Genomic DNA, 56,610 nt, shown 5'->3' with positions numbered 1-56,610 from the left:
TTCTGTTGCGCTGCTAAGGCCAATGGGTCCTGATAAGCAGCGTAACAGAAGACCGGGCGGCGTTCCGCGAAGACAGAGGACTGACTAACTCTTTTATTTATGACTTCTCCTGAAATACGCCGCCAGTTTTTGGATTTCTTCCGCTCAAAGCAACATTTGATTGTGGCTTCGGCGCCGCTCGTTGCCAAAAATGACCCGACCCTGATGTTCAACAACTCAGGCATGGCTCAGTTCAAAGATTTTTTCCTCGGCAACGGCACGCCCCCTGCCAAACGCGTCGCCGACACCCAGAAATGCCTGCGCGTATCGGGTAAACACAATGATCTTGAGGATGTTGGCTTCGATACGTATCACCACACGATGTTCGAAATGCTGGGCAACTGGTCATTTGGTGATTACTTCAAAAAAGACGCGCTCGAATGGTCGTGGGAACTGCTGACGAAGGTCTACAAACTGCCCACCGATCGCATCTACGTGTCTGTATTCCAGGGCGATGAAAAGGATGGCGTACCGTTTGACCAGGAGTCGTGGGACCTTTGGAAAGGCATCATCGGCGATGAATCGCGCATTATTCTCGGAAATAAGAAGGACAACTTCTGGGAAATGGGCGAAACCGGCCCCTGTGGTCCCTGCTCGGAAATTCATATCGACCTGCGTTCGCCGGCAGAGGTAGCCGAGAAATCGGGGAAAGAACTGGTCAACGCCGATCACCCGCAGGTGGTCGAGATCTGGAACAACGTGTTTATGCAGTTCAACCGCAAAGCCGACGGCTCGCTGGAAGAACTGCCCGCCCGCCACGTCGATACCGGCATGGGCTTTGAGCGGTTGTGCATGGCCATTCAGGGCAAACAATCGAACTACGATACCGACGTGTTCTCGGGTACCATCAACCTGATCGAGCAACTGTCGGGACGTACCTACACCGGCAAGATGGAAAAATCGGACGTCGCCATGCGCGTGATCGCCGACCACATCCGGGCCGTGTCGTTTGCCATCGGCGACGGGCTGGTGCCGAGCAACGCCAAAGCTGGGTACGTTATCCGCCGTATTCTGCGCCGCGCCATTCGCTACGGCTATTCGTACCTGGGCTTCACCGAGCCGTTTATGACCAAGCTCGTGCCCCTGCTGGCCGATCAGTTTGCCGACGTGTTCCCCGAACTGAAAGCCCAGCAGGACTTCGTCGCCACGGTCATCCGTGAAGAAGAAATTTCCTTCCTCCGCACACTGGGCACTGGTTTGACGCGCCTCGACCAGATCATTAACCAGTTGGGAACGGCCAAAATCATTTCGGGCGAAACCGTTTTCGAACTGAACGATACCTTCGGTTTCCCCGCCGATTTGACCGCCCTGATCGCTCGCGAAAAAGGCCTGGAGATCGACGAAGCCGGTTTCCAGAAAGCCTTGCAGGAGCAGAAGGCCCGTTCGCGGAAAGATGCCTCGTCATCGACTGGCGACTGGGTTGACTTACAGGACGTAGACAAGATCGAGTTCGTCGGTTACGACGAAACTGAAGCGTATGCGCAGGTAGTAAAATACCGTCGGGTGCAGAACAAGCAGGGAACGCAGGTGCAGGTGGTGCTTGACCGCACGCCATTCTATGCCGAATCGGGTGGACAGATTGGCGACACCGGTACGCTGGAGCTGTTCCAGGGCAACGTACCCAAGGCAACGTTGCGCGTGCTGGACACCCGCAAGGAAAACGACCTCAGCATTCACCTCGTGGCCGACCGTCCCGATATGGATGATCTGTTGCAATCGGCTGATCTGGTATTCGCCAAAATCGACACGCACCGCCGTGAACTGACCGAAGACAACCACTCGGCTACGCACCTGCTGCACTCGGCCCTGCGCGAAGTGCTGGGGACACACGTGGCACAGAAAGGCTCGTATGTGGGGCCCGACGCACTCCGGTTCGACTTCAGCCACTTCGGCAAAATGACCGACGAGGAAATCAGCCGCGTGGAAACGATCGTCAACGAGAAAATCCGCCAGAATATCCCGCTCGACGAAAAACGGAACGTACCCATCGAACAAGCCAAAGCCCTGGGTGCCACGGCCCTGTTCGGTGAGAAATACGGCGATTTCGTCCGCGTCATCACGTTTGATCCTAGCTATTCCGTCGAACTCTGCGGCGGTACCCACGTACCCGCAACGGGTCAGATCGGCCTGTTCAAACTAACGTCGGAAGGCTCGGTGTCAACCGGTATCCGTCGGATCGAAGCCAAAACGTCGGAAGGTGCGCTGGCTTTGCTGAACGAGCAGGAGGCGATTATCAATGAGTTGAAGGAGCTGCTGAAAGCGCCCAAAGACGTAGTGAAAGCGGTGCAGTCGATCCTCGATGAGCGCAACACCCTGTTGAAGAAAGTGGAGGCGCTGGAAAACGAAAAAGTGCAGCAGATCAAGGAAGAATTATTGGGTAAAGTGTTGACCGTGAATGGCCACAGCGTTGTGGTTGAGCGCGTGAACGTACCCAACGCCGACGCCCTGAAACAACTCGCCTACGACCTGAAAGCCAAAGTAGACAACCTGGCTGTGGTGCTGGGCGCTGACATCAACGGCAAGCCACAACTTGCCGTGATGCTGCCCGACAGCCTCATCAGCGGTCGTGGCCTCAACGCCGGTCAGGTCGTGAAAGACCTTGCCAAAAACATCAAAGGCGGCGGCGGCGGTCAGCCCTTCTTCGCTACTGCCGGTGGCTCCGACGCCTCCGGCCTCGACGCTGCCCTGGCCCAAGGCCGCGAGTTACTGGGGTAGCGCTAGCTAGACGAACTAGCCCCGTTGGGGCGGCATGTCAATAGCATACGTACCCAAGTGCATACCACGAAAGCCCCAATGGGGCGATATGTTTGAGTTTGTTAACTTTACATGTCGCCCCGTTGGGGCTTTGTCGTTACTGACCGACATTATGCTATTGACATGCCGCCCTGATGGGGCTGCTAAGTGATAGCCTGCACTGTAACAATGACTTTATTTTAAAGCCGTTAGGTCTCAAAAAGACTTCTCATGGAGTAGTAGTCTTGATAGGTAGAGTTGGTTTGTTACACCCCTTTGTCCGTAAAGAGGTTTAGTATAAAAACAGAAACTGTCATGCGCGCAATACTACGAACGGTTTTCTTACTGATCTGGAGTGTTTTCCTGCCTGGCTGCGGGACTGATTACTCCGTTACGCCCGACAAAGCGCCACCTGAGCAGAAACCACAACCCGAAAAAGAACCGGAGAAAACGCTGAAGGGCTATCGCATCAAACGGATCGTTTACGAAGGCGACTGGGCTACAGGAGCCACCACCGAGTTTACCTACGGCAGCAACGGAAAAGTAAAGCAGGCTACCTACGTTGGGCATGATGTTGGTCGCGGGGCACCAAAAGGATTGTTCGCCTACAACGCCAGCAACCAGCTTTTAACCTATGTCTATCAGTATCCGTACGTTGATAGTCAGGGTATTTCGGGTGAGCGCACGGTTTTTAGCTATAGTCCTCAGGCCAGCGGACCCGGTCAGCCGACGGCAGAGATCCTCTTTGCACAAACCGATTTTGTTAAGTCAGATGGTACGTATCAGTTACTAAAACACACCACGTCAACGCTAGTCAACGGCCTGGTGAGCACGGTACGGACCGAAGCCACCACCGTGGGGTCAACGGCTACCACCGATCAGTATACGATCGAGTCTGGAAATTTAACGGGCATAAGGGCAGTCAGTGGACCGGATCAATACGAAACCTTCACGTTTGACGATAAGCCTAATCCGTTTTTCGGGCTGTTTGGTCCCGATGTTACGCCCGTCCGTCGCTACAGCCGCAACAACGTAACAGAAGCCACGGTCAGGTATTCCAGCGGTAGCGTACGAACATACACAATCCGGTATACATACAACGAGCAGGGATTGCCGATTATAGCGCAAACGTCCAATACCTCGTCCCGCTTATTGTTCGAGTATGAAGCCTACTGAGCGGTTATCCCTTCAGTTAGGCAACGTACTCGTAGTCATCAGGCCGGAAGCACCAAGGCCTACTTCTCCAGCAAACTGAACGTACCTGACGGGGAATTGAACGTATATTGCCGGGGCACACCCGTGGCCAGTTCGACTTGTTCGATACCCTTTGGGCTAATGCCTTCCAGGCGCATCATCAGGGAGCGTAGGCTATTACCATGCGCTACCACCAACACATTCTCATTGGCTTGTAGATGCGGCAAAATAGTTGCCTCGAAAAAGGGCACAACCCGGTTGTAGGTGTCGGCCAGGCTTTCGCCGCCAGGCGGCTGATCGGCGTAGCCACGCCGCCAGTGGAATAGTTGTTCGGCCCCAAATCGAGCTTCAACGTCGGTCTTGTTCATGCCCTGCAACTCGCCATACATGCGTTCGTTGAGCGCCTCGCTGCGTTCCAGCGGTAGGGTAGTCTGCCCTGTTTCCTGGAGAATAATAGCCATCGTTTCAATAGCCCGCTGGAGCACCGACGTGTAGCCAATCTGAAATAGATCCCCCTTCAACAGGGCCCCTGCCTGCCGGGCTTCATGCCGACCCAGATCGGTTAAGGGCGTATCGACCGTGCCGGTAAACCGGTTTTCCAGGTTCCACTGCGACTGGCCGTGGCGGACAATGACGAGAAGAGGCATAAAAGCGAATTACCTGATGGTGCTTATACTACAGTAAGGAGCCGTGAAGTGTTTCGACGTGGCGCCATCAGTTGCAATTACCGTCGATATGCAGCAGCGTTTGTCGAAGCTGGTCAATGGCTTCGTCCGAAAGTCCTTCCAGCGCGGCACGCCGGTTTTGTGCGATGATGGGGGCAACGGCTTCAATGAGTGCTTCGCCTTTGGCTGTAATCTGACGATCAACCCGCCGCCGGTCCTGTTTACTGGCTGTCTGTGTAATCAACTGCTTCTTAACCAGTAGATTAATGATGCGGGCGATCGATGCCTGATCCTTGAACACGCGGTCGCCAATCTCGTGCTGCCCCAGCGTTGGCGACTCCTGAATCACGTTCAGTACCAGCCACTGGTCGATGGTGATATCTACCCCCGCCCGGTCGATGTTGTTCTGGGCAAACTGCCGGTAGCGTTTAATTGCTTTTTCGAGGGTGTAAAAAATGACTCTGTTTAGCATCGTGCTCCGGTAGAAGTGAGTTTGCGTTTGCAAGTTTAACGGGAAATGTGGATTGCTGATGTGTTTGGCTTCGTGCTCCAGACCCTTCGACCAGGCCGGTTCGTCATCGCGATCCCCGACAGGAGCAGGGCCCGCACGCCAAGCAAAGAACTACCTGTTCAACTGCCAGCTCAGGTGCATTCCTTCACCGCTCATCCCGTAAATCGGTCAATTGAACATTGTATGATTGACTATTCAATGATATATCATATAATTTAGCGAATGAAGCAACGCACCTATAACGCTTCCACTCTTTAAGAAGAATAAGCTTTCCGATACGCTTAAACCATTCTCTGATTTCCCGGCGCTATGAAAAAACGTCTCCTTTGTTCCATACTGGCTAGCCTCCTCACGCTGGCTGGATTAACCTGTAACGCCCAGATTCAGGGTACTTTGATAACAGAGAGTGGCCAACCCATTGAGTTTGCTACCGTAACGCTGCACCGGGCCGCCGATTCGGTAGTTGTGAAAGCTGACTTTTCTGATGCGATGGGACAGTTTCAGTTGCCGATGCCGAAAGCAGGTCAATACCGGGTGTCGGCGTCGCAGGTGGGATACGAACGTACCTGGTCGGGCGTCATTGCGGTAGCAACCGATGGCGTAACGCTGACTGCGATGGTGCTTAAACCCAGTCAGGGAACTACGCTGAATGAGGTAAAAGTCGTTGGCCAAAAGCCGCTCTACGAACGTTTAGCCGACCGAACCGTGGTGAACGTAGAAGGCAGCACACTGGCCGCCGGTAATACATCGCTTGATGTTCTGGCGCGTTCGCCGGGCGTCACGATCGACAATAACGATAACCTGGCTTTGCGCGGTCGGCAAAACGTGCTGGTGCTCATCGACGGACGCCGCCAGCCGATGAGTGGCTCTGAACTGGCCGATTACCTCAAAAATCTGCCCGCCGACCAGTTGAAAAGTATTGAACTGATCACCAACCCACCTGCCAAATATGACGCGCAGGGTACGGCGGGCATTATTTCGATCAACCTCAAAAAAGACCAGCGGCAGGGTACAAACGGCACTGTACAGGCTAGTTACGGCCGTAGCCAATACGACAAATACACGGCCGGTGTAACACTCAACAACCGGCGGAAACTGGTTTCGGGCGCTTCTCTGAACCTGTTCGGTTCATACACCTATGCCAACCGGGCTGGGGTCGCCTTGCTGGATATTCACCGTGATTTCTTTTCTGTAGGCCCAAATCGCCGGCAGCTTTTTACGGGCAGCAGCGACCAGGTAAACCGGGTGCTCTACAAATCGCTGTCGCACACGGCGCGGGCCGGACTGGATTATACACCCTCGAAACGGACGGTGCTGGGTGTGGTAGTGAGTGGGCAGCATAGCCAAACGCCTAACCAGCTGGGCCTGAATCAGACGAGTTTGTTCGATGCCAACGGACGGATCGTGGATACGTATGATGCCCGGAACATCCGCAATTTCGTGTCGCCCAATGGCGGCATCAACCTCAATGTGAAACACACGTTTGCCGACTCAACCAATGCGCCTGAACTGACTGCCGATGTTGACTATGCTCGCTACAAGACAAGCCGGTTGCAGGAGTTAAGCACGATTTATCAGCTAACCGGCCGCTCAGGTACGTTGCTCAACGGCGATCAGCAGGGCGATCTGAGCATCCTGTCGGCAAAAACAGATTACACGCAGCCGCTGGCGCACGGAGCCCGGTTAGAAGCCGGAGCTAAATTCAGCCGGGTGTCGTCGGATAATGACGTGGTATTTCGCCTGACAGAAGGGTCGCTGACAACGGTTGATCCCAACCGAACCAACCGGTTTCGTTACGATGAAACCATTCTGGCCGGGTACGTTAACTGGAACAGAACCTTCGTCAAAACGAACCTGCAAGTAGGGCTGCGTGCCGAACAAACGCTGGCGCGCGGTGTGCAGTCGGTGGGCAATGACAGCTTTACCCGGCAGTATGCTCAATTGTTTCCGAGTGCTGCCATCAAGCAAACGCTGAGCAAGAACCATGAGTTGGTCCTGACGCTGAGCCGACGCATTAACCGGCCTTCCTACAACCAGTTGAACCCCTTCCGGACGATCATTGACCCCACTACGTCGGGAGCGGGAAACCCGAATCTGCGCCCTGAAACGAGTTATAATCTCGAACTGACCCATACGTTCAACGGCAAATACACTACTGGCCTTAGCTATAGCCGAACAGCGTCGCCTATGATTGGCGTAGTGCAGCCAGAAACCGACTCGACGGTGATCTCTACCAGCGTCAACCTCGACCGGCAGGATTATTTTGCGCTAACGCTGACTGCGCCGGTGCAGCCCGCCAAGTGGTGGCAGATGTATAACAACGTGGTGGTGTATTACGCCCGGTTTGTCGGTAGTCTGGCCGGCACCGCATTAGACAAAGGACGCCCGGCGCTGAATATCAGCAGCAATCATACGTTCACGTTCGGCAAGGGTTGGTCGGGCGAGTTGAACGGGACCCTGCAATCAGGCGAGCAGTATGGCTTTTTACGGGTGCAGCCTAACGGGCAGGTAACGGTCGGTCTGCAAAAAGCCGTGTGGGACCGTAAAGGAACGTTCCGCCTGAACGTAGCTGATGTATTTTTTACGCGGACGGTCAATGCTGTGTCGTCGTATGACAACTACGTGGAGCGATTCTATCAACGGCAGGATTCGCGCGTGGCCACCTTATCCTTCTCGTATCGGTTTGGCAATGATAAAGTAGCCCCGACGCGCCGGCGTACGGGCGGCGCTGAAGACGAAAAGCGGCGAGCGGGATAGGGGAAATAGCATTGAGTAGCCATTTCGGTATGCTGGAACAGGTGCACCGGAATGACTACTCAATGACAGGAACAAACTGGCAGCGCAGCGACTAGCTACCGACGCGAAGCGACCGACGTTTTTTCTTTCGCGGCTACCCGCCAGATGCGGTTACCTGAGTCGTCGGTAACGAGCAGTGACCCATCGGGCAGGACGAACGTACCTACGGGGCGCCCGTGTACATCCTGATCGTCGTTTTTCGCGATAAATCCGGTCAGGAAATCTTCCGGTTTGCCGGGTTTACCATTCGTAAACGGAACGAAAACAACCTTATAGCCGGCTAGTTCAGAGCGGTTCCAGGAGCCATGCTGACCAATGAACGCGCCGTTCTGATACCTGGCCGGAAAGCCGTGCGCGGCCCCGGTTTTGGCGTCGTAAAAGGCCAGGCCGAGCGAAGCCGTATGAGCACCCAGCGGCACGTCGGGAACAATAGCTTTGGCCACCGACGATGGGCTTTCACCAGCCCGGCGAGGGTCTTCGATTTTACCATAATAGCTGTAGGGCCAGCCGTAGAAACCACCTTCCTGCACGCTGGTCATGTAATCGGGAACGAGGCCGTCGCCGAGCTCATCACGCTCATTGACCGCGGCGTACAGTTTGTTCGTGCCCGGCTGCCAGTCGATGCCAACGGGGTTGCGCAAGCCACTGGCATATACGCGCTCGCCCGTACCATCGGGGTTGATCTCCAGAATGTTGGCCCGGCGTGCTTCATGGTCAATGCCATGTTCGGCCACGTTACTGCCTGATCCAACCGAGACGTAAATCTTTTTGCCATCGGGACTTGCCAGCAGGTTCCGGGTCCAGTGGTTGTTGTAGCCACCAGCGGGTAGTTTCAGAATGGTGTCGGGCTTGGTGCTGGCCGAAACGGTGAGCTTCGTTTGGCCGGTTCTGTAGGGAAAACGAAGCAACGCGTCGGTATTGGCAACGTAGAAATGGTCGCCGAGCACCAGCATCCCGAAGGGCTGATTAAGGCCCGTCAGAAAGACAGAGCGCTGATCGGGTTTACCATCGCCGTTGGTGTCACGGAACAGCGTAACGCGGTTGGCACTTTCATCGAATCGTTGCGAACCGGCCTGCCCCGATACAGAGGCCGCTGTTTTCTTCACACCTGTCTTCTCGGTGTTCGCTTCCGACACAAACACATCGCCATTCGGCGCTACATAGGCCCAACGTGGGTTGACGAGGTCCCGGGCATATTCGGTCACCACAAAGCCTTCCGGGGCAGTAGGCATCTGACCGTCGGCCCAGCCAATGACTTTACTGAATTTAGTAGATGACTTACTGGCGTAAGGGGCAGGTAATTCCAGGGGGCCAATAGCGGTTTCGACCGTTGCGGCCTGCCCATCTGATTTTTTCTTGTCGTTGGAGGAACAGCCGACAAGCACGACGCTGCCGACAAGCAGCAGGTTAACGAATTTTGCGATCATGATGCGTTGAGTAGTTGTTGTTCAGGTCGATAACGAACGCTGAGTATACCTATAACTGGCTGTATTTTGATTTGGTTATCGGTTACCCGCTTATGCTTCCGTTATTCGTGGTCGCGCTGAAAATCCAGGTACGTTGTGAAATGGATACGAACCGAATGCGGTTTGGTAGATAACCTCTTTTTATGCCAGACAACCCGATGACAACAGATCCGCTTTTTATGCGCCGTGCGCTCGAACTGGCCCAGCACGGACGAGGTACCGTTAGCCCAAACCCGATGGTTGGCTGCGTGATTGTTCATGACCGGGGAAGCAAACCTACGGGGCGAATAGTGAGCGAAGGCTGGCATCAGCAGTACGGCGGGCCGCACGCCGAGGTAAACGCCATTCGGGCTGTATCGCCTGAAGATGACGGTTTGCTGCCCGAATCGACTGCTTATGTTACGCTGGAACCGTGCTCGCATTACGGAAAAACGCCCCCCTGCGCTGATTTGCTCATCGCTAAAAAAGTGGGCCGCGTAGTCTGTTGTAACGACGACCCGAATCCGCTGGTATCGGGGCAGGGATTCGCCAAACTTCGCGCGGCCGGTGTCGACGTCATCACCGGTTTACTGGCTGAGGAGGGGCGTAGGCTGAACGCACGATTCTTTACCTTTTTCGAGCAAAAAAGGCCCTACATTATCCTGAAATGGGCCGAAACGGCCGATGGATTTATAGGTGGGGCAGGAGCCACGCCCGTTGCCATCAGCGGCCCACTGGCGGGTAGGCTGGTGCACCGCTGGCGCAGTGAAGAAGACGCCATTCTGGTAGGCACCACCACCGCCCGCAGCGATAATCCACGCCTGAACGTGCGCCACTGGCCGGGTTCGTCGCCCGTTCGTATCGTTCTCGACCGGGCGTTGGCATTACCCGCCCATCTGAACCTGTTTGATGGGGCACAGCCAACGCGGGTATACTATGATCGGGCTGATATCGTACCCAAGAGCCGGGTCAACCTGACTTATGCGCAGGCCAGTTCGCTACCCGTCATGCTCACCGATCTGCATCAACAGCGCATGCAGTCGGTGCTGGTCGAAGGCGGGGCGCAAACATTAACCTCGTTTCTGGAGGCTGAGTTATGGGACGAAATTCGGCTGTTTCGTAGCGCTGCTTCGCTCCATGCTGGCGTCCGTGCGCCGCAGGTACGTGGCCATCTGGTTGACCAGCAGCAGGTAGGCGACGATGTATTGCTGGTGTATCGGCGGTGATTGGTGTATGGCATCATGCTGGTGCGTATGGCTTCGCGCTGTAGGTCGCTTCGACTACGCGTCCCGGCTGCCGTTGTCGCTTGCCACAGGCAAGCGACAACGGCAACTTAAGTGGGCTTGTCACCTTGAGCGGAGTCGAAACGGTCCGCCGCTGCGGGGCCATGCGTCAGCAACACACTAGTATAAACGTATCGTAAAGCATTATTGTGCAGAACTACACCAGCAGTTCACCAGCTACCCAAACGCCCTGCTGCATCAATCCCTGATCGAGCCGAACCAGATTGGCAACGTAGCCAGGGGAAAGGCAACCAATCTGATCACCCAGGCCAATAACATTGGCGGGTGTGACGGTCGCCATGCGGAGGGCATCAATCAGCGGCAAGCCTACCGTCTGCACGCAGAAGCGCACACAGTCGAGCACGGTGATGGCTGTTCCGGCCAGCGTTCCCTGTTCATTGACGTACCGTCCGTGAAGGGGCGATCCGGGCTCGCCTGTGCCGGGTTCGAAATGAACCACGAAGGTTTCCAGCGCAAACTCAGCACGGGGGGGATTGGCAAACAGGGCGTCGGAGATCAGGAATAGTCGGTCGGGCCCGAGCTGCCGGTGGGCTAGGCGGATGGCCGCAGGAGCACAGTGGTAGCCGTCGGTGACCATACTGCTGATCACGGTCGGGTGGTCAAAAATAGCACCAACCGTGCCGGGCTCGCGGCTTTCAAAGCCCCGCATGGCGTTGTACAGGTGCGTGGCGAGCAGACAGCGATCGGTGTCGGCACCATCGCCAAAGGCATCCATCGCCTGCTGATACGTGGCATTGCTGTGCCCCAGCGACAGCAACGTACCTGATGCCTTCGCCAAGCCATACAGCAACGTCAGTTGCTCTGGTGACAGCCTTTCGGGAGCCAGCGTCAGAATGCTGATGGCATCGGCATGGTGGCTGAAAAGGGTTTCCAGTTCACCTTCGGCCGGAACCCGCACATACTTCTCCCGATGTGCCCCCTTCTTCACGGGGTTGAAATAAGGCCCTTCCAGGTGAATGCCGGGTACGTTCAGCGGCATTTCATCGCGCACCACCCGCACTGCCGACATGGCCTGTTGCATCTCGGCCAGGTGGGTCGAATGCAGTGTCGGTAACAGCGTCGTGGTGCCGTTGAGCGCGTGGCTTTTCCAGATGTGCCGAACGGTTTCGGGCGTAGGGGCAGCGTTCAGAAATTCTGTTGCTCCGCCGTAGAGTTGCAGATCAATCAGGCCCGGCACCAGGTAATCGCCCTGCAGGTCAATGATGTCGGCGTCGTTTCCTGGCGGCAAATCAGGCCCAATGGCTTCGATATGGCCGTTTTCGACCCGGACGCTGGTGTGTGGCAGAAATGAATCGCCGGTAAAAACGGTGGCGTTGATGAATAACATACGGTAGTGAGTCGCTTAGCGTTGAACAGACGTCAGCACAGCTGGGCCAGCCATCAGGCTACCAAATTGTTGTTTGAACGTGTCCATATGCGGCATGGCGGCGTGCGCGGCCAGCCCGGCTTCATCGTCCCACAGTTCGTGCATGATGAGCTGGTCTGGATTATCTGTGCTAACGTACAGCTCGTACAGCTGGCAGGCGGCTTCGGCCCGTACCTGCGGAATAAGATCGAGAAAAGCAGCTTTAAGCTGGGCACCCAAACCAGGTTTGGCGGTGATAGTGGCAAATACGAGAAGAGACATTTTTTAGTTTCAGGTTTCAAGTTTCAGGTTTCAAGTTTCAAGTTTCAGGTTTCAGGTTTCAAGTTTCAAGTGGCGTTGCATGGATACGAAGCGCTAACTAGCGACGCTACTTGAAACTTGAAACCTGAAACCTGAAACTTTAAACCTGAAACCTGAAACTAAGCACTTCCTACTGCCAAATTGACCAGGCCTTTTCGGCTTGTAGCACCAGCATCTGATAACCGTTCATGACGGTGGCGCCTTGCTGACGTCCCCGGCGCATAAACTCTGTTTCGGCGGGGTTGTACACCAGATCGTAGAGCCAGTGCTCATTCGTCAACTGGTCGTAAGGTAGCTCAGGGGCGGCGGCCACATTGGGGAACGTACCTACCGGTGAACAATTGATAAGGAGTTGATAGTCAGCAATGACCGCGGGTACGTCGGCATAGGTCAGGCCGCCGGGCGAAGGGGTGCGCGACACCATTTTATACGCGATGCCCAGGTCGATCAGGGCGGCTACAACGGCTTTGGAGGCGCCACCCGTGCCCAGCACCAGCGCGTTGGCAGGCAGGATCGACAGCACATCCGGGTCGTCTGACTGCTCGCGAACCGTATCGCCAACCCAGTCTGTCAACGATTGTCGGAAACCGTAATAATCGGAGTTGAAGCCCGTTTTGGTGCCGTCAGCTTCGAGGCGGATCACATTCACCGCCCCAACCTTCTCGGCAGACGCGTCGAGGCGGTCGAGAAAAGGCAATACGTGGGTCTTGTGGGGAATGGTCACGTTCAGGCCACGCAGACCGGGCAGCTTAAGTAATTCCGGTAATGCTACCTGAACGTCAGGCATATCGAACAAATCGTAGCGGGCATTTGTAATACCTTCGCGGGTAAACTTCTCGGTGAAGTACGTTTGGGAGAACGAATGAGTGAGCGGATGCCCGATGAGTCCGTAGCGTGTCATGCCCGCAAAGGTAATGGCAATGATCGATGCGCTTGAGCAAATGACCGGTTTGTCATTGGCGTTTGTTAGATTGCCCCGGTCCCTGTATCTTTAGTAAACCATTCGGCCTGCTGGTGGCCCGTTAATAACCACGCTCTTTGTACGTGTATTGTATCGTCGACGTTGAAACGACCGGGGGCGTGAAAGGCCCCTCTCGCCTTACTGAAATAGCCCTGATTCGTCACGACGGGCACCAGATCGTCGACGAGTTTCAGACGCTGCTCAACCCGGGTCATCCCATTCCACCGTTTATTAGCCAGTTAACCCGCATCACCGATGAGATGGTGGCCGATGCCCCAACTTTTGATCAGGTAGCCGACCGGGTCCATGAGATCACCGAAGGCGCCATTTTCGTGGCCCATAACGTGCTGTTCGATTTTGGCTTTCTGCAAAAGGAAATGAACTGGGTCGACCGGGAGTTTCTGCGCCGGACACTCTGCACCGTGCGCCTGAGCCGCAAAATACTGCCGGGTTACCCGTCGTACAGTCTTGGTAAATTGTGCCGTTCGCTCGAGATTCCGCTTCAGGGACGGCACCGGGCCTACGGCGATGCCGCCGCCACCGTCAAACTCTTCGAAATGCTGCTTCGCCACGACCGTCACGGGCATATTCCCCGCCCAAAGCCGGCGATGATTTTATAAGTTTACTGTTTTCAGTTTACTGTCTTCCGTTGCGCTGCTAAGGAGCCAGATGGTGGTGTTGCAGCGCAACAGAAGACAGTAAACTGAAAACAGTAAACAGCCTTCCGCCATTTCGGGTTAGACAGAGGTGCTTAGTAGGCGCAGTGATACAACCTGTCTGTTATGAAACAACTTGGAATCGGCGTGATCGGTATGGGTGGCTTTGGCCTCTTTGCCGTTCAGCAATTTTTACAACACCCCAATACGCGGCTGGTGGCCATTGCCGGATCGAAGCGCGAAGAAGCGATCCGCACGGCCGAACGGTTTGGCGCCGAACAACTTGCCACCCTCGATGAGCTGGTGCAGCACCCCGACGTTGACATTGTATACATTGCTACGCCACCCTTCATGCATTTCGACCAGGCGATGCTGGCGCTGGACGCGGGCAAGCATGTCATCTGCGAGAAACCGCTGGCAACAGATCCTGAACAGGGTAAACAGATGCTGGCCAAAGCAAAGGAAAAAGGCCTGCTCATGGTCACGAACCTGATGCAACGCTACAATCCGCTGTTTGCCCGCGTAAAAAAGCTGATCGACGACAAATTACTGGGCGATTTCCTGCACGGTTATTTCGAGAATTACGCAGGCGATGAAGGCCTTAGCCCCGAACACTGGTTCTGGGACCGCCGTAAATCGGGTGGTATTTTTATCGAACATGCCGTTCACTTTTTCGATCTCTTTGCCGGTTGGCTGGGCGAAGGTGAAGTGGTAGCGTCGCAGGTCTCGAAACGACCCAATAGCCACGACATTGAAGACCAGGTGCAGGCAACGGTGCGCTATGGTTCTGAGCAGAGCAGTTACCAGTTTGTTAATTTTTACCACGGGTTCACCCAAACGGGGCGGATGGACCGGCAGGAAATGCGGCTCGTTTTCGAGCGCGGCGACATCACGCTGCACGAATGGGTGCCTACGCGACTGGTGCTGCGCTGCGTGGCCGATGAAGCCACCACAAAGGCCCTGATGGACCTTTTCCCCGGCGCTCAGCTCAACGTCACGGCCAACATCGATTCATCGAAACCCATCGGCGGACGGCATAAGACCTTCCACGCCTACCAGCAGATCGAACTGAAATTTGGTTTCGAGATCGAGAAGCAGCACCGTTACAGCGAATTAGTACGGCTCATGTTCCGCGATCAGGTGGCGGCTATACAGGAGCCCGGCGTTCACCGGATCATATCGGAAGAAAACGGCCTGACTAGCCTGGAAACGGCTTTTGCTGCCGACCAGATGGCCCGGAACTAACTGATCAATTATCAATACTCCATGAGCAAAGGCGCCGCTGAGAAACGCATTCTAGCGGCGCCTTTGCTCATGGAGTATTGATAATTGATGGGTGAAAACTAGTCACTCCTAACTGATTGTTTACCTTTGCTGCTCCATCCTAATTGCTGGTCAACGTATGCTTGCAGAACCTGTTCTACCTGACGCCGCGTTTAGTGGCCCTGTTCAGTCAGCTATTACTTATGAGAAGATTCCCACTCACATTTACGCTGATGCCAAAGCCGCTTCCCGGGCTGTAGCGCACGAAATTGCTGATCTGATTCGTCAGAAACAGAAAGAAAAGAAGCCCTGTATCCTGGGTCTTGCCACGGGCTCTTCGCCTAAAACCGTGTATGCCGAACTGATTCGGATGCACCGGGAAGAAGGACTAAGCTTTCATAACGTGGTGTCGTTTAATCTCGACGAATATTTCCCGATGGAGCCCGACTCGCTGCAAAGCTACTGGCGCTTCATGCGGGAGCAGCTGTTCGATCACGTCGATATTCCCGAAGGAAACTACCACGTACCCGACGGAACACTACGCGCCGACAAGGTGGCTGAATTTGCCAAACAGTATGATCAGCAGATTGCCGAGGCGGGCGGGCTGGACTTTCAGTTGCTGGGGATCGGTGGCAACGGGCATATCGGGTTCAACGAACCGGGCTCACTCGTCAACTCACACACCCGCCTGATGATGCTTGACCACTCGACGCGGGCCGCTGCATCGGTGGATTTTGGCGGGTTATCACGTACCCCGCGCAAAGCCATCACAATGGGCGTTGCCAGTATTCTGGCGGCCAAACGGGTGGTGCTGCTGGCCTGGGGTGAACGCAAAGCACCGGTTATTCGGGGCGCGGTAGAAGGCACGGTAACGGAAACCAACCCGGCCTCGTACCTGCAAACGCATCCGAACGCGCTGTTCGTTATTGATACCGCCGCTGCGTCGGAGTTGACCCGGATGAAAACGCCCTGGCTGGTCGATTCGGTGGTGTGGGATAATCCGATGAAGAAGAAGGCGGTAACGTACCTGTCGTTGACGCTCGAGAAACCGATCCTGAAACTGACCGACCGCGATTACAACGATAACGGGGTGAGTGACCTGCTGGCGCAGTACGGACAAGCCTACGATATCAACATCGACGTGTTTAATCAGCTTCAGCACACCATTACGGGCTGGCCCGGGGGCAAACCCAACGCGGATGACACCAACCGGCCCGAACGCGCCTTGCCTGCCCAAAAGCGTTGTCTGCTGTTCAGCCCGCACCCCGATGATGACATCATCTCGATGGGCGGCACGTTCCAGCGGCTGGTCGATCAGGGGCACGAAGTACACGTGGGGTACCAGACTTCTGGTAACATTGCCGTAGCCGATGACGAAGCCCTGCGGTTCGCCGATTATGTGGTCGATTTCAATACCCGATTCGGTATCAAGAGCCCCGACGCTACGCGTATTTTCCAGGATGCAGCCGCGTATCTGCGAACCAAGAAAGATTCCGAAATGGATACCGACGAGGTACGTCAGGTGAAGGGGCTGATCCGCATGGGTGAGGCCAAGTCGACCTGCCGGTTCGTGGGTATTCCGGTTGAGCACGCGCACTTCATGAACCTGCCGTTCTACGAAACGGGCAAGGTCGAGAAGAAGCCGCTCAGCGAAGAAGACATCCGTATCACGATGGAGTTGATCGAGACCATCAAGCCCCATCAGATCTACGCTGCCGGTGACCTGGCCGATCCGCACGGAACGCACAAGGTTTGTCTGGATGCGGTGCTGGAGGCCGTTAAGCGCCTGTCGCACAAGAACTTCATGAAAGACTGCTGGGTCTGGCTCTACCGGGGTGCCTGGGCCGAGTGGGATATTCACGAAATTGAAATGGCCGTACCCATGTCGCCCGACCAGGTGACGAAAAAGCGGCTTGGCATCTTCAAGCACCAGTCGCAGAAAGACGGCGTGGTGTACCAGGGTACCGACTCACGGGAGTTCTGGCAACGGGCCGAAGAGCGTAACCGCGCCACGGCTGGCCTCTACAACCGCCTCGGCCTGGCCGAATACGAAGCCATGGAGGCCTTCGTGCGCTGGAAGGGGTAGCGGTGATTAACGTGCTTGTGTTGTCGCTGTAGCGCGAAGCCACACCGCACGAAGCAACTTACGCACAAGTATTTATTTTAACGAGGTATGGTATACGGCCAGTCTGGCGTATGGCATACCTCGTTCTGCGTAAACAGCTTCCTGGCTAGTCTGACTACGCCTGCCTCGGCCGACTCCATTCGACCCGCAGGCGCTTGTTGCCCTGAACCCGATAGTCCTGATACTGTTTGGTTTCTTCGAGTGGTTTGATGGGCTGGTTGTCGGCGTCGTCTTCATCGATGAGCTGAACCTGGGGCAGTTCCCGGCCCTTAGCCAGCAAGCGAACCCGACACTGGTAATCGGCCGTACCTGCCAGGCGGATGACAACGTACCCAGCGTTCTTGTCTTCTCCCTGATAGTCAGCATGGTAGATGGGATAGTCTGAGAAGATAATGACGGGCACCTGCTCAAAGCGTTTGTAGGCATAGGTGGTCATGATATAGGCCAGCGCACCACCATACACCTCCTGGCCAACCGCTCCCGCCTGTTTCCAGCCCGTCGAGATGTCTTCCAGCGGAATAGGTAGCGCCCGAATAATCCGCCCTTCACGCGGTTCCTGACAGACCATGTCGACCGGTAATTCGGCGGGGTAGTAATAACGGCCCCGGTGCAACAGATACTTCATGTATTCAGAGTAGAAAAGCCGAACAGGGTCAGGTACGTCCTGGCCTACTTCCTTTAAATAACTGAGCATCGTGGCCATAATTTCGGCTTCTTCGTAGGCAGCCAGGTAGGGCGCATTTTTCAGTGGTGCCACGCCCATGAACGTGCTGATCGACTGGCCAAACCCGAAATTGCATTCCCACACCCACATACGGGCAATGACGTTGGCGATGCTCAGGCGGCTGAGGTCGAAGTAGAGGCGGTTGCCCGTGAGTTTCCAGAGTTTCGCCAGCGTAAGCGAACTCATGATGGTGATATTCGTCTGGTAAAGTAATTCAAAGCCTTTGCCCCGAAGCCGTTCGGCAGAGGTTGTCGCTTCGTCCAGGTAGCGTGGATCTTTCGTCAGTTCATACGCCTGAAGCATCACATGGGTGTAGAGACCGGCCACATCCAGTTCGCCGCCCTTTCCTTCGGCCGTTTCGGCTTTAATGACTTCCAGCGTGTGGATATCGTAAAAGACAGGCCAGTTGTAGCCGAAATGGTGAGCCGCCCTGATCACAAACTCAAGTGAGTTGAACAGCAGGTCTTTCGCCTCCAGGTTGCCCATTTCAGCCAGCCTGCCCAGGTTCATCAGCGTATGAAGCAGGTACCACGAGTCTATTTTGTTGGGGTCCTGCTCTTCGCTGCGGTTGTCTTCCGTAAACGTACCTGCGGGGAGCCAGCGCATGATGACCTCCTGCCTGGCGTCGTAAAAAGTGGGTATGTTTTGTTTGAGGCTATCGGCCAGCGGCACCGGTTTCCCCAGCCATTCCTGATACTCCCAGAGCGGCACCAGAATGGCCAGTTGAACCATACTTTCGGGCGGTTTATTCATTGCGTCGACGTAGGCGTTGAGGTAATACTGGCGTTGGATAATGCGCCCGCAGTTGGGCGATTCGGTCAGTGCCTCGATGGTTCGTTCGGCGGCTTTGGGCCAATTGTAATAGGCCGTATCCGTTTTAGGAAGCTGCGTATAGATCGAGGCCATGGCCGCCAAAAACTGGTCAGAAGCCTCAAATTCGCTCTGCGGCACCGAGTCGATCAGGCAAATGAAGGCGTCCGACAAACAGATTTCCTGCCCGGCTGGTAATGGCTGTTCGGATGTAGGCAGCGCGAAGCCGATTTCCGGCCATTGGGTACTTACCGTGTCAGATGGTTCTGTTTTCGTAAGCTGGCAATAGTCGTTGAGGGCGGTGAAATTCTGGAAATAGAGCAGTGAACCGGCCATCGGCTTCACCACCGACAGGTAAACGAGCCCCGACGTTGGACCATTCTGCGTCACATAAACCATACCCTCCGTGGTGGCCGGGCTAAAGGTCTCGTCCAGCACATACAGGTCGCGCGGGAGTGCCTGAATAGTAAACGACTGGGCGGGTTTCAACCAGGTGGTGTAATGCAGCAGCGACGGGTTGTTGTTGGCCAGTGCGAGGCTGACCCGGAACGTACCCAGCGATCCCTGTATCTCGTACTCTATGCCGGCGCCTTTCTGTTTTCTGACTTTGTAGCCCTGTAGTGTCTGCGGGTCAAAACAGGTGCGTATGGCCAGCCAGCCCGAGGGCATGGCCTGGTGAAGTAGCCAGAACGAATTGGCTGTCAAACAGACCTGTAGCGTTCCCTGCGTGGCGAGTGGCACGTCGGTTCGATCGGTAGCCTGAGTTAGTTGCGTGTCAAGTCCCGCTACCCACTGCGAGGTATCGGCTAGTTTGGTAAAAGGCTGCCAGTAGTCCGGGCTGTTATAGGGCTTATTCCGCATGATTAACTGGTCAGTTCTCGCTGACGTAGAGTTTGTCTTTAGTTACTTCGCCCGACACGACACCGACGTCGTGCTTGATTGGGTCAATCCATGTATTCGAGGGCCTATTCTGTTCCGTTACACTTGCTGGTAACTGTTCAGCCGACCATAACGCCGTGCATGAATAAGGGAATGGTACCGTACAACGAAGTGATCATCCGTCAGGCTATTCATTATCGAGGCGATCTACTGAGCGCCACGGCTAAAGATTGACTTGATGATTTTGTGAAAGCTAGTCGGGGCGGCACCAGGAGACTGTAACACTACCTGGAAGGCGTTTCACTAAGTCGGAATATGGTTTTGTGAGAAAGACCTGGTAGCCGTATTGACCGCAAAATGATAAAATTGTTAAACGTGAGGCTGGTCTGGCACACTGCCAGATAACCCGCTAGTTTTGTCAGAGATAGTTGGTCAACACCGGCATATGGATACTAGACGTGAGTTTCTGAAAAAGGCGGCCTTACTGGCGGGTGGCGCTGGTTGGCCAGATGGTTTTTTAGCATCCATCCAGAAAGCGCTGGCGATAGCTCCAGCGCCGGGCAGTACCTACCTCGACGCCGAACACGTGGTCATTCTCATGCAGGAAAACCGCTCGTTCGATCACTGCTACGGCGCTCTGCGGGGCGTCAGGGGGTTCAATGATCCGCGTGCCATTGAACTGCCCAACAAAAACCGGGTTTGGCTACAGACGAACAAAGCAGGCGAAACCTTTGCGCCTTTCAGGCTGAACCTGCACGGTACCAAGGCTACCTGGATGAGCTCTCTGCCCCATTCCTGGGCTAACCAGGTCGACGCACGCAACGAGGGTAAGTTCGATCGGTGGCTCGACGTAAAGAAATCCGGCCAGGCAGCTTATGCTCATATGCCCCTCACGATGGGGTACTACGACCGGCAGGACATTCCTTTTTATTATGCCCTGGCCGATGCCTTCACCATATGCGATCAGAATTTCTGCTCCTCGCTTACGGGTACCACGCCCAACCGCTCTTATCTGTGGAGTGGCACCATTCGCGAAGCGGCCACCGCCCCGGCCCGCGTTCGTAATGAAGAGCTGGATTACGATAGACTGGCCAGCTGGACAACCTTTCCCGAACGACTGGAAGAAAACGGCATCTCCTGGCGGGTCTATCAGAACGAGATCAATCTGTCGAGCGGCCTGACGGGCGACGCAGAGGCCTGGCTGTCCAATTTTAGCGATAATCCACTGGAGTGGTTCGCCCAGTACAACGTCAAATTCGCGGCCAGTTATCAACGCTTCCGCGCCGACCAGCTCGGTACGCTTCCCGGTGAAATTGCTTCGCTGGAGCAGCAGTTACCCACATTGGCAGACAACACCCCCGAAGGCAAATCGCTTCGAAAGACTGTGCAGCAAAAGAAAGAACTGCTACAGACACTGAAGGAGGACGATACGCTGTGGCACCCTGACAAGCTGGCCAGCCTGACCGACCGGCAGAAGGCACTGCATCAAAAAGCCTTTACCACCAACGCGTCAGATCCGCACTACCGGGAGCTGACCCGGTTTGCGTATCAGGATGGCGAGGTCGCACGGGAGATGGTCATTCCGAAAGGGGATGTGCTGCACCAGTTCCGGGCGGATGTACAAACGGGTCAGTTACCAACCGTGTCGTGGGTGGTAGCGCCCGAAAACTTCTCGGACCATCCCGGCGCGCCCTGGTACGGCGCCTGGTATATGTCGGAAATGATAGATAGTCTGACCCAGAATCCAGCGGTCTGGCAAAAGACAATTTTCATTCTGGCCTACGACGAAAATGACGGGTATTTTGACCATGTTCCGCCGTTCGTTCCCCCACACCCCAATCAGCCGGAGACGGGTAAAACATCTCCGGGTATTGATACGCTGGATGAACACGTTAGCCTCGAACAGGAGTTGGCCCGGCCGGTGAAAGACCCTGAAGAGGGGGCCAGAGCCAGTGCGATCGGGTTAGGCTATCGGGTGCCGTTAGTGATCGCGTCGCCCTGGAGCCGGGGTGGGTACGTTAATTCCGAAGTGTTCGATCATACGTCGATTCTACAGTTTCTGGAGGGCTTTTTAAGCCAGAAATCAGGCAAGTCTATCCGCGAAACCAACATCAGCACCTGGCGCCGAACGGTGTGTGGCGACCTGACATCGGTGTTCCGGCCATACCGGGGCGAGGCCATCGACCTACCATCTTTCGTGCCTAAAGCCTCCTTTATTGCGGGAATTCATCAGGCGAAGTTCAAGGACGTACCCAGCAACTTTCGGGCATTGCACCCAGATGAAATTGCCCTCATTAATCAGCAACCCGCCTCGTCGGCGCTGATGGCTCAGCAGGAGGCTGGGCTTCGGCCTGCCTGCGCGTTACCGTATCAATTACGGGTAGATGGCCGACTGGATCCGGGTACGCATCAGTTTCATATCACGTTTATGGCCCAAACCGATCGGTTTGGTGCGGCATCGGCCGGGTCGCCATTCATGGTTTATGACATGGCCGATCATTCAGTGCGCAACTATGCGGTGGCGCCCGGTGATCGATTGAGTGATGCGTGGACTTTACCCGCCGGGGGAGCGTATCATCTGCGGGTTTACGGGCCTAACGGTTTTTTTCGGGAATTCCGGGCCAATGCCGCCAGGCCAACCATACTGGTTGAGTGCCATGACGTAGTGAACACACGTACCCGATCAACAGAACTGGTCATCCGGGTAACGAATATGGCTCCGAAACCCATTACCCTTGAACTGCTTCCCCAGGCCTACAAACAGCCGACGAAACGGCTTACGCTGGGTGCAGCAGGCACCCAAACCAGCTCGTCGATGACTCGCTTTGCCCTCGGCGCCAGTTTTGGCTGGTACGATGTCAGCGTCCGGGTGGTGGGCGATTCGTCATTCGACCAGCGTTATGCGGGCAGAGTTGAAACCGGAGCCGATAGTTTTAGTGACCCCGTAATGGCCCGGGTAAGTTAGGCTGCACGTTCAGGCTGGTGTTATGGGTACAGCAGGTACTGCTTCCGCATCTTTTTGTAAGTCGATAAACCCGGCTCCCAGCTTTTTCTGATCTCAGACTCGGACACACCGGCGATGATCTGTTTTTTTAGATTTTCGGTGCCGGCCAGCTTGTTGATATCGCCCATCTGTTTGCTCTGGCTGCGGTCGAAAAACCGCTCTTTATCCGGGTAAGCCTTATACATGTCCATCAGCCAGCCCAGATTGATCTGCTTCGACCTGCGGAGTTTGCTCGTGTCGTATTTCCGCAGATCCAGGCCGTAGCATTCCATATCCTGATGCAGCGGCGTTTCGCTCATCCCTTTCAGGCTGACGGGTTTGAATGAGAACGCATATTTCCCTTTGAGCGCCGGAGCACCCAGCACCGTGAATGGCATATACGTACCCCGTCCCTGGCTGACGATCGTGCCTTCGAATAAGCAGATACTCGGATAGAGCAGGATCGATTGCTGGGTGTTGAGGTTTGGCGAGGGCAGCACAGGCAGCGTATACGCTTTGTCGTGGTCGTAGTGCGCCACCTTTACAATCTTAAGCCTGCATTTTGCTTTATTGGGTAGCCAGCCTTCACCGTTGGCCATTTGGGCAAACTCGGCCATGGTCATGCCGTGGGTGATGGGAATAGGATGCATGCCGATGCCCGAATACAGGTGATCTTCCAGCATAGGGCCGTCAACGACGTACCCATTGGGATTGGGCCGGTCCAGAATCAGCAGTTCTTTGTTGTTGGCCGCGCAGGCCTCCATCACGTGCGTCAGCGTGTTGATGTAGGTGTAAAAACGGCAGCCAACATCCTGAATGTCGAAGACCAGCACGTCGATGTCGGCCAATTGGGCGGCGGTCGGCTTGTTATTCTTCCCATACAGTGAAATGACCGGTACACCCGTTTTAGCGTCTACTTCGTCGGATACCTTCGCGCCATTGCTGGCATTGCCCCGAAACCCGTGTTCGGGCCCGAAGATGCGGACTACCTTAACGCCCCGGCTCAACAGGCTATCGACGCTGGGCCTGCTGCCAATGATCGATGTCTGGTTCACAACCATACCGACCCGTTTCCCCATCAGATAAGGCACGTACTGGTTGGTCTGATCAGCGCCAGTCAGGATCGAATCAGTCGGTTTAGCGGCAAATGGAGTTGTTCGACAGGCCGGCAATAAGACGCAGCCGATGAGCAGGCAGCCGGTGAGCAGCAGCGGTAATGTGTTGAGGCGAGGGTTCATGAAGCAGACAGGTACGTTCAGATTGGCAAATTAGCCAGAGAATCGAGAAGTAAGCGCTAAGCAACAAGAATGGCTCTGCCGAAGTACCCATCTGGTGCCTCAGCAGAGCCATTCTTGTTGCTTACCCGCAGATGTGGATCACGGATGAATAGTGCTATCCGTATCTCACGTTAAGACAGCGGTCCTGAGAAGCTGATCAGGGCAGTAGCCAGGTTGGTCAGGTCTTTGCCGAACGGACCGTCGGGGTTACTGTTAGCGTATTCCTGTACTGTACCGGCCAGTTCGCGGAGAAGGCGCTCGGCACTACGCATATCATCCGTGTTCAGCGCATCGCGAAGCTGGGCCAGTGGTGCTTCAATCCATTGCGTGCTTACATCAGCGCGTACAACCGTGATCCAGTCTTCTACCATGGTGGCACCCTGTTCGGGTGTGGCCGCAACGGCGCCACCGGCCAGGGTTTCCAGCGTGTCGATAAACATCTTCTGCGCCCGGTCCCCTGGATTGTAGAGGTCGTAGATCGTGCCGGCATCGGTTTGATTTTCAGCCAGCTGGCTATCGTCGCCAACGCGATTGAGGTCTGTTGCAAACGAACGCAGCGAGTCTGCCAGGCTAGTCAGGTCGTCGCTGAAGCTGGGTTCGGCTTCGCGGGCGAGCAATTGGGTTTGGCCAGCCAGCGTGGTGAGGAGGTGCTTCACCCGGTGGTTATCGGGCGATGGATTTAATAATTCGTCGTAGAGATCGGTCAATTGCTGGCGGACTTCCTCGGTACCATCGGTATTTTTGAGAGTCGATTGCCAGTCTTTGATCAGATCGGCACCACTCGACGGTTGAGCGTCGGCTTTAGAAAGTGCCTGTAGCGTGTTGTGCAGAATTGTCTGCGGATATGCCTGGGCCATGAGTTTGGTTCGTTGCGTACTGGATTGTGTACTGAACGAACCAATACCAGCGCTGAATGTTCGGTCAACTAATTCTACAGACTCTATAGTTTTTAAAAGATGCCGAAACACATTCAAAAATGGCTCATCCGGATTGGCCTCAATTTTTTGGGCCTTTTGTTTTCACTGGGCCTGCTTTATGTAGCTGCCGTGGTGGTGGTGCTGATCATCAGCACACGGGCGGTGGCGAAGGATCCGCTTTTCGGTATCCTGAATCTGGAAACGCTGGCGGTATTAGTGGGCTCAATAGTAGCTGTTGTACTTGTTTTTCGGTGCATGGGTAACCTATATACGTTAGTCACCACACCACCGAAACCAGAATGATCCGCCTAAAAAAGGGCTGGAACGTCAGGTACGTTCCAGCCCTTTTTTAGGCGCCAACTACCCTGTTAGTGTGTATCGGCTATGACTTCGCGAATATCGGAGATGATCTTGTTGGCCAGGTAATCGGCCGTCGACAGCGTATCTGATTCAGAATAGATGCGGATGATCGGCTCGGTATTCGACTTGCGCAGGTGAACCCACTCTTTGTCGAATTCGATCTTCACACCGTCGATCGTATTGACCGGGTTCTTGGCGTACTTGGCCCGAATGCGTTCCAGGACTGCGTCGACATCGATATCGGGGGTGAGTTCGATCTTATTCTTGGAGATGTAATAGTTTGGGTACGTCCGGCGAAGCATTGAGGCCGACTTGCCGAATTTGGCTAAGTGGCTCAGAAATAGAGCAATGCCCACCAGTGCGTCGCGGCCATAATGCAGCTCCGGGAAAATGATACCCCCATTGCCTTCGCCACCAATCAGCGCTCCCTGTGCTTTCATCATCTCAACCACGTTGACCTCACCCACGGCCGAAGCCACATGCTGTCCGCCATGCTTTTGGGTTATATCGCGCAGGGCTACCGTGCTCGACAAGTTGGAAACCGTATTTTTCGACGCTCCTTCCGGGCTGTTTTTCAGCACGTAATCGGCTACGGCCACCAGCGTATATTCTTCGCCGAAAGGGGTGCCGTCTTCGCAGATGAGCGCCAGCCGGTCAACGTCGGGGTCAACCACAATACCCAGATCCTGGTTATCGCGTTTCGTCACGTTGATGATATCGGTCAGGTTTTCGGGAAGGGGCTCCGGGTTATGGGCGAAAAGGCCGGTTGGCTCACAATGTAGTTTGGTGATGTGTTCAACGCCCAATGCATTGAGCAGCATCGGCACGGCTAGTCCGCCGGTTGAATTGACCGCGTCGACAACGACACGGAAATTACGTTTGGCAATGGCGTCGCGGTCAACCAGCGGCAGGGCCAGAATCGCATCAATGTGTTTTTGCAGCCAGGTAGTCTCGTTTGCCGAATCGATTTTGTACTGGCCGAGTTTCTTGACGTCGGCAAAGGTGAAGGCTTCGCTATCGGCCAGCGCCAGCACGGCTGCCCCATCATCACCAGAGATAAACTCGCCCGTTTCGTTGAGCAGCTTCAGGGCATTCCACTGGATAGGGTTGTGGCTGGCTGTCAGAATGATGCCGCCAATGGCATTGGTGCCAGGAACGGCCAGTTCGACCGTTGGCGTGGTTGACAGGCCCAGGTCCAGTACGTCGATACCCAGCCCTTGCAGCGTAGCGGCCACCAGTTGCGAAACCATTGGCCCCGACAGGCGACCATCGCGGCCGATCACTACCGTATGCGAACCTTTTGGGGTGGCTTGCCGTGACAGGAGCCACTGGCCGAAAGCCGCTGTAAATTTGACTACATCGAGGGGGGTAAGGCCTTCGCCCGAAGGTCCGCCGATGGTTCCCCGGATGCCCGAGATCGATTTAATTAAAGCCACGTGATTGGGTCTGGTAAACAGTTTGAAAGCTGTTTATCGGGTAGGTTCGTCAAACCGGAATGCTATTCCAAAACCTACCTGATAAACTACTTTTCTCTGCTGCAAAGATAATTTGACCCGGTGCCAAACCCTATCTGTTCATCGGCAAAGACCAACTATTTATTAAAACGTACGTCGCCGTAAGTAGCTACTACTTTAATGCTGGGTCCGTCGCCGTTGCCTACCTTCCCAACATACTGTCTGGAGCGTGTTGTGCGGGCGGGTGCCGTTATTGACACGCCCGTTATCGTACGCGCCGACGTAGCAGGCTGGGGCTGGGTGAGCAGTTGCAGATTGGGCAGTGTCGGGTAGGTGAATCCGCCGTGAGTGACTGTCACGTCGAAATCGCAGTTGGGGGTCGACTGCATGGGCAGAGCTACGGTGGAATAGCTGGCTTCTACGTCGATTTTGTCGGCGGCGGCCCCAATTCGTTGCACCCGAAATTGCCTGGCATAGTCCATCTTGAATTTCCCCGACTGCCGCACGGCACCGATCAGGGCATCGGTGTAGCTGGTGCGTACATCGACTTTATTGGTTTCGCCGATATTCAGCTTACCATACGTTTGCTGAATAGAGAGCACATTACCGGAGTTGATGTCGAGGTCACCGAACGACATGACCACGCTGCCATTCTGTACGTCGCGAAAAGACACGTTACCAAACGAGGCCTTGATCTTGTTGGTCGGGTTGTTCAGCGTGGCCCCATATACATTTCCAAAACTTGATTCAACCGTGAGTGGTGCCCAAAAATCGGGGATGGTCGTGTTGCCGAAACTGTTTTTGATGGCCAGTTTATTGGCTTTAGGCATCGAAATGCGGTAATGCACCTGCAAAAAATTACGCCGGTCTCCTTTCTTCCAGCCTCCATCGAAGCCATTGGAAATTACGGTTTTGATATGGTATGTGTCGCCATCCTGCCGCTCATCGATCCTGACTGCGTTCAGCGCTTTACTGGCCCGGTCGGCGTTTTGTGACGAAGAAATAACGACAATCTGAATACGGAATTCATTCCGATCCCAAAGCGACACGCTGACGTCGCCGAAATGATTGTCGATAGACAGCGCGTCTTTGCTATCGACCATGATCGATTTCAGTATGGTGCGGGTAAGTTCTGTTCGGTCGTCGGTCGTTTCCATCGGCTCAAACAGAGCCGGTGGGGCAAAGCCAACAGCCGGGAGCGGGGTCGTCTGGGCCACAGCGGCCGGGTACTCATCGGGCGACTGGGCAAACGCCTGGGCAGCCAGCAGGCAGGCCGCCATAAAGACGATGTATGGATTAAACAGGTTCATTGGTCGTTTGTTGTTTAATGCGTTGTATAACACGCAGTTGTTCATTCAGCAGGTCGATCTGGAGCTGTAGGTTCTGAATCATGGCCTGAATCAGCACTTCCTGATTGGGGGTATTGGGTAGTTCTTTCTTCAGCCCTTTATAACTGGCTTCCAGCCGGTCGAGATCCTGAGCAAACTGCCCGTACAGATCGGGATTACTTTCGGTGAGCTGCTGCAACTCGGTCCGTTTGGTCTCAATCAGGCTGGAATACTGCGCTACTTCTTTGGCATAGGTAGGGCTAAAGGCCACCACATCGGCTTGTTTGGTTGGCGCGTACCGGTCATTGATCCACCACAGGCTACCGGCCAGTAGCAGCAGCGCAATAGAGGCCGCCCATGTCCAGTAGGAGCGGGTCCAGGTATCTCCATACCGGGTACTTCCATACCGGATACCTCCATACCGGGTACCTCCATACCGGGTACGTTGCCGATGCACGGCCTGAAAAGGGCGGGCTGTTTTGTCGGGGTTGGCCTGATCGGGTAACTGGTCTGCAATTTGCTCCCACAAACCAGCCGAGGGGCCGTCCTGCTCAAAAGCGTCGCGGTTGTCGCGGATGAATTTCTCGAGGGACATAGGTTAATGAGTGAACGAGTAAAAGAGCGGTCCGCCGCGGCGGCGAAAGTCGCCCCCAATCAAGTCAGTGTGCTCGTGCAGCGCAGCACTTTCGCCGCCGCGGCGGACCGCTCTTTCGCCATTCACTCTTTAGTTAAGTGTTCAACTAGTTTTCGTTTGGCCCGGAGGTATTGCGAGCGGGAGGTTGATTCCCCGATGCATAATACCTGACCGATCTCTTCATGGTCGTAGCCTTCAAACAGATGCAGCGTCAGCACCACGCGGTATCCTTCGGGCAGTTTCTGGATGGCGCGACGCACCCGCTCCACGTCCCAGTTCAGGCTTTCTTCATCGATTCCCCCGCCCGTAGTGTCGGGAGCGTCGAATCCGTCGCCCAGTTCGTCGGTGCTGACCAGGGCCAGCCGCCGACTACGCAAATGACCAATGGCCCGGTTCACCACAATCTGCTTCAGCCACGCGCCGAAGGTACTTTCTGCGCGAAACTTGCCAAGATTGCTGAATGCGTCGAGGAACGCTTCCTGCAACACATCTTCGGCTTCGGCGTCGTGCCCTACAATCCGCAGACAGACGTTATACATCGCTTTAGCGTAGCGGTTGTATAGCTCATACTGCGCCCGTCGGTCGCCCGATTTCGAGCGATCAACCAGGTCGGAGATCAGGGCGGGGTTTAGGTACGTCGCCAACAGGTCTAGGCCGCCGGTGCGTGAGCAACCGGGTTTAGGTCATCAATCGGGGTAAAGACGTAGGAAGAGTCAGGTACGTTGCACGGAACAGGTAACAATTATCAGTTAACAGCTATCAACGTACCCAGCTACCCGAACAACAGGCAGCGTTTCATGTAGCTGGGTACGTTACCGGAGCGCCGGCCGAACCATTGTAACGATTTCGTTTTCGATAAACCTCGCTGATTCAAGATAGAATCAACGCACTCCAGAACTGTATGTATCTACACCCTTGTAACCACTGACTCGAATAGTAACTTTCATTGTCGAACAAATCAATAAAATCATTGTAAATGACAAAAATTAATTTGTTACTTGTGATAGAATTAAAGAAAAATAAATCACCGATAATTAAAGCTGAGTAATACTCAAAAACCCAAGGATAATATGCTTACGTATAAATAGCTGTTATCTATCTGTGATGCCATTATTTATGGAGTTGTCAGTTGTAATGGTGGTCATTAAGCGTCATTTTTTCGACCGATGCATGAATTGATCTCAAACACTCTGTATCGAACCTTTCATTCCTGATTTAGAAGAATTGAAATAAAACTTTAACTAGTTAACCTCTCTCAAGCCAAATGAAAAAACGTAAAATTAGATATCAGAAAACTCGCAAGTTTACAGCAGTACTAGTTGCTTGCTTGCTCACACTTACTCAATTTTGTTACGCTGGTAATATTGCCATTGATGATTCCACTACATATAAACTGTTTAGTCGAAAGATTCAATTACAGGCATCTATAGGTGCAGCCAGTACTAATTTTTCATACCCATCAATTGGCTACGATAATAAATACCTTCATTTTATTCATGCAGACCTTTATCTAATCAAAAAGGTGAGCATTAGATCAGATATTAGTTTGGGCTTGGGGTATGAGCCTATCGGTTTTATACTTGATTCACACTTACCCACTGGGGAGTCTTCGCACACTAAGTTTCGTCTATTTTATGGAAATGTACACATGCTATATGGCTATCAATTATCTAAGCTAGGTAAGCATATTGATGTTAGAGCGTTGACCGGCATTTTTGGAGGTCGATTAATCGATAACGACGTTTTATCGTTGGTACAACCCGATAATATACTTTATCGAAGCAAGAACACCACAACCTATACTTCTTGGAACGCTGGAGTCTCCTTAGGCATTTCTGGGTCCAAGCAAATTGCTCGTAAATGTGCTTTAGGCCTGAAAATTATGTATCACATAGGAATTAGCAATACTCTCAGTAGAGAGTCAATATCCCGTGGTGGTATAGATCGGTACACGCGATCCATTGGCTTATCAACATTTATTAATTTTTAACATAAATCTCTCCAACGATGAAAACTTTTTTTACCCCCGCTCTTACTTATTTATTGGTCATGGTATCAATGATGGTCGAAGCCCAGTTTACACCGAATACACCTATCTGTCCGGGAACAACGGTGTCATATAATATCACCTCGTCAGTGTTTGCCTCTAAACCTCTTAATTGGACAGTAGTAGGTGGGGTATTCACTACGAACAACTCTACTACAGTGAATAATACTAGTTCTTCCCAAGTCATAAAGTGGAACAACAACATCACTACTGGGTCTTTCATAGTAAAACTTATCACAGACGGTACTAGTCAGACATTTACTGTTAGTGCGACACCAATTACTCAACCTTACAGCGTGGATAATATTGTTATTCCATGCGGTACCGCTGGTAACGTGCAAACTATCGTTAAAATTATAAGATCTGGTGACGACGGTACGCCAGCTCAGAGTATTATTGCAGATGGTCGCAATTTTGTCTTACCTACGGGTATGCAATACGTTTCTAATACATATCTGGGTGATGTTGAAGAATTTAATCAATTTTACCAACGGTACCGAGTAACATTTTCTGTTAATGGAACTGTTTCCGGTCAAGCTACATTTAAGAGTTTCTTCAGCTGCTCAACTGATCCTAATTCAACTGGAATATTGAGTAGTACTGTCATTCCCTTTTCCGTTATTAGATCATCCGGGTATGAAAATATTTCCCTTTCGGGAGCAAATCAGGGTTGTTTTGGACAATCTGGAAGCTACACACTTCAAAATGCGCCTTCTGGTATTTCAACCACCTGGTCGGCCACCGGTCCATTATCGTTGGCCAGCAGTTCATCGGCAGAAGCAGTAGTAAACTATGGTAATACTATCGGGATTGGCAATGTGGTTGTTAATATTTCAAATGCCTGTAGCCTAACGGCTGTTAAGCAACTAACCGTGGGAGTTGGTATCCCTTATGTGGACAATGTATACTATGATGGTTTACCCAATAGAGGTCCCATGCCCGCTGCCGGTGGGAGTACCCACTACGTTGGGGTGAGCGCCTTCAACTCTCCCTCTGCTACCTACTCGCTGGGTGTTACCAACAATTCCGGCAATATCAACGTGAGCCTGTACGGGGTCAATGGAGGTAACGCCGAGATTTATGTATCGGGTACCGTGGGGAATAGTGCCATCAACTATGTGGCAACTAACGTTTGTGGCAGCTCGTCGGGCGCACAAATCGTTTACATTCCCTACAGTTATCGAGCCGGGCCAAACCCGGCTAAAGAATCTGTCGTTGTCGCCTTTACAGACACCAAGTATCAACAGGCGTTGCCAGATCAAATTGATATAGTGTCAGAGAAGACGATGAAAGCTGTCCGATCAATCAATGTCAGTGAAATAGTTAAAACTGGCGGCTTTCAGGAAGGCAATAAAATCGCGTTCGATATTCAGGATCTACCCCGTGGTGTCTACTACCTGAAGGTGATTAACCCACGTCAGGAAAAAGAAAAGCAGATTGACATGACGCGTCTCTACTTTGAGTAACAGTGCTTTGTTTACTAAGAATACTAGGTGATTCATGCGTGTTTATTTACACATGAACCACCTAGTATTTAGTCGTTCTTCGCCAGCCCCGCCTTATACACGGCCACTACGCGTTGACGGGCGAAGGCGTGGTCGATCATGGGAGCGGGGTAATCCAGACTGTTGAATTCGGGCACCCAGCGGCGGATGTATTCGCCTTTCGGGTCGAATTTTTCGGCCTGGGCGGTGGGGTTGAAGACGCGGAAATAAGGCGCGGCGTCGGTACCGGAGCCAGCAGCCCACTGCCAGCCGCCGTTATTGGCCGAGAGGTCGAAGTCGCGGAGCTTTTGGGCGAAATACGCTTCGCCAATTCGCCAGTCGATGAGCAGGTGTTTGATGCAGAAGCTGGCCACGACCATCCGTACCCGGTTATGCATCCAGCCCGTTTCGTTCAACTGGCGCATGCCGGCATCAACCAGCGGATAGCCGGTTGTGCCGGTTTGCCAGCGTTCAATGTCTTCGGGTCGGTTCAGGAACTTGATGTTGTCGTATTCACGGCGGAACGCGTGGTGCTCAACGTGCGGGAAATGGTCGAGCACCTGGAAATAGAAGTCGCGCCAGCATAACTCGCTCAGGAAGGTGGGGCTGGTTTCCTGTGCCTGCCGGGCCAGATCGCGGATACTGATGGTGCCAAACCTGAGGTGGATACCCAGTTCGCTGGTGCCCCGCTCGGCCGGATAATCGCGCATTTTCTGGTAAGCGGCCAGGAGTTCAGCCGAAACCGTTGGCTTCGGATAGTTCTCGCCCAGCGGCTCGAAGCCCATATCATCGAGCGTAACAACGGGCGTGGGGAGCGTTTGGTGAAGCCGGTCGAAATACTTCTCGGTAGGGTAGGCTTTGAGGTAGAATGGATCGGCCAGTTTGCTTAGCCAGTTGCGGCTGTAGGGGCCAAAAACGGTATAGGGTTTTCCGGTGCCGGTTAGCACCTCGTCGCGGTCGAAAATAGCCTGGTCTTTATAGCTGTGAAAACCCACGCCGACCGTTTGCAGGTACGTGTCAATCTCAGCGTCGCGGCCTTTGGCGTAGGTCTCGTAGTCGTAATTGGTGAATACATTCGAGAGGGTGTATTCGGCGGTCAGCTCCCTGAATATATCCAGCGGATGTCCGTAGCGAATCAATAAGGAGGAGCCCATGCGCTGCAGTTCGTCCTGCATTTTCAGCACCTGTTTGTAGATAAATTCCACGCGCCGGTCGCGCTTATCGTCGAGGTGATCCAGAATGTCCTTATCGAAAATGAAGAGGGGCAATACGGGCCGACCGGCTTTCAGGGCGTAGTACAGGGCGGCGTTGTCGTGCAGGCGCAGATCGCGCCGGTGCCACATGATGGCGATGGGAGTTTCATGTTTCATGTTTCAAGTGTCAAGGGCGTTGCTCGTACACGAAAGGCATGTTGGCAACGCACCTGATACACTGAAACTTGAAACATGAAACGTCTGGTTTCTGTTACCACCATTTCTCGTAGCCTTCTGTTGGTTTAAAGGCTGATCTGGGCTCGAAGTGCTGCCAGATGATAGATGATACGTTCCGAAGCAGCGTAGAACCTTCGTTGGTGCGGGCCCAGCTTTCGTCTTTCTGGTTTTTGGTCATCACGCAGTAGACGTACTCGCCGTGGGGCGCATGTACCAGCATCACTTCCGAGCGCGACTGGTTGACGGCCCCGTTTTTGGTGGCCACTTTTACGGTGGCGGGAAGTTGCGAGAGACCATCATCATCCCAGAACTGACGGCCCAGATTCCGGTACATACGGTCGCTGGCGGCGGGGCTAACAGCTTTGCCATCGCGGATGTACGTGAGCAGGCTGGCCAGTTCGCGGGGCGTGGTCTGCCCCCAGCCGTAGCGTGTTCTGAAGGGTTCGCGGCCCGGTGTGCGCGAGTTTACCCGTGTTTGCGGAAAACCATTGGCATCGAGCCAGGCATTGATGGCCGTTCCGCCGCCCGCCAGCTTCTGGCACCACAGGCTGCCGGTATTGTCGGAAACGGTTTCCATCAGCATCACCACTTCGCTCAGCGGCAGTTTGGCCCCGTCTTTCAGCGACCCCACAATGCCGTCGTCGTAGTGCAGCGAATCGCGGTAAACCACTTCCTGCTGGTAGCTGATGCTGCCTTTCTGGATCTGATCAAAAAGACCGATCATGATCGGAATTTTGATGGTGCTGGCCGTCGGGAAGGTGGTGTCTGCCTGAATGGCCACCGTTTTTCCGGTTTTTAAGTGGTGAACATAGATGCCCACTTCACCATGAAAGCCACTCAGGGCCCTGGTCAGTTTTTGCGTTAGGCGCGCATCTGTTTTACCTGGATTTACCTGGGCAGACGTACCAAAGGAAACGGCTAGACAAGCTAGAAAGAGCGAAAATCGGGCGGGTAGAGGTATGGGCATGTCGATGATTCGTTAGCGATGCTGGCGATGAACGGGAAGAAGAGGTAAAATACAGCGTTTATTATAAAATAGGGATATCGGTAAACCCCTGCATAGCAGTAGACTGAGCTATCCTACTCAGGAGAGTACAGGACGGAAATAGGAAGGGGTTTAAGCACTTTTGTATAACTCATTGAATAAATACAATCCTATGTTGCTTAAATACCTCTTTACATGCGAAACGCTACTCAGTTAACCAAGCTGCTTCTGCTCATCAGCGTTTTGCTGATGAGCATAGGGGCTACGGCCCAAACGATCACTGGAACAGTGACCTCGGCCGAAAATAACGAAACGCTACCGGGCGTGAACGTCGTTCAGAAAGGAACGATCAATGGGTCTGTTACCGATGCAAAAGGTGAATACAGCGTCCGAATCAATACCGCCAAGCCCGCTGTGTTGACTTTCTCGTCGATTGGCTACGTAACAAAAGAGATCACGGTTACCAATCAGACAAGCGTTTCTGTAAAACTGGACGTCGACGATCGGTCGCTCAACGAAGTGGTTGTGATCGGTTACGGCACGGCCAAGAAAGCCGACGTGACCGGGGCCGTTGCGTCGTTCGATGTGAAGACCATCGACCAGCGGCCCATCCTGCGCGTCGATCAGGCGCTGGTTGGCCAGATGGCGGGTGTGCAGGTGAAGCAGACTAGTGGTGCGCTGGGCAAAGGATTCAGCGTGCAGGTACGTGGTAGCGGCTCCATCACGGCTGGCAATGAACCCCTTTACGTGATCGACGGATTTCCGCTGGCCACCGCCGCCCCCAACGGGTCGGGTAACTTCGCGACGGGTAACCCCCTCGATAACATCAACCCGAATGACATTGAGTCGATTCAGGTGCTGAAAGATGCGGCCTCGGCGGCTATTTACGGCTCACGCGCCGCCAATGGTGTGGTGCTGATCACGACCAAACGCGGGAAGCTGGGACGCGGCACCATCTCGATCAACACGTACGCCGGCTTTATGGAACGTACCCGGAAGCTCGATATGCTCAGTGCGGATGAGTGGGTTGCCCGTGCCACCGAGATGATCAATGCGGCCTGGGTAGCATCGGCACCGGGCCGGACGGCCTCCCAGACCAATGAACAACGCCGGTTATTGCTGGGCCTGCCCGCCGGTCAGGTGAACACAGGCCTGATGACGGATGATCGCTGGGCGATGCCGGGCCATCCGGGTTTGAACTACATCGACTGGCAGGAGCAGGCATTCCGGAAAGGCATTGTGCAGAACCATCAGATTTCGGCCAGTGGCGGTACCGACAAGGTGAATTATTACGTGTCGGGCAACTACGTGAACCAGCAGGGTATGGTGATCAACACCAACTACACGGCCTATTCGGCCCGGGCCAACGTGGAAGTAAAAGCGAGCAACAAGCTGAAACTCGGTTTGAATCTGGCCCCAACCTATTCAGTCAATAACGATCCGGGTGTGGAAGGGAAAGATAATATCCTGCACCAGATGGTGAGCATGACGCCGGTGCAGGAAGATACGATGGGCGTGTATCCCAATGTGGGCAACAACGGGCAGTACCGCTGGAGTACCTCGACCAACAGCCCGATTGGCAAGCTCCAGTATGCCATCGGCGAAACGAAACGGTTCCGTACGCTCGGCTCTATTTTTGCCGACTACCAGATTCTGCCCGGCCTGACGTTCCGCACGACGGTCAACCTCGATAACACCGACAACGCGTCGAAGTCATACAACCCGTACAGTATTGCCAGCACCCTGGCTACGCGGCAGGCGCAGCTCACGTTGCTCACCAGTGGCGGCTTCAGCACCTACCGGAAGCGCACGTTTGTGAACGAGAACACGCTCTCGTATACCACCACCATCGCCGACAAGCACAACCTGTCGCTGTTGGGTGGATACTCGTATAACTCGGGTAAAATAGAAACGTCGGCGCTCAGTTCGAACGGTGGGTTCAGCAGCAATGTCATCACGACGCTTAATGCCGCCAACGGGGTAACTGGGAATACCACGGAAGCGCAGAACGTACTGATCTCGTACTTTGGCCGGGCACAATACAATTATGGTGAGAAGTACCTGTTCTCGGCCAGCCTTCGCCGCGACGGGTCATCCCGCTTTGGGGCGAACACCCGCTGGGGCCTGTTCCCGTCAGCATCGGTGGGCTGGCGTATTTCGGAAGAGTCGTTCATGAAAGGCATCAAGCCGATCAACGACCTGAAACTGCGCGCCAGCTTCGGGACCGCCGGCAATTACAACATCGGTGACTACAGCACCCTGCCTGTACTAGCAACGGCCAACTACACGTTCAACGGCACCAACGCCATTGGGCAGGCACCCGGCGGCGTAACCAACCCCGACTTAACCTGGGAAACGTCTGAAACCACCGATTTTGGCTTCGACGCCTCCCTGCTGAACAACCGCCTGTCGCTGACCTTCGACGTATACAACAAACTGAATAAAGGACTGCTTTTGAACGTACCCATCCCAACGGCCACCGGCTTTGGCTCCTACCTGAGCAATGCGGGTAGCGTACGGAACCAGGGCTGGGAAGTGGAAGTGAGCAGCCGGAACACGACGGGCGCGTTGAAATGGAACACCTCGGTAAACTTCAGCCATTACTCCAACAAAGTGGTGGCCCTGGCCAATGGACAGAACCAACTGCTGATTCCATCGTCGTTCGATATTTCGCACTCGCTGTTGCGGGTTGGCGAACCGCTCTACAGCATCTACGTGGTGAAACAGACCGGCATCCTCTCGCAGGCAGACATCGACGGCAAGGCAGCCCTGAACGGCACCGAAACGGTGGGTGACCCGAAATATTTCGATGCCAACGGTGACGGCGTGATCGACGCGAATGACCGGGTAATTGTTGGCCACCCCAACCCCGATTTCGTTTGGGGTATTACCAACAGCTTCCGTTACAAAGGCTTCGACCTGACGGTGCTGGTGCAGGGCCAGAATGGCGGCTCCATCTATTCATTGCTGGGCCGGGCGCTGGGCCGTACCGGGCAGGGATTCACCGACAACGCCCTGGGTACCTATCGCGATCGCTGGTTCTCGCCCGAAAATCCGGGAGCGGGTATCGTCAGCAAAGCGTACTCGACCTTTGGCCGCATCAAAAACACGGACTGGCTGTATTCGTCTGATTATGTGCGCGTTCGGAACATCACGCTGGGTTATGACCTGAAAACGTTTGTGAAAGCACCGCAACTCCAGGGGGCTCGCCTCTACGTAACGGCCGAAAATTTCTTTGGCTATGATAAGTACAAAGGCGGGTTCAACCCCGAAGCCACCAACACCGACCTGAGCGGTAGCAGTTCGTACCCCGAAGCGGGCGACTATGGCGGATTGCCGCTGCCCCGCTCAATCGTTGTCGGATTGAATGTCACGTTTTAACCAGCCTTAAGACCATGAAAAATATAGCACTCGCCTGTCTGGCGCTGACCTCATTGGTGCTGGTATCCTGCACCGACGATTTAACCCAAATTCCTATTTCGGCCGCGACCACGTCGACGTTCTATTCGCAGACCAACGACTTTTTGCAGGCCAGTAACGCGGTATACAGCGACCTGCGGGGCTATCCCGACCGGCAGCTGAACCTGTCGGAAACGCGCTCGGATAACCTGTACGCCGTGTCGGATGGCGGCGTGCGCGACTGGGAGGGCATCAACAGCTTCCAGAAAAGTATCGCGGCCAATCCGTACGTATCAGAAGCCTGGACGACCAATTTTAACGGTATTTTCCGGGCCAACACCCTGCTCGATCAGTTGCAGAAAAACGGGAAGGTGATTTCAGATGCCAACTTGCGGACTCGCCTGGAGGCTGAAGCCAAATTCCTGCGGGCTTTTTTCTACTTCGATCTGGTTCGTTTCTTCGGTAAGGTGCCCATCATTGACCGCCCCGTTACGGCCAACGAAGCCATCGAGATTCCGCGTAGTCCGGTGAAAGATGTGTATGCGCTGATCCTGTCTGACCTGACGTTTGCCGCTACGAACCTGCCCGAAACGTATGCCGCCGCTGATAAGGGCCGGGCCACGCGCTATGCCGCCAAAGCGGCGCTGGCCCTGGTGTATATGACCCGGTCGGGACCGACCTACGACATTGACGGCCCCGGTTTAGGCGTCAGCGAATGGTCACTGGCGCTGACGAACCTGAACGACATCATCACGAGTGGGAAGTATTCGTCAGTATCGTCGTACACGAGCATTTTCTCGTACACAAACGAGAATAATTCGGAAGTGATCTTTGATGTTCAGTATGCCAACGGACTGACCCCGATTGTGGGGGCTACGTTTCCCTGGGTGCTGGTGCCCGATACCTGGTTCCAGGCCAACGGAAAAGGCACGCAGGGCGGGCTGACCATCCGGCCGGCAGCCTTGGATCTGGTGAATTCGTACACCGCCACCGATGTGCGCAAAGCCTTCTCGATCCAGAGCGGGTATACGTTCAATGGCGTGGCCGAAACCCGGCCGTTCATCAAGAAATACGTTGACCTGGCCAGAGTGCCGACCAACAACCGCGTCGACTGGCCCATCAACTTCATTGTGTACCGCTACACCGATATCCTGATGCTGAAGGCCGAGTGTATTCTGCGGGGCGGCAGCGGGGGTACGCAGGCCGATGTCGATGCCATCGTGAATCAGGTACGTACCCGGGCCGGTCTGCCCGCCATCACCAACGTAACCTTTGCCCAGTTGTTGCAGGAACGCCGGAAAGAGCTGATTGGTGAAGGATCGCGCTGGCATGACCTGGTGCGCAGTGGTCTGATCGAGACCATCATGCCTGCCTGGATCGCTACGGAAGACGTTCAAAAACAGATGCAGCCGTTCCAGAAGAACTACATCCTCTACCCGGTGCCGCAGGCTGAATTAGACGCCAAGCCCGGTTTGTACACGCAGAACCCGGGCTATTGATAGGGTAATGGCCTGAGTGTGTAAAATGGGTAATTGGGTAACTGATTGATTGAGTGTAGATCGATCGTATAACCAATTACCCATTTACCCATTTAATTTACAGGACAAACTTATTTCTAATGATTGGCTCACCTTTCCAACAACAATTTGTCGACGCCGAAGCCATTGCCTGGGAAACCGTTGGCGAGGGCGTACGCCGGAAAATACTGACCTACGATGCCAACCTGATGATGGTCGTGGTCGACTTTGAACAGGGCGGCGTTGGGGCCATGCACCAGCATTACCATACCCAGATCAGCTATGTGAAAAGCGGTGCATTCACCATCACGATCGGTGAGGAAGAACGCGTATTAAGGGCGGGTGATGCGTATTACATTCCGCCCAATGTGCTGCACGGAGCCGTATGCCAGGAGGCCGGCACGCTGGTCGACGTGTTTACGCCCATGCGCGAAGATTTCGTTTAAAAGTAATTAGTTTAGTTTCAACACAGAGGAACGGAGGTGTCACAGAGCACACAGAGTTATATAGTGAGCAACATAAAAAGACTCTGTGTGCTCTGTGACACCTCCGTTCCTCTGTGTTGGAGAAATAAACGTACCCAATGAAAGCAGCCTATCAGCACACTACCCGCATCCTTGTCGCGCTCGATTGTATCATCTTCGGGTTCGATGGGGAAACGCTGAAATTGCTGCTGATCAAGCGGAACTTTGAGCCCGAATCTGGGAAGTGGTCGCTAATGGGCGGCTTCCTGAATGACGGTGAGGACCTGGAAGTGGCCGCAGACCGAATTCTATATAACCTCACCGGACTGCACAACAATTACCTGGAGCAGCTACAAACGTTCGGCACCGTTCATCGCGACCCCGTTGAGCGTACAATTTCGGTCGTTTATTACTCCCTGGTCAACATCGCCGATCAGGATGTGACGGCCATTCAGTCGCATAATGCGTCGTGGATCAGCCTGGAAAGTAAGCCGCCCCTCATTTTCGACCACGATCAGATGGTCAACGTAGCCCTTCAGCGGTTGCGTTACAAAGCGGCGCTTCACCCAATTGGGTTTGAATTGCTGCCACAAAAATTCACCGTGCCGCAGTTGCAGAAACTCTACGAAGCGATCTACGATACGCAACTCGATCGCCGCAACTTCAGCCGCAAGATTATGGCCACCGACCTGCTGCTCAGTACCGGCGAAAAGGATACCAACTCGGTGACCAAAAAGGCGCAGCTCTACAGCCTGAATACCGAAAAATACCAGAAATACCTCGACGGGTATTACACCTTCCTGCCCGAACTGGCTGAACTCACCGCCCGCTGATTTTCGTCTTTCCCGCCAGTGGCCCAACCGCGCTTATAGCAGGCTGATTCCGTATGGGTTACACCTAGGCAAATGGCTACGTGTAGCCGCTGGTGAGCTAACAAAACTTGCTTATGCTGCCCCATCAATTGCGTAGCAGGGCAGCGTCGGTAACTGCTTATCCCCAAAGCCCGGGCTTCCTTACGTGCCGTATAAAACGGCCTCTCTGGCTGCCTCCAGAGCGGAGGCGCACCATCTTACGACGAGTTAGCTGGCGACTGCAACCCGCTGGAGCCGCTAAGAGCGACTACCTACCGCCGCCTTGTAAAACCGCTTTAGCCTGTAGACCAGCCTTAGGGGCGTACCATAAACGTTCCTTTTGGTGATAACAGGCGATTCTTGGCAGGCACAGCAGGTTAAAATAGTATGAAAGAGATCGTTAAAACGGTAGCGCAAGAAACAAGTAAGATTTAGCAAAATACAGTCAAATCAAAAGGTAAAGGACTAATAGACATCCGAATAGTTCTAAATATAGGCTAGCTTTTTACCAATGATGACTTTATTTTATCATTAACTAGTTTTTAATATAATAGCATTTTAGGTTTGAATTGTAGAATTAAATTGATAGGTCCGATAGAGGATCTATGAAAGCGGCTAGTGCCCTTATTTCCCTCAACTGTTCCTTTCATCCTAATAAAAATCTCTTCAATTATGAAAAAACCAGTACAATCTGAGCGAGTGAGTGCAGTGGTCAGGCTTGCCTTGATGCCCATTGCATTTACTATTGCGCTCGACGTGTCTGCCGCGCTACCCAGCGTGGATCGACCGCTACCTAACCCAGTCAAACGGGTACCAGCTGGTGCACTCAGCTCTATAAAGGATATTACGGTTTCGGGTGTTGTTAGCGACGATAAAGGCGAAGGCTTACCCGGCGTAAACGTGGTTATCAAAGGCACTACGAAAGGGGCAACCACCGACGCGCAGGGTCAGTTTTCGATCAACGTACCTGACGCAAACACGGTGCTGGTGGTGTCGTTTGTAGGGTACAAATCGCAGGAAGTCACGGTTGGTAGCCAGACCCGGCTCAACATAAAACTGATTGCTGATGAGCAGGCGCTTGATGAGGTCGTTGTGGTTGGGTACGGCACCCAGTCGCGGGGAACGGTGACGGGGTCGGTGGCGGCCGTTAAATCGGAAGATATTCTGCGGACACCGGCCGTAACCACGTCGAGCGCGCTGGTAGGTCGGGTGCCCGGTATCACAGCCCGGCAAACAGACGCCCGGCCCGGCGGAGCGACCAGCATCCAGATTCGGAACATGGGTACGCCGCTGTACGTCATCGATGGGATCGTGGCCGATGCGGGGCAGTTCAACAACCTCGGCATCAACGACGTCGAGAATATCTCGATTCTGAAAGATGGTTCGGCCGCTATCTATGGCCTGCGGGCCGCCAACGGGGTTGTGCTCGTGACGACCAAGAAGGGGAAGGCGGGGCAGAAACCCGTCATCAGCCTGTCGGGTTACCAGGGCTGGCAGAACTTCACCCGCTACCCTCGTCCGGCCAACGCGTATCAGCACGTCCGTGGACTGGCTGAGTCGGATCAGAACCGGGGAATTGCCACGACGATCACGCCCGCCGAGCTGGAAAAATGGCGCGTGGGGACCGAGAAGGGCTACCAGAGCTTCGACTATTACAACATGGTCATGCGGCCCAACGTACCCCAGACGTACCTGAACGGGAGCGTATCGGGTGGGTCCGACAATGTATCGTATTACGTATCGGCCAGCCACCTGAATCAGGATGCGTTGATCAAGGATTTCAACTTCCAGCGGAGCAACTTCCAGGCGAACGTAGAAGCGGGCCTGAGCAAGAAACTCCGAATCGGTACGCAGATCAGCGGGCGGATCGAGAATCGCTTTCAGACGGGTGTACCGGGGCTTGACGATTACTTCAACCCCTTCCTGAGTATCTTCTCGATGTGGCCCACCGAGCGGCCCTATGCCAACGATAACCCGAATTATATTGCCCAGACGCACAACGTGAACGTGAATCCGGCCACCTACAAAAAGGAAATCACCGGTACCATCAGCGAACTCTGGCGGGCGGCCAAGGCCAACTTCACGGCTCAGTATGATTTCGATTTTGGCCTTGCCCTGAAAGGGACGTACTCGTATAACTTCACCAATTTCGATTTCGACGGGTTCGAGTACACCTACGACGCCTACACCTACGATGCCAAAACGGATACGTACAACGTGGTGCCGGGTGGCGGTAACCAGAACCCCTGGCGCGAACGCCGCAAGCGGAACATCGTTGACCGGTTCGGGCAACTGCAGGCGACCTACAACAAGCAGTTTGGCGATCACGGCCTGGCGACGGTACTGGCCTACGAACGCTACGATACCGACAACAAATACCTGGTGGTGCACACCGTTCCGCCCAACAACTACATTCCGCTCCAGTCGTTTGCCAACCAGGATCTGCTGATCGATGAATGGAACGTGACAGCGCGGGCGGGCTACATTGGCCGGATCAACTACAACTACAAGCAGCGCTATCTGGTTGAGGCGCTGGGTCGGTACGATGGGTCGTTCCTGTTTGCACCGGGCCGTCGGTACGGTTTCTTTCCTGGTGCGTCGCTCGGCTGGCGGGCGTCTGAAGAAGACTTCTTTAAAAACAGCGGTGTTGGCAAGGTGGTCAGCGAATTGAAACTGCGCGCCAGCTACGGCCGGACGGGTAGTGACCTGATCAACGATAACTTCATCGTGGCGCCCTACAGCTACCTGCCCGGCTACAACTTCCTGCAGGGTAGCGCGATCTTCAACGGCACGTATGTGATTGGTGTTCAGCCGCGTGGCCTGCCGATCACTACGCTCTCGTGGATCAACAACGTATCAACGAACGTGGGGATCGACTTTGGTCTGTTCAACGGACGGCTGTCAGGTACGTTCGACGTGTTTGAGCGGAAACGGACGGGTCTACCAGCGTCGCAGTATGACGTGCTGCTGCCCAGCGAAGTGGGCTACACGCTGCCAAACGCCAACCTGAACTCCGATGTCATTCGTGGTCTGGAAGGTGCCGTGAATTATAGCGGCAAAGTGGGTGAGTTGAGCTATACCGTTGGCGTCAATGCCACATTGGCCCGCCTGCGCAGCCTGGATATTTACAAACCACGCTTTGGTAACTCATGGGACGAATACCGCAACTCGGCCGTTGACCGTTGGGCGAACATCAACTGGGGGTATCAGGTGGAAGGCCGGTTCCAGTCGCAACAGCAGATCGACGACTACAAGGTTGACAACGACGGGCAGGGTAACCGCACCCAACTGCCGGGCGATTTTATCTACAAAGACGTGAACGGCGATGGGCTGATCACCAGCCTCGACGAACGCCCGATCGGGTACGCCGAAGGGGCCACGCCCTATGTCAACTACGCCTTCAACGGTACGCTGGGCTACAAAGGCTTCACGCTTCGTGTCGACGTGGTGGGCGCTAGCCTGCAAACGTTCCGGCGCGAGGTGGAGCAGAAAATTCCGTTCCAGAACAACGGTACGTCGCCGGCCTACATCCTCGAAGACCGCTGGCACCACGCTGATCCGTTCAACGCCGATAGCCCCTGGATTGCCGGCACGTACCCAGCCGTTCGGAAAGACAGCCCAAGCCACGTGAACTACAGCCGCCGCTCTGATTTCTGGGTGACCAACGTGCAGTATCTGCGCCTGCGGAACCTCGAAATCGGCTACAACATTCCCAAAACCTTCCTGGGTAAACTGGGCGTGTCGGCCATGCGGGTATACGTAAATGGCACGAACCTGATCTCGTTCGACAACCTGAAAGCCATCGAAGTAGACCCCGAAATCTCGTCAAATGGGGCGCTGGTGTATCCGCCACAGCGGTTGTATAACGCCGGTTTCGCCCTCAGTTTTTAATCGACAAAAGGATATCAACGATGAATCGTTTTCATAAACTACTGACAATCGGGTTACTGGCGCTTAGCTCAACGGCCTGCCAGGAGGACTTCCTGGAGCGTCAGCCACCCAATATTATTCTCGAAAGCCAGGTCTGGAATGATCCCAAGCTGATCACGAGCCTGCTGGCCAACTATTACGACCGGCTCCCTGCCCATACGCAGATCGATAACGGCTGGGATCAGTTCGCGGCATATGATGAGGCCATGTGGTCGGGGAACAACGACGGCCCGAACAACATTGTCAACTACGGCTTTGAGCGTTGGCGGCTGTGGGACTATGGCCTGATCCGCGACATCAACCTGGCGCTCGAAAGCATTGAAGCGAAGAGCACATCCCTCACTACGGCGCAAAAAGCGCAGTTTTCGGCTGAGTTCCGGTTTTTGCGAGCCTACATGTATTTTGAACTGGTGAAGCGGATGGGCGGCGTGCCGATCATCACCAAACAGCTCATCTACGACTTCAGCGGTAACCCAACGTCGCTGCAATTCCCGCGCAACAAAGAATCGGAAGTGTACGATTTTGTGGCCAGCGAACTCGACGCGATCAAGAATGACCTGGGCAATGCAGGTAGCAATACACGCGCTAACAGGTACACGGCGATGGCGTTGAAAAGCCGCGCGATGCTCTACGCGGGTTCCATTGCGAAATACAATAACCTGTTGGGTGCACCGATTCAAACGGCGGGGGGCGAAGTAGGTATTCCGGCCAACCGCGCTACCGAATATTACACCAAGGCGCTGGAAGCAGCCAAGGAAGTGATTACCGGGCCGTATTCGCTCTACCGGGCCAATGCCAACCTGGGCGAGAATTTCTACGAGGCGATTACCAAAAAGCTGAACAACAACGAAGTGATTCTGGCGAAAGACTTCCTGGTAACCAAAGACAAGCGGCATAGCTTCAGCTACGACAACATTGCCCGCAACATCCGTGAAGACAACCTGTCGTCGTCGAACATCACGCCAACGTTGAATCTGGTTGAGGATTATGAGTATCTGGATGGTACGTCGGGCGAATTGAAAACGCGGACGGCCAATGACCAGGATTATATCTACTACGATAACCTGAGCGGTCCGTTTGCCAATAAAGATGCCCGCCTCTACGGCACGGTTATTTACCCCGGCACGACGTTCAAGGGGCTGGAGGTACAGATTCAGGCGGGCGTAGCGGTCTGGAATGGCAGCAGCTACCAGCTGGTAGAAGGCAATACGCTGGGTGCAACCTACACCGACGGGAAATTGCTGACGGGTAGTTCAGGCCCGCAACGGTCGCAGACAGAAGTATCGAACTCCGGTTTCTACCTGCGCAAATACATCGATCCGGCTCCGCTGTCGAGCACCCGTGGTATTCGCAGCGATATGTGGTGGGTACGTTTCCGGCTGGGCGAAGTGCTGCTCAATGCAGCAGAAGCGGCGTTTGAACTAGGACAGACTGCCGACGCACTGACCTACGTAAACCGGATTCGGGAACGCGCTGGTTTTCCTGCCAACAGCCTGACGTCGCTGACGCTGGCCCGCTTGCAGAACGAACGCCGGGTAGAACTGGCTTTTGAAGACCACCGCGTGTGGGACCTGAAACGCTGGCGTATTGCGCATCTGGTGTGGGACGGTAACACGGCCAACCCCGACGCCATGCTGACAGCGCTGTACCCCTACCGCGTGGTTCGTCCCGGCAGTGCTCAGGATGGCAAATACATCTTTATCAAGATGGTCGCGCCTCGGTTCCGGGCTCCGCGTCTGTTCCAGTTCGGTAACTATTATTCGTCTATCGATCAGGCTGTTATCAATAATAATCCGAAGATTGTTCGCAATCCTTTCCAGTAAGCAGTAACCATGAAAGCACTCCTTTTCAGTCTGTTGGCGGGCACCGTGTTGCTGGCCAGCTGCGCAAAAGATAACTACGAGCCCCCCAAGTCGACCCTGACCGGGCGGGTCATTTACGACAACCAGCCGATTGGCGTTCGCACCAATGGTGTTCAGCTTGAACTATGGCAACGGGGCTATCAGCTGTTTACCAAAATTCCCGTTCAGGTGTCGCAGGAGGGTACGTTCTCAGCGGCCCTGTTCGACGGTGACTACAAGCTGGTTCGCCTGCGGGGGAACGGTCCCTGGGTCGATAACACCGACACGATCAACGTATCGGTGCGGGGTGCCGCCACCATCGACGTGCCCGTGCAACCGTATTTCGTGATTCGCAACCCAACGATCCAGCGCAGTGGAACTAGCCTGACGGGTTCCTTGACGGTAGGGCAGGTCGTGACTGGCCGGGCCATTGAACGGGTGACGATGTATGTCGGCACTACACAATTTGTGGATGTGACGAATAACGTTGGCTCGGCCAGCCTGACCGGAACGGCCCTGGCCGATCTGAGTAAGGCGTTGTCGGTGCCGCTCACGTTGCCTGCTGCCGTATCGAGCCGGCCCTATTTCTATGCGCGAATTGGGGTTAAAACCGTTGGCGTCGCTGAGCTGATTTATTCGCCGGTGCAGAAAATTACGTTGTAAGAACGCCATGCACATGAACCGGGTAACAGAGTAGGTCTACTCCGCTGCCCGGTTTATTCATGTGCGGTGTGTTGTTTATTGCTTCGCGCGCTAGGCCCTTCGACCGCAGCGGCGGACCGCGCGAAGCAACACTCACGCAACAGCAATACAGCACATCACAAAGCGTCGCAAACCCACCTCCCAACCACAATTTGCCTATGAATCGCTTTACCAAAGCCGCCAGTTTACTCGTACTGACAGCTAGCCTTTCGCACGCCCAACCTGCGCCAACTCACGTTGTTCGCGTGAATGTGGCGCAACCCGTAGCCGACATTCAACCGACGATGTGGGGCGTTTTTTTTGAAGATATCAACTTCGGGGCCGATGGTGGCATTTATGCTGAGCTGGTCAAGAACCGCTCATTCGAGTTTTTTAAGCCGCTGATGGGCTGGACCGTGCGGGGCAAAAAGCGTACAGAGGGCGATATCCTGGTACAGAACCGGGCCGAGTCAGGTACGTCGTCGCAACCAGGCGATAGCAACCCGCGCTACATCCGGGTTACGACCAACGGGGCTAGCCGGGGTGATCTGGAGATGATCAACGAAGGGTTTCGGGGCATGGGTATCAAGAGTGGCCTTCGCTACGATTTCGCCCTGATGTACCGGGTGCAGTCGGGCAATGTGACCGTTCACGCCGATCTGCTCGATGCCAAAGGTCAGTCGATTGGGTCAGGTACGTTGCTGCCTGAAAAAGCCGATGGACAATGGCACAAGCAGCAGGTGAGTTTTACATCGACCGCTACGGAGCCCAAGGGTAAATTGAACGTCTGGTTTGAAGGCACCGGCGTGGTTGACCTCGATATGATTTCGCTCTTCCCCGAAGACACCTGGAAAGGCCGCCCCGGTGGTATGCGGGCCGATATGGTGCAGATGCTGGGCGACATGAAGCCCGGTTTCGTGCGGTTTCCCGGCGGTTGTATCGTGGAAGGACATGACCTGACGCAGCGGTACCAGTGGAAAAAAACGCTGGGTGCCCCCGAAGATCGGCAACTGGTCATTAATCGCTGGAATTTCGAGTTTGGTCACCGCCCTGCGCCCGACTATTTTCAGACCTTCGGGTTGGGCTTCCTCGAATATTTTCAACTCTGCGAAGACATCGGTGCCGAGCCACTGCCGATCCTGAACTGCGGTATGGCCTGCCAGTTCAACACCGCCGAACTGGTGCCGCTGGATCAGCTCGACCCCTACGTGCAGGATGCCATCGACCTGATCGAGTTTGCCAACGCTGACGTCAATACGAAGTGGGGGAAAGTGCGCGCTGATCTGGGTCATCCGAAACCATTCAACCTCAAAATGATGGGTGTGGGCAACGAAAACTGGGGGCCGCAGTACATCGAGCGACTGGCCGTTTTCCAGAAAGCCATCAAAGCAAAATACCCGAATTTTCGGCTGGTGTGCAGTTCTGGCACCGATCCAGATGGTGAACGATTCGACTTCCTGAATGGAAAACTCAGAGCCATGAACGCCGACCTGATCGACGAACATTACTACCGTCGGCCCGAGTGGTTCCTGCAACATGTGAAGCGCTACGACACGTACCCACGCAACGGCGCAAAGATCTTTGCGGGGGAATGGGCCGCGCAGAGCGACAAAACCGTGAGTGTCAACAACAAGAACAACTGGCTCTGCGCCCTCAATGAAGCCGCCTTCATGACGGGTCTGGAGCGGAACGCCGCCGTGGTGCACATGGCCTCCTACGCCCCCTTGTTCGCCAATGCCGATGCCTGGCAGTGGACGCCCGATCTGATCTGGGTCGACAACCTGCGGGTATACGGAACGCCGAACTACTACGTTCAGAAGCTCTATTCGCTAAATAAAGGCACCCATGTATTGGGCATGACGCAGAATAACGAACCGCTGGCTGGCCAGGATAGTCTCTACGCTTCAGCCGCCTGGGATAAAGCAGCGGGTGAGATCATTCTGAAAGTCGCCAACGTATCCGATAAAGCGCAGGTGCGTCAGATTCAGCTCGATGGCACCAAAAAGCTGGACGCACAAGGGAAGCTATTCCTGCTGAAAAACGACAACCTGAACGCGGTGAATTCCTTCGAGAACGCCACGAACGTCAGCCCGGTCGAGCAGGCGATTGCCGTTGATGTGAAGAAGAAAAACGTAACCATGACGTTGGGGCCGAAATCATTCTCGGTGGTGCGTATCAAGGCAACGCTGTAGGTGGAAATAGCATTGGGTGGATGGTGACTTCTTTTGTCATTCCTCCTTACGTCGGGATGCTAAAAAAATACATTTTCGTTGTCGCTTGCCTGTGGCGAGTGACTCTTACCTGTATGGCCTCCGGCCCGATGGTTGACCTTCACCAGTATTAACTGAACTTTCGTTTCATTAGCTACCAACGGGCCGGAGGCCCTACAGGTAAGGGTCACTCGCCACAGGCGAGCGACAACAATACGTTAACCTCAACGCCTATGCTCAACAAATACGCAATCGTTCTACTCGCAATACTGGCCGGGAACGTACCCAGCTACGCGCAGGGGCCGGGCCCAACTTCAGGCACCAGCATTACTACCCACGACCCGAGCACCGTCCAGAAAGAGAATGGCCGCTACTGGTACTTCGCTACGGGAAACGGCATTCAGGTGGTTAGCTCACCGGATCTCAAAACCTGGAACCTAGAGAAGCCAATTTTCGAGCGGGGCACGTGGCCGAAATGGATCGATACCACGGTGACGAATTTCAAAGGTCATTTCTGGGCACCCGATTGCATCCGAATGAACGGCAAATACTACCTGTACTACTCCTGCTCATCGTTTGGCGCACCCACCTCGGCCATCGGCGTCGCTACGTCGCCCACCCTCGACCCTCAGTCGCCAGACTACCGATGGGACGATCAGGGCATGGTGGTCAAATCGAAAGTGCGCGCCGACGTCAACGCCATCGATCCCGGCCTGATGCGCGACACCGATGGCCGGGTCTATTTCGTCTACGGCTCATTCCACGGTGGCATCGGGGCGGCTGAGATCGACACCCTTACCGGGAAAACTAAAACTCCGGTAAAGCGCGTGGCCGGTGGGCGTGAGTCAGATTGGGAAGCCGCTACGCTGATCAAGGAGGGCCGTTATTATTATTTGTTTGTTAATAACGGCTTGTGTTGCAAAGGGTTGAATAGCACGTACTACATTGTGGTTGGCCGGTCAGAAAACCCGCTTGGGCCATTTCTGGATCAAACCGGCCGGGATTTGACCGCCGGTGGAGGCACCATCGTATTGCGTACCGACGGGAAATACATTGGCCCCGGTCACGTTGGTTTGCTTCGCGAAGGGGGAAAGAACATCGTGTCGATTCACTATTACGATGCCGAGGATAAAGGCCGTTCAAAACTGGCGTTCCGACAGCTCAAATTCCGAAAAGGCTGGCCAATTCTGGAAGAATAATTGACTGAAGCGTATCGTGGCTAAAGTGAACAAGTGTAATATTGTGTCAAATTGACACTTTTAGCGGAATAGACATTCTTTACACCTTTTGCTGCCGTAAATTGTGTAGAAAATACACGTTGCAGTTAGAAGGGTAGATTGGGGTTCTTTGGTGAGTGCAAGTCGTGAGCTGAAGATGTTAGAGAATCCTAAACGTGAAGTAAAACAGTTTTTTGTCATCCCGCCTTTGGTCGGGATGACAAAAAGATTACCCCCTAAACTCGTTCAGAACGAATAAACAATACTATGAAGAGTCAGTACGTCATTGGCGTCGATTTTGGTACCGATTCGGTACGGGCGTTACTAGTCAATGCTCAAACAGGGGAGGCTGCTGGCACACACGTGCATGAATATGCCCGCTGGAAACAGGGACTATACTGCAATCCCGCCCAGTCGCAATTCCGTCAGCATCCGCTCGATTACCTCGAAGGGCTGGAGGCAAGTATCAACGGGGCATTAGCCAATGCGCCCGCTGAGGTACGTTCGCAAGTGGTTGGAATAGCTATCGATACAACCGGTTCAACGCCCGTTGCGGTCGATAAAACTGGCCTGCCGCTGGCGCTGCGGCCCGATTTTGAGGGGAATCCCAACGGTATGTTCATTCTCTGGAAAGACCATACGGCCAATGCTGAAGCCGAGGAAATCAATAACCTGGCTCATCACTGGGACACTGATTATACCAAGTACGTTGGCGGTATTTATTCGTCGGAGTGGTATTGGGCCAAGATGCTGCGGACACTTCGGGTCGACGAGCAGGTACGTGAACACGCTTTTTCGTGGGTCGAACATTGCGACTGGGTATCGGCCGTGCTGACGGGCAACACCGATCCGCTGACGTTGCGCCGGTCGCGTTGCGCGGCGGGGCACAAGGCGCTCTGGCATAGCGAATTTGACGGTCTGCCTTCTGATGAATTCCTGACCAGACTAGATCCCCTGCTATCCGGTTTGCGTGATCGCCTGTTTACCGACACCTACACAGCCGACGAAGCGATGGGTAACCTCTCGGCTGAATGGGCTGAGAAACTCGGCCTCTCCACCGACGTGGTCATTGGCGTGGGGGCTTTCGATGCGCACATGGGTGCGGTAGGGGCCGAGATTGAACCGTACACCTTCGTCCGGATCATGGGTACGTCGACCTGCGATATTCTCATGGCACCGAATGAAGAAATAGGCCATCGGCTCATCCGGGGTATCTGCGGCCAGGTCGATGGCTCTGTGGCACCGGGTATGCTGGGTATGGAAGCGGGGCAGTCGGCCTTTGGTGACCTCTACGCCTGGTTTGCCCGCCTGCTCACCGGCCCGGTTCGCGATCTGCTGGGTACCGAAGCCGCCGACACGATGATGAGCAAACTGATTCCGCACCTCTCGGAACAGGCCGCTCAACTACCCGTCACCCCGAACGACATCATTGCCCTCGACTGGATCAACGGCCGCCGCACGCCCGACGCCAACCACACGCTGAAAGCGGCTATTTCGGGCCTGAATCTGGGGACCGACGCCGCGCAGGTATTCAAAGCGCTGGTAGAAGCCACGGCTTTCGGCTCGCGCAGCATTGTCGATCGGTTCATTGATGAAGGAGTCCCCATCAAAAAAGTGATTGCCATTGGTGGCGTGGCCAAAAAATCGCCGTTTGTGATGCAGACGCTGGCCGATGTGCTGAACAAACCCATTCAGGTGGCGCAGGCTGATCAGGCCTGTGCGCTTGGTGCTGCCATGTGTGCGGCGGTAGCGGCGGGCGTACATCCCTCGTTGGCTGAAGCGCAACAGGCGATGGGCTCCGGTTTCGATGCCTCGTATTCACCCCGTCCTGAACAGGTGGCTGTGTACGAAACGCTGTATCAGAAGTATCTGAAACTTGGCGCTTTCGTAGAGAACGTATCTGGCGCGAAGGCATTGGCTGAAGCAGTGTAGGTGCGTAAGCAACCTACAGCACCAAGCAGCATCAGCGCGTCAGCAATACATACGCACGCGTAAGCAACCTACAGCGCCAAGCCACCAACGTACCCACAACACAATATTTTTCATTCTACAATACTCATTATCAATGCCTAATCTAAAACAGTTCGAAATTTGGTTCGTTACGGGTAGCCAGCATCTATACGGCGAAGAAACCCTGCGGCAGGTAGATGCCCACTCGCAGGTGATCGCCGAATTTTTCGACAAAGCCGATGCCATGCCGGTGCGGGTCGTGTTCAAACCCGTGGTGAAAACGCCCGACGAGATTTATGCCCTTTGTCAGGAAGCCAACGTAGCGCCAAACTGCGTAGGGATCGTGACCTGGATGCACACGTTCTCGCCCGCCAAGATGTGGATTCGCGGGCTGACGGTGCTGAAAAAGCCGTTGCTGCACTTGCACACGCAATTCAACCGGGATATTCCGTGGGGCGAGATCGACATGGATTTCATGAACCTCAACCAGTCGGCGCATGGCGACCGGGAATTTGGGTTCATCATGTCGCGTATGCGCCTCAACCGCAAAATCGTAGTTGGTTTCTGGCAGGAAGAAGCCGTTGTGCAGAAAATCGCCTCCTGGACGCGGGTAGCCGTGGGCGTTCACGAACTGAAGACCCTGAAGATCGTTCGTTTCGGCGACAATATGCGGCAGGTGGCCGTGACCGATGGCGATAAAGTAGCCGCCGAAATGACTTTCGGTATGTCGGTCAACACGCACGGCATTGGGGATCTGGTGGCGGTGATCAACCAGGTGACCGACGCCGAGGTTGACCAGCTGGTGACGGAATATACCGACAGCTACACGCTGATGAACTCGCTGCTGAAAGGCGGTGCCCAGCACGAATCACTGCGCGATGCGGCTAAGATTGAAATTGGCATGCGGGCGTTTTTACAGGATGGTGGCTATGGTGCCTACACCGATACGTTCGAGGACCTGCACGGCATGAAGCAACTGCCCGGTATCCCGTCGCAGCGATTGATGGCCGAGGGTTACGGTTTCGGTGGCGAAGGCGACTGGAAAACGTCGGCGATGGTACGTGTGATGAAAGTGATGGCGGCCGGTTTGCCAGGTGGTAACTCGTTCATGGAAGATTATACCTACCATTTCGACCCGTCGAATCCGCTGGTGTTGGGCTCACACATGCTCGAAATCTGCCCCAGCATTGCCGTGGGCAAGCCTACCTGCGAGATTCACCCACTCGGGATCGGCGGTAAAGCTGACCCGGTTCGACTGGTGTTCAACGCCCCGGCTGGCCCCGCCATCAACGTATCGCTGATCGATATGGGCAACCGGTTCCGGCTGCTGGTGAACGAAGTCGATGCCGTCGCTGTGACCGAAGCCCTGCCCAAACTGCCCGTTGCCCGCGCCCTCTGGAAACCCAAACCCGACATGGCCACGGGTTGCGCCGCCTGGATTCTGGCCGGTGGAGCCCACCACACGGTCTTCAGCCAAAACCTGACCACCGACCAGATCGAAGACTTCGCCGACATCTTCGGCGTAGAACTCGTTGTGATCGATGGCAGCACGAACCTGCGTCAATTGAAAAACGAACTCCGCTGGAGCGAAAGCTATTACCGGTAAGTACGCTGCTTTTTGCTGTAGGCTTCGTGCCGGAATGGCTTCGCTAGTGGAAGGGCCGCGCGGCAGCAATACGCTAACAACTACGCAGTAAGCAACGTACCTACAACCAAGCCACTTTCCTTCTCCTCATGAAAAAACAACTCCTGACCATTCCCTTAGCCTGTCTGTCTTTACTGGCGGCGGCGCAGAATAAGGTGACGATCAATGCCGGTGACGGCAAGACGATCATCAATAAACACATCTATGGCCACTTCGCCGAGCACCTCGGCCGTTGCATCTACGATGGCTTCTACGTAGGCGAGAACAACAAGACGATCCCGAACAAGAACGGGGTACGTCTTGACGTGGTTGATGCGCTGAGGAAGATGAAAATTCCGAACCTGCGCTGGCCGGGCGGGTGCTTTGCCGATACCTACCACTGGAAAGACGGCATTGGTCCCAAAGCCAAACGCCCGTCGATTGTGAATACCTGGTGGGGTGGCGTAACGGAGAACAACAGCTTCGGTACGCACGACTTCCTGAACATGTGCGAACTGCTGGGCACCGAGCCGTACCTGGCTGGAAACGTCGGGAGCGGCACGGTGCAGGATCTGACCGAGTGGGTGCAGTATGTCAACTTCGAGAAGAACAGCCCCATGTCGAACCTGCGGCAGCAGAACGGCCGCGCAACGCCCTGGAACGTGAAATACTGGGGCGTTGGCAACGAAGCCTGGGGCTGTGGCGGTAACATGAAACCCGAGTATTACGCCAACGTGTACCGGCAGTACAGCACCTTCATGAACCCGCAGGTGGGCAAGGAAAAAATCTTCCGCATTGCCTCGGGCGCCAGCTCCGACGATTTCAACTGGACAGAGACGCTGATGAAGAATATTCCGATCAATATGGTCGAGGGGGTGGCCATGCACCACTACTCGACATTTGGCTGGGACCCCGGCGTGAAAGGATCTGCTACCGATTTTACTGAAGCACAGTATTTCCGTACCATGCAACAGGCGCTGAAAATGGATGAATACATCCAGAAACACTCGGCTATCATGGACAAGTATGATCCGCAGAAAAAAGTAGCGCTGGTGGTCGACGAGTGGGGCGCGTGGTACGAAGTAGAGCCGGGCACCAATCCGGGTTTCCTATACCAGCAGAACACCATGCGCGACGCAATTCTGGCCGGGGCTACGCTCAATATTTTCCATAACCATGCCGACCGGGTACGGATGGCGAACCTGGCGCAGGCCATCAACGTGCTGCAATCGGTGATTCTGACGAAAGGGGAGAAGATCATTCTGACGCCGACATATCACGTGCTGGAAATGTACAACGTTCACCAGGATGCCACACTGTTACCTGTTGACCTGAAAACGGACGACTATGAAGTGGGTAAAGACAAACTGCCCGCCGTGTCTGCTTCAGCCTCGCGCGACAAAGCGGGTAAAGTACACATATCGCTGGTGAACCTGAACCCGAACAAGTCGCAGGAAGTAACGGTGAACCTGAAAGGCATGACCGCCAAAACCGTAACAGGCCGTCTGCTGACGTCGGCTAAAGTGCAGGACCACAACACCTTCGATAGCCCGGCGAAAGTAAAGCCCGCTGTTTTCAATGGTGCCAAACTGAACGGCGACGAACTGACGGTGACCCTGCCAGCGGTGTCGGTAGTTGTGTTAGAAATGTAAAAAGAGGGAGGAAGGGAGGAAGGGAGAAAAGGAGGAATGGAGGAAAGGGCTGCTTTCGCACGGTAAGCTACGCGTGAAAGCAGCCCCTTCTTCCCCTTTTTCCCTTTCCTCCATTCCTCCCTTCCTCCTTTCCTTCCTCCCTTTCCTCCCCTTCCTCCCTTATGTATAAATCCCTGCAAGAAGAATGTTACGAGGCCAATATGCAGCTCCCGAAGCTGGGGTTGGTGCTCTTTACGTTTGGCAACGTGAGCGCGGTCGATCGGGACCGGGCCGTGTTTGCCATCAAGCCAAGCGGTGTTGACTATGCCAAACTAACCCCCGCCGACATTGTGATCTGCGATTACGACGCGAAGGTGGTGGCAGGTACGTTCCGGCCGTCGTCAGATACGAAAACGCATGCCCTGCTCTACAAAACATGGGATGATATCGGCGGTATTGTACACACGCACAGCACCTACGCCGTAGCCTGGGCACAGGCCGGGATGGATATTCCGATTTTCGGCACCACCCACGCCGACCACACCCACCGCGACATTCCCTGCGCTCCGGCCCTGACCGATGAAATGATCCAGGGTGATTATGAATACGAAACGGGGAATCAGAT

General features: G+C 54.5%; 39 protein-coding genes (1 of these 39 cut by a window edge). 24 read left to right on the top strand and 15 right to left on the bottom strand.

What is annotated here, in order from left to right:
• Positions 1–99: 99 nt before the first annotated feature.
• Both alaS and ACAW75_RS24315 read left to right on the top strand, forming a co-directional pair.
• On the top strand, positions 100–2,754 hold the full coding sequence (alaS, locus tag ACAW75_RS24320; protein ID WP_370731384.1) for an alanine--tRNA ligase: 2,655 nt from the start codon (positions 100–102) through the stop codon (positions 2,752–2,754).
• 333 nt (positions 2,755–3,087) lie between these two features.
• Complete coding sequence (locus tag ACAW75_RS24315; protein ID WP_370731383.1) at positions 3,088–3,948, top strand: hypothetical protein; 861 nt, start codon at positions 3,088–3,090, stop codon at positions 3,946–3,948.
• 59 nt (positions 3,949–4,007) lie between these two features.
• Here ACAW75_RS24315 and ACAW75_RS24310 read toward each other — a convergent pair whose 3' ends face one another.
• Positions 4,008–4,613 carry a 2,3-bisphosphoglycerate-dependent phosphoglycerate mutase gene (locus ACAW75_RS24310; RefSeq protein ID WP_370731382.1) on the bottom strand — a complete coding sequence of 202 codons (606 nt, stop codon included), beginning with the start codon at positions 4,611–4,613 and terminating at the stop codon, positions 4,008–4,010.
• Positions 4,614–4,680: 67 nt separating this feature from the next.
• Positions 4,681–5,103 carry a MarR family winged helix-turn-helix transcriptional regulator gene (locus tag ACAW75_RS24305; protein ID WP_370731381.1) on the bottom strand — a complete coding sequence of 141 codons (423 nt, stop codon included), beginning with the start codon at positions 5,101–5,103 and terminating at the stop codon, positions 4,681–4,683.
• A 348-nt stretch (positions 5,104–5,451) separates the two neighbouring features.
• Here ACAW75_RS24305 and ACAW75_RS24300 point away from each other — a divergent pair, with 348 nt between their 5' ends.
• Positions 5,452–7,899 (top strand): outer membrane beta-barrel protein, encoded by a 2,448-nt coding sequence (locus ACAW75_RS24300; protein ID WP_370731380.1) that lies wholly within the window; start codon positions 5,452–5,454, stop codon positions 7,897–7,899.
• 95 nt (positions 7,900–7,994) lie between these two features.
• Here the strand turns inward: ACAW75_RS24300 and ACAW75_RS24295 are convergent, their stop codons facing one another.
• Entirely contained in the window at positions 7,995–9,365 is a 1,371-nt protein-coding gene (locus ACAW75_RS24295) for a PQQ-dependent sugar dehydrogenase (protein ID WP_370731379.1), read from the bottom strand.
• Positions 9,366–9,547: 182 nt separating this feature from the next.
• Between ACAW75_RS24295 and ribD the strand changes: the two genes are divergently transcribed.
• Entirely contained in the window at positions 9,548–10,609 is a 1,062-nt protein-coding gene (gene ribD, locus ACAW75_RS24290; RefSeq protein WP_370731378.1) for a bifunctional diaminohydroxyphosphoribosylaminopyrimidine deaminase/5-amino-6-(5-phosphoribosylamino)uracil reductase RibD, read from the top strand.
• A 214-nt stretch (positions 10,610–10,823) separates the two neighbouring features.
• Here ribD and nagA read toward each other — a convergent pair whose 3' ends face one another.
• The 3 genes from nagA to ACAW75_RS24275 form a co-directional block, all read right to left on the bottom strand.
• The gene (gene nagA, locus ACAW75_RS24285) at positions 10,824–12,014 is read right to left on the bottom strand and encodes an N-acetylglucosamine-6-phosphate deacetylase (protein WP_370731377.1); all 1,191 of its coding nucleotides are present in this window, start codon (positions 12,012–12,014) and stop codon (positions 10,824–10,826) included.
• A 15-nt stretch (positions 12,015–12,029) separates the two neighbouring features.
• Entirely contained in the window at positions 12,030–12,314 is a 285-nt protein-coding gene (locus ACAW75_RS24280; protein ID WP_370731376.1) for a putative quinol monooxygenase, read from the bottom strand.
• A 169-nt stretch (positions 12,315–12,483) separates the two neighbouring features.
• Positions 12,484–13,254, bottom strand: a complete 771-nt coding sequence (locus tag ACAW75_RS24275; RefSeq protein ID WP_370731375.1) for a shikimate dehydrogenase family protein — start codon at positions 13,252–13,254, stop codon at positions 12,484–12,486.
• Positions 13,255–13,397: 143 nt separating this feature from the next.
• On the opposite strand from ACAW75_RS24275, the gene ACAW75_RS24270 reads away from it, so the two are divergent.
• The 3 genes from ACAW75_RS24270 to nagB all read left to right on the top strand — a co-directional run bounded on the left by ACAW75_RS24270 (position 13,398) and on the right by nagB (position 17,319).
• Entirely contained in the window at positions 13,398–13,934 is a 537-nt protein-coding gene (locus ACAW75_RS24270; RefSeq protein WP_370731386.1) for a 3'-5' exonuclease, read from the top strand.
• Between the two features lie 162 nt (positions 13,935–14,096).
• On the top strand, positions 14,097–15,215 hold the full coding sequence (locus tag ACAW75_RS24265) for a Gfo/Idh/MocA family protein (RefSeq protein WP_370731374.1): 1,119 nt from the start codon (positions 14,097–14,099) through the stop codon (positions 15,213–15,215).
• A gap of 157 nt (positions 15,216–15,372) precedes the next feature.
• Positions 15,373–17,319 carry a glucosamine-6-phosphate deaminase gene (gene nagB / locus ACAW75_RS24260; RefSeq protein WP_370731373.1) on the top strand — a complete coding sequence of 649 codons (1,947 nt, stop codon included), beginning with the start codon at positions 15,373–15,375 and terminating at the stop codon, positions 17,317–17,319.
• Between the two features lie 154 nt (positions 17,320–17,473).
• Here the strand turns inward: nagB and ACAW75_RS24255 are convergent, their stop codons facing one another.
• Positions 17,474–19,753, bottom strand: a complete 2,280-nt coding sequence (locus ACAW75_RS24255; protein WP_370731372.1) for a glycoside hydrolase family protein — start codon at positions 19,751–19,753, stop codon at positions 17,474–17,476.
• 463 nt (positions 19,754–20,216) lie between these two features.
• On the opposite strand from ACAW75_RS24255, the gene ACAW75_RS24250 reads away from it, so the two are divergent.
• Positions 20,217–22,736 carry a phosphocholine-specific phospholipase C gene (locus ACAW75_RS24250; RefSeq protein WP_370731371.1) on the top strand — a complete coding sequence of 840 codons (2,520 nt, stop codon included), beginning with the start codon at positions 20,217–20,219 and terminating at the stop codon, positions 22,734–22,736.
• 20 nt (positions 22,737–22,756) lie between these two features.
• Here the strand turns inward: ACAW75_RS24250 and ACAW75_RS24245 are convergent, their stop codons facing one another.
• Positions 22,757–23,992 (bottom strand): exo-beta-N-acetylmuramidase NamZ family protein, encoded by a 1,236-nt coding sequence (locus ACAW75_RS24245; RefSeq protein WP_370731370.1) that lies wholly within the window; start codon positions 23,990–23,992, stop codon positions 22,757–22,759.
• 170 nt (positions 23,993–24,162) lie between these two features.
• The gene (locus tag ACAW75_RS24240) at positions 24,163–24,888 is read right to left on the bottom strand and encodes a hypothetical protein (RefSeq protein WP_370731369.1); all 726 of its coding nucleotides are present in this window, start codon (positions 24,886–24,888) and stop codon (positions 24,163–24,165) included.
• Positions 24,889–24,987: 99 nt separating this feature from the next.
• Here ACAW75_RS24240 and ACAW75_RS24235 point away from each other — a divergent pair, with 99 nt between their 5' ends.
• The gene (locus ACAW75_RS24235; RefSeq protein ID WP_370731368.1) at positions 24,988–25,251 is read left to right on the top strand and encodes a hypothetical protein; all 264 of its coding nucleotides are present in this window, start codon (positions 24,988–24,990) and stop codon (positions 25,249–25,251) included.
• A 65-nt stretch (positions 25,252–25,316) separates the two neighbouring features.
• Here the strand turns inward: ACAW75_RS24235 and glmM are convergent, their stop codons facing one another.
• The 4 genes from glmM to ACAW75_RS24215 form a co-directional block, all read right to left on the bottom strand.
• A complete protein-coding gene (gene glmM, locus ACAW75_RS24230) occupies positions 25,317–26,744 on the bottom strand; it encodes a phosphoglucosamine mutase (protein ID WP_370731367.1) in 1,428 nt (475 codons plus the stop codon).
• Positions 26,745–26,899: 155 nt separating this feature from the next.
• Complete coding sequence (locus ACAW75_RS24225) at positions 26,900–28,072, bottom strand: DUF4097 family beta strand repeat-containing protein (RefSeq protein ID WP_370731366.1); 1,173 nt, start codon at positions 28,070–28,072, stop codon at positions 26,900–26,902.
• Complete coding sequence (locus ACAW75_RS24220; RefSeq protein WP_370731365.1) at positions 28,059–28,685, bottom strand: hypothetical protein; 627 nt, start codon at positions 28,683–28,685, stop codon at positions 28,059–28,061. Before ACAW75_RS24220 ends, ACAW75_RS24225 begins: the two co-directional genes overlap by 14 nt.
• Positions 28,686–28,807: 122 nt before the next feature.
• Positions 28,808–29,368, bottom strand: a complete 561-nt coding sequence (locus ACAW75_RS24215; protein WP_370731364.1) for an RNA polymerase sigma factor — start codon at positions 29,366–29,368, stop codon at positions 28,808–28,810.
• Positions 29,369–29,988: 620 nt separating this feature from the next.
• Here ACAW75_RS24215 and ACAW75_RS24210 point away from each other — a divergent pair.
• Positions 29,989–30,714, top strand: coding sequence for a hypothetical protein (locus ACAW75_RS24210; RefSeq protein ID WP_370731363.1), 726 nt, complete (start codon positions 29,989–29,991; stop codon positions 30,712–30,714).
• 17 nt (positions 30,715–30,731) lie between these two features.
• Positions 30,732–32,237, top strand: a complete 1,506-nt coding sequence (locus ACAW75_RS24205) for a T9SS type A sorting domain-containing protein (protein WP_370731362.1) — start codon at positions 30,732–30,734, stop codon at positions 32,235–32,237.
• Positions 32,238–32,305: 68 nt separating this feature from the next.
• Here the strand turns inward: ACAW75_RS24205 and ACAW75_RS24200 are convergent, their stop codons facing one another.
• Both ACAW75_RS24200 and ACAW75_RS24195 read right to left on the bottom strand, forming a co-directional pair.
• Positions 32,306–33,625 carry a cryptochrome/photolyase family protein gene (locus tag ACAW75_RS24200; protein WP_370731361.1) on the bottom strand — a complete coding sequence of 440 codons (1,320 nt, stop codon included), beginning with the start codon at positions 33,623–33,625 and terminating at the stop codon, positions 32,306–32,308.
• Positions 33,626–33,719: 94 nt separating this feature from the next.
• Positions 33,720–34,652 (bottom strand): serine hydrolase, encoded by a 933-nt coding sequence (locus tag ACAW75_RS24195; protein ID WP_370731360.1) that lies wholly within the window; start codon positions 34,650–34,652, stop codon positions 33,720–33,722.
• A gap of 213 nt (positions 34,653–34,865) precedes the next feature.
• Here ACAW75_RS24195 and ACAW75_RS24190 point away from each other — a divergent pair, with 213 nt between their 5' ends.
• From ACAW75_RS24190 to ACAW75_RS24130, 13 genes are all read left to right on the top strand, one after another.
• Entirely contained in the window at positions 34,866–38,051 is a 3,186-nt protein-coding gene (locus tag ACAW75_RS24190) for a SusC/RagA family TonB-linked outer membrane protein (RefSeq protein WP_370731359.1), read from the top strand.
• Between the two features lie 14 nt (positions 38,052–38,065).
• Positions 38,066–39,568, top strand: coding sequence for a RagB/SusD family nutrient uptake outer membrane protein (locus ACAW75_RS24185; RefSeq protein WP_370731358.1), 1,503 nt, complete (start codon positions 38,066–38,068; stop codon positions 39,566–39,568).
• A gap of 119 nt (positions 39,569–39,687) precedes the next feature.
• Positions 39,688–40,032 (top strand): cupin domain-containing protein, encoded by a 345-nt coding sequence (locus ACAW75_RS24180; protein WP_370731357.1) that lies wholly within the window; start codon positions 39,688–39,690, stop codon positions 40,030–40,032.
• 137 nt (positions 40,033–40,169) lie between these two features.
• Positions 40,170–40,883, top strand: coding sequence for an NUDIX hydrolase (locus ACAW75_RS24175; protein ID WP_370731356.1), 714 nt, complete (start codon positions 40,170–40,172; stop codon positions 40,881–40,883).
• A gap of 690 nt (positions 40,884–41,573) precedes the next feature.
• Complete coding sequence (locus ACAW75_RS24170) at positions 41,574–44,792, top strand: SusC/RagA family TonB-linked outer membrane protein (protein WP_370731355.1); 3,219 nt, start codon at positions 41,574–41,576, stop codon at positions 44,790–44,792.
• A 20-nt stretch (positions 44,793–44,812) separates the two neighbouring features.
• On the top strand, positions 44,813–46,654 hold the full coding sequence (locus ACAW75_RS24165; RefSeq protein ID WP_370731354.1) for a RagB/SusD family nutrient uptake outer membrane protein: 1,842 nt from the start codon (positions 44,813–44,815) through the stop codon (positions 46,652–46,654).
• 9 nt (positions 46,655–46,663) lie between these two features.
• Positions 46,664–47,335 (top strand): DUF3823 domain-containing protein, encoded by a 672-nt coding sequence (locus ACAW75_RS24160; protein ID WP_370731353.1) that lies wholly within the window; start codon positions 46,664–46,666, stop codon positions 47,333–47,335.
• Between the two features lie 197 nt (positions 47,336–47,532).
• The gene (locus ACAW75_RS24155; RefSeq protein WP_370731352.1) at positions 47,533–49,545 is read left to right on the top strand and encodes an alpha-L-arabinofuranosidase family protein; all 2,013 of its coding nucleotides are present in this window, start codon (positions 47,533–47,535) and stop codon (positions 49,543–49,545) included.
• 251 nt (positions 49,546–49,796) lie between these two features.
• Entirely contained in the window at positions 49,797–50,762 is a 966-nt protein-coding gene (locus tag ACAW75_RS24150; protein ID WP_370731351.1) for an arabinan endo-1,5-alpha-L-arabinosidase, read from the top strand.
• Between the two features lie 285 nt (positions 50,763–51,047).
• A complete protein-coding gene (locus tag ACAW75_RS24145; RefSeq protein WP_370731350.1) occupies positions 51,048–52,712 on the top strand; it encodes a ribulokinase in 1,665 nt (554 codons plus the stop codon).
• Between the two features lie 133 nt (positions 52,713–52,845).
• Positions 52,846–54,336, top strand: a complete 1,491-nt coding sequence (araA, locus tag ACAW75_RS24140) for an L-arabinose isomerase (protein WP_370731349.1) — start codon at positions 52,846–52,848, stop codon at positions 54,334–54,336.
• A 128-nt stretch (positions 54,337–54,464) separates the two neighbouring features.
• On the top strand, positions 54,465–56,006 hold the full coding sequence (locus tag ACAW75_RS24135; protein WP_370731348.1) for an alpha-N-arabinofuranosidase: 1,542 nt from the start codon (positions 54,465–54,467) through the stop codon (positions 56,004–56,006).
• 161 nt (positions 56,007–56,167) lie between these two features.
• Positions 56,168–56,610, top strand: the 5' portion of a protein-coding gene (locus ACAW75_RS24130; protein WP_370731347.1) for an L-ribulose-5-phosphate 4-epimerase. Its footprint extends 256 nt past the window's final position; the window shows 443 of its 699 coding nt (coding positions 1–443); it begins with the start codon at positions 56,168–56,170; its stop codon lies off the right edge, out of view.

This window comes from Fibrella arboris (genome assembly GCF_041321095.1).
Taxonomy (GTDB): Bacteria; Bacteroidota; Bacteroidia; order Cytophagales; family Spirosomataceae; genus Fibrella; species Fibrella arboris.
The sequence above is the reverse complement of the archived record's forward strand: the minus strand, read 5'-3'. Positions and strand labels throughout refer to the sequence as shown.

What these genes read in the sequence shown, in the direction of transcription:
- ACAW75_RS24255 (WP_370731372.1), bottom strand. Translation starts at nt 19,753, where the DNA reads ATGCGGAATAAGCCCTATAACAGCCCGGACTACTGGCAGCCTTTTACC.
- ACAW75_RS24300 (WP_370731380.1), top strand. Translation starts at nt 5,452, where the DNA reads ATGAAAAAACGTCTCCTTTGTTCCATACTGGCTAGCCTCCTCACGCTG.
- nagB (WP_370731373.1), top strand. Translation starts at nt 15,373, where the DNA reads ATGCTTGCAGAACCTGTTCTACCTGACGCCGCGTTTAGTGGCCCTGTT.
- ACAW75_RS24170 (WP_370731355.1), top strand. Translation starts at nt 41,574, where the DNA reads ATGAAAAAACCAGTACAATCTGAGCGAGTGAGTGCAGTGGTCAGGCTT.
- ACAW75_RS24295 (WP_370731379.1), bottom strand. Translation starts at nt 9,365, where the DNA reads ATGATCGCAAAATTCGTTAACCTGCTGCTTGTCGGCAGCGTCGTGCTT.
- ACAW75_RS24165 (WP_370731354.1), top strand. Translation starts at nt 44,813, where the DNA reads ATGAATCGTTTTCATAAACTACTGACAATCGGGTTACTGGCGCTTAGC.
- ACAW75_RS24275 (WP_370731375.1), bottom strand. Translation starts at nt 13,254, where the DNA reads ATGACACGCTACGGACTCATCGGGCATCCGCTCACTCATTCGTTCTCC.
- ACAW75_RS24210 (WP_370731363.1), top strand. Translation starts at nt 29,989, where the DNA reads ATGAAAAAACGTAAAATTAGATATCAGAAAACTCGCAAGTTTACAGCA.
- ACAW75_RS24185 (WP_370731358.1), top strand. Translation starts at nt 38,066, where the DNA reads ATGAAAAATATAGCACTCGCCTGTCTGGCGCTGACCTCATTGGTGCTG.
- ACAW75_RS24180 (WP_370731357.1), top strand. Translation starts at nt 39,688, where the DNA reads ATGATTGGCTCACCTTTCCAACAACAATTTGTCGACGCCGAAGCCATT.
- ACAW75_RS24155 (WP_370731352.1), top strand. Translation starts at nt 47,533, where the DNA reads ATGAATCGCTTTACCAAAGCCGCCAGTTTACTCGTACTGACAGCTAGC.
- ACAW75_RS24135 (WP_370731348.1), top strand. Translation starts at nt 54,465, where the DNA reads ATGAAAAAACAACTCCTGACCATTCCCTTAGCCTGTCTGTCTTTACTG.
- ACAW75_RS24280 (WP_370731376.1), bottom strand. Translation starts at nt 12,314, where the DNA reads ATGTCTCTTCTCGTATTTGCCACTATCACCGCCAAACCTGGTTTGGGT.
- ACAW75_RS24265 (WP_370731374.1), top strand. Translation starts at nt 14,097, where the DNA reads ATGAAACAACTTGGAATCGGCGTGATCGGTATGGGTGGCTTTGGCCTC.
- alaS (WP_370731384.1), top strand. Translation starts at nt 100, where the DNA reads ATGACTTCTCCTGAAATACGCCGCCAGTTTTTGGATTTCTTCCGCTCA.
- ACAW75_RS24175 (WP_370731356.1), top strand. Translation starts at nt 40,170, where the DNA reads ATGAAAGCAGCCTATCAGCACACTACCCGCATCCTTGTCGCGCTCGAT.
- ACAW75_RS24205 (WP_370731362.1), top strand. Translation starts at nt 30,732, where the DNA reads ATGAAAACTTTTTTTACCCCCGCTCTTACTTATTTATTGGTCATGGTA.
- ACAW75_RS24225 (WP_370731366.1), bottom strand. Translation starts at nt 28,072, where the DNA reads ATGAACCTGTTTAATCCATACATCGTCTTTATGGCGGCCTGCCTGCTG.
- ACAW75_RS24240 (WP_370731369.1), bottom strand. Translation starts at nt 24,888, where the DNA reads ATGGCCCAGGCATATCCGCAGACAATTCTGCACAACACGCTACAGGCA.
- ACAW75_RS24145 (WP_370731350.1), top strand. Translation starts at nt 51,048, where the DNA reads ATGAAGAGTCAGTACGTCATTGGCGTCGATTTTGGTACCGATTCGGTA.
- ACAW75_RS24220 (WP_370731365.1), bottom strand. Translation starts at nt 28,685, where the DNA reads ATGTCCCTCGAGAAATTCATCCGCGACAACCGCGACGCTTTTGAGCAG.
- ACAW75_RS24250 (WP_370731371.1), top strand. Translation starts at nt 20,217, where the DNA reads ATGGATACTAGACGTGAGTTTCTGAAAAAGGCGGCCTTACTGGCGGGT.
- ACAW75_RS24315 (WP_370731383.1), top strand. Translation starts at nt 3,088, where the DNA reads ATGCGCGCAATACTACGAACGGTTTTCTTACTGATCTGGAGTGTTTTC.
- ACAW75_RS24305 (WP_370731381.1), bottom strand. Translation starts at nt 5,103, where the DNA reads ATGCTAAACAGAGTCATTTTTTACACCCTCGAAAAAGCAATTAAACGC.
- ACAW75_RS24150 (WP_370731351.1), top strand. Translation starts at nt 49,797, where the DNA reads ATGCTCAACAAATACGCAATCGTTCTACTCGCAATACTGGCCGGGAAC.
- ACAW75_RS24235 (WP_370731368.1), top strand. Translation starts at nt 24,988, where the DNA reads ATGCCGAAACACATTCAAAAATGGCTCATCCGGATTGGCCTCAATTTT.
- ACAW75_RS24245 (WP_370731370.1), bottom strand. Translation starts at nt 23,992, where the DNA reads ATGAACCCTCGCCTCAACACATTACCGCTGCTGCTCACCGGCTGCCTG.
- ACAW75_RS24190 (WP_370731359.1), top strand. Translation starts at nt 34,866, where the DNA reads ATGCGAAACGCTACTCAGTTAACCAAGCTGCTTCTGCTCATCAGCGTT.
- nagA (WP_370731377.1), bottom strand. Translation starts at nt 12,014, where the DNA reads ATGTTATTCATCAACGCCACCGTTTTTACCGGCGATTCATTTCTGCCA.
- ACAW75_RS24200 (WP_370731361.1), bottom strand. Translation starts at nt 33,625, where the DNA reads ATGAAACATGAAACTCCCATCGCCATCATGTGGCACCGGCGCGATCTG.
- araA (WP_370731349.1), top strand. Translation starts at nt 52,846, where the DNA reads ATGCCTAATCTAAAACAGTTCGAAATTTGGTTCGTTACGGGTAGCCAG.
- ACAW75_RS24160 (WP_370731353.1), top strand. Translation starts at nt 46,664, where the DNA reads ATGAAAGCACTCCTTTTCAGTCTGTTGGCGGGCACCGTGTTGCTGGCC.
- ACAW75_RS24310 (WP_370731382.1), bottom strand. Translation starts at nt 4,613, where the DNA reads ATGCCTCTTCTCGTCATTGTCCGCCACGGCCAGTCGCAGTGGAACCTG.
- ribD (WP_370731378.1), top strand. Translation starts at nt 9,548, where the DNA reads ATGCCAGACAACCCGATGACAACAGATCCGCTTTTTATGCGCCGTGCG.
- ACAW75_RS24195 (WP_370731360.1), bottom strand. Translation starts at nt 34,652, where the DNA reads ATGCCCATACCTCTACCCGCCCGATTTTCGCTCTTTCTAGCTTGTCTA.